Origin of the sequence: Provencibacterium massiliense (assembly GCF_900169495.1) — a bacterium.
Classification (GTDB): domain Bacteria; phylum Bacillota; class Clostridia; order Oscillospirales; family Ruminococcaceae; genus Harryflintia; species Harryflintia acetispora.
Genome location: NZ_FWCH01000007.1, coordinates 56520 through 107815 on the forward strand (window position 1 = coordinate 56520; position 51296 = coordinate 107815).

The 51296-nt window shown below is 61.6% G+C and carries 42 protein-coding genes and 1 tRNA gene (1 of these 43 only partly in view); 22 read left to right on the top strand and 21 right to left on the bottom strand.

The window, feature by feature from the left end; translation table 11 throughout:
- Both B5477_RS00605 and B5477_RS00610 read left to right on the top strand, forming a co-directional pair.
- Window positions 1-330: the 3' end of a Gfo/Idh/MocA family protein gene (locus B5477_RS00605; RefSeq protein WP_079697909.1), read on the top strand. Its footprint begins 690 nt before the window's first position; 330 of the gene's 1020 nt are visible here — the last part of the coding sequence; its start codon lies beyond the left edge, outside the window; it ends in the stop codon at window positions 328-330.
- A gap of 5 nt (window positions 331-335) precedes the next feature.
- The gene (locus B5477_RS00610; RefSeq protein WP_079697910.1) at window positions 336-1832 is read left to right on the top strand and encodes a xylulokinase; all 1497 of its coding nucleotides are present in this window, start codon (window positions 336-338) and stop codon (window positions 1830-1832) included.
- Window positions 1833-1874: 42 nt separating this feature from the next.
- Here the strand turns inward: B5477_RS00610 and B5477_RS00615 are convergent, their stop codons facing one another.
- The 5 genes from B5477_RS00615 to B5477_RS00635 all read right to left on the bottom strand — a co-directional run bounded on the left by B5477_RS00615 (window position 1875) and on the right by B5477_RS00635 (window position 11018).
- Window positions 1875-4271, bottom strand: a complete 2397-nt coding sequence (locus B5477_RS00615; RefSeq protein WP_079697911.1) for an Ig-like domain-containing protein — start codon at window positions 4269-4271, stop codon at window positions 1875-1877.
- Window positions 4268-4570 carry a hypothetical protein gene (locus tag B5477_RS00620; protein WP_079697912.1) on the bottom strand — a complete coding sequence of 101 codons (303 nt, stop codon included), beginning with the start codon at window positions 4568-4570 and terminating at the stop codon, window positions 4268-4270. The genes B5477_RS00615 and B5477_RS00620 overlap by 4 nt, the downstream gene beginning before the upstream one ends.
- Before the next feature lie 276 nt (window positions 4571-4846).
- Window positions 4847-6028 carry an enoyl-ACP reductase FabV gene (gene fabV / locus B5477_RS00625; protein ID WP_079697913.1) on the bottom strand — a complete coding sequence of 394 codons (1182 nt, stop codon included), beginning with the start codon at window positions 6026-6028 and terminating at the stop codon, window positions 4847-4849.
- A gap of 32 nt (window positions 6029-6060) precedes the next feature.
- A complete protein-coding gene (locus B5477_RS00630; protein ID WP_079697914.1) occupies window positions 6061-10032 on the bottom strand; it encodes an AlwI family type II restriction endonuclease in 3972 nt (1323 codons plus the stop codon).
- A gap of 251 nt (window positions 10033-10283) precedes the next feature.
- Entirely contained in the window at window positions 10284-11018 is a 735-nt protein-coding gene (locus B5477_RS00635) for a hypothetical protein (protein WP_079697915.1), read from the bottom strand.
- A 225-nt stretch (window positions 11019-11243) separates the two neighbouring features.
- On the opposite strand from B5477_RS00635, the gene B5477_RS00640 reads away from it, so the two are divergent.
- Window positions 11244-12356, top strand: coding sequence for a GGDEF domain-containing protein (locus B5477_RS00640; RefSeq protein ID WP_079697916.1), 1113 nt, complete (start codon window positions 11244-11246; stop codon window positions 12354-12356).
- Between the two features lie 16 nt (window positions 12357-12372).
- The gene (locus B5477_RS00645) at window positions 12373-13470 is read left to right on the top strand and encodes a hypothetical protein (RefSeq protein WP_079697917.1); all 1098 of its coding nucleotides are present in this window, start codon (window positions 12373-12375) and stop codon (window positions 13468-13470) included.
- Window positions 13471-13514: 44 nt separating this feature from the next.
- Here the strand turns inward: B5477_RS00645 and ybaK are convergent, their stop codons facing one another.
- Together ybaK and B5477_RS00655 are read right to left on the bottom strand one after the other, a co-directional pair.
- Window positions 13515-14003 (bottom strand): Cys-tRNA(Pro) deacylase, encoded by a 489-nt coding sequence (ybaK, locus tag B5477_RS00650; RefSeq protein ID WP_079697918.1) that lies wholly within the window; start codon window positions 14001-14003, stop codon window positions 13515-13517.
- 398 nt (window positions 14004-14401) lie between these two features.
- Complete coding sequence (locus tag B5477_RS00655) at window positions 14402-16060, bottom strand: M23 family metallopeptidase (protein ID WP_143533517.1); 1659 nt, start codon at window positions 16058-16060, stop codon at window positions 14402-14404.
- Window positions 16061-16231: 171 nt separating this feature from the next.
- On the opposite strand from B5477_RS00655, the gene B5477_RS00660 reads away from it, so the two are divergent.
- Window positions 16232-16322 (top strand) — tRNA-Ser (locus B5477_RS00660).
- Between the two features lie 293 nt (window positions 16323-16615).
- Complete coding sequence (locus B5477_RS00665; protein ID WP_159448880.1) at window positions 16616-17374, top strand: tyrosine-protein phosphatase; 759 nt, start codon at window positions 16616-16618, stop codon at window positions 17372-17374.
- 60 nt (window positions 17375-17434) lie between these two features.
- Here the strand turns inward: B5477_RS00665 and B5477_RS00670 are convergent, their stop codons facing one another.
- From B5477_RS00670 to B5477_RS00690, 5 genes are all read right to left on the bottom strand, one after another.
- On the bottom strand, window positions 17435-19966 hold the full coding sequence (locus B5477_RS00670; protein ID WP_079697921.1) for an ABC transporter permease: 2532 nt from the start codon (window positions 19964-19966) through the stop codon (window positions 17435-17437).
- Window positions 19963-20652, bottom strand: coding sequence for an ABC transporter ATP-binding protein (locus B5477_RS00675; RefSeq protein WP_079697922.1), 690 nt, complete (start codon window positions 20650-20652; stop codon window positions 19963-19965). The genes B5477_RS00670 and B5477_RS00675 overlap by 4 nt, the downstream gene beginning before the upstream one ends.
- Before the next feature lie 81 nt (window positions 20653-20733).
- Window positions 20734-21723 (bottom strand): sensor histidine kinase, encoded by a 990-nt coding sequence (locus tag B5477_RS00680; RefSeq protein WP_079697923.1) that lies wholly within the window; start codon window positions 21721-21723, stop codon window positions 20734-20736.
- Window positions 21710-22399: a response regulator transcription factor gene (locus tag B5477_RS00685; RefSeq protein ID WP_079697924.1), complete on the bottom strand. Its 690-nt coding sequence runs from the start codon at window positions 22397-22399 to the stop codon at window positions 21710-21712. Before B5477_RS00685 ends, B5477_RS00680 begins: the two co-directional genes overlap by 14 nt.
- Before the next feature lie 145 nt (window positions 22400-22544).
- The gene (locus tag B5477_RS00690; protein WP_079697925.1) at window positions 22545-23843 is read right to left on the bottom strand and encodes an MFS transporter; all 1299 of its coding nucleotides are present in this window, start codon (window positions 23841-23843) and stop codon (window positions 22545-22547) included.
- Between the two features lie 354 nt (window positions 23844-24197).
- Here B5477_RS00690 and B5477_RS00695 point away from each other — a divergent pair, with 354 nt between their 5' ends.
- Window positions 24198-25679 carry a DUF4417 domain-containing protein gene (locus B5477_RS00695; protein ID WP_159448881.1) on the top strand — a complete coding sequence of 494 codons (1482 nt, stop codon included), beginning with the start codon at window positions 24198-24200 and terminating at the stop codon, window positions 25677-25679.
- Window positions 25680-25734: 55 nt separating this feature from the next.
- Here B5477_RS00695 and uvrA read toward each other — a convergent pair whose 3' ends face one another.
- The gene (uvrA, locus tag B5477_RS00700) at window positions 25735-28554 is read right to left on the bottom strand and encodes an excinuclease ABC subunit UvrA (RefSeq protein ID WP_079697927.1); all 2820 of its coding nucleotides are present in this window, start codon (window positions 28552-28554) and stop codon (window positions 25735-25737) included.
- A 233-nt stretch (window positions 28555-28787) separates the two neighbouring features.
- Here uvrA and B5477_RS00705 point away from each other — a divergent pair, with 233 nt between their 5' ends.
- The 8 genes from B5477_RS00705 to B5477_RS00740 all read left to right on the top strand — a co-directional run bounded on the left by B5477_RS00705 (window position 28788) and on the right by B5477_RS00740 (window position 37531).
- Window positions 28788-29495 (top strand): 5'-methylthioadenosine/adenosylhomocysteine nucleosidase, encoded by a 708-nt coding sequence (locus B5477_RS00705; protein ID WP_079697928.1) that lies wholly within the window; start codon window positions 28788-28790, stop codon window positions 29493-29495.
- Entirely contained in the window at window positions 29495-30913 is a 1419-nt protein-coding gene (locus tag B5477_RS00710; RefSeq protein WP_079697929.1) for a glycoside hydrolase family 18 protein, read from the top strand. The genes B5477_RS00705 and B5477_RS00710 overlap by 1 nt, the downstream gene beginning before the upstream one ends.
- A gap of 16 nt (window positions 30914-30929) precedes the next feature.
- On the top strand, window positions 30930-32021 hold the full coding sequence (mutY, locus tag B5477_RS00715; RefSeq protein ID WP_079697930.1) for an A/G-specific adenine glycosylase: 1092 nt from the start codon (window positions 30930-30932) through the stop codon (window positions 32019-32021).
- Window positions 32022-32683: 662 nt separating this feature from the next.
- The gene (locus B5477_RS00720; RefSeq protein ID WP_079697931.1) at window positions 32684-33442 is read left to right on the top strand and encodes a ParA family protein; all 759 of its coding nucleotides are present in this window, start codon (window positions 32684-32686) and stop codon (window positions 33440-33442) included.
- The gene (locus B5477_RS00725) at window positions 33432-33926 is read left to right on the top strand and encodes a hypothetical protein (RefSeq protein ID WP_079697932.1); all 495 of its coding nucleotides are present in this window, start codon (window positions 33432-33434) and stop codon (window positions 33924-33926) included. The genes B5477_RS00720 and B5477_RS00725 overlap by 11 nt, the downstream gene beginning before the upstream one ends.
- A 980-nt stretch (window positions 33927-34906) precedes the next feature.
- The gene (locus tag B5477_RS00730; protein ID WP_159448882.1) at window positions 34907-36130 is read left to right on the top strand and encodes an EpsG family protein; all 1224 of its coding nucleotides are present in this window, start codon (window positions 34907-34909) and stop codon (window positions 36128-36130) included.
- A gap of 222 nt (window positions 36131-36352) precedes the next feature.
- Window positions 36353-36580, top strand: coding sequence for a helix-turn-helix domain-containing protein (locus tag B5477_RS00735; RefSeq protein ID WP_079697934.1), 228 nt, complete (start codon window positions 36353-36355; stop codon window positions 36578-36580).
- 120 nt (window positions 36581-36700) lie between these two features.
- Complete coding sequence (locus B5477_RS00740; protein WP_159448883.1) at window positions 36701-37531, top strand: replication initiation protein; 831 nt, start codon at window positions 36701-36703, stop codon at window positions 37529-37531.
- Between the two features lie 137 nt (window positions 37532-37668).
- On the opposite strand, the gene B5477_RS00745 is transcribed toward B5477_RS00740, so the two are convergent.
- The 3 genes from B5477_RS00745 to B5477_RS00755 are packed head-to-tail and all read right to left on the bottom strand — an operon-like array spanning window position 37669 to window position 39276.
- Window positions 37669-38274: an HAD family hydrolase gene (locus B5477_RS00745; protein WP_079697936.1), complete on the bottom strand. Its 606-nt coding sequence runs from the start codon at window positions 38272-38274 to the stop codon at window positions 37669-37671.
- Between the two features lie 15 nt (window positions 38275-38289).
- Complete coding sequence (locus tag B5477_RS00750; RefSeq protein WP_079697937.1) at window positions 38290-39006, bottom strand: DUF554 domain-containing protein; 717 nt, start codon at window positions 39004-39006, stop codon at window positions 38290-38292.
- A 39-nt stretch (window positions 39007-39045) separates the two neighbouring features.
- Window positions 39046-39276, bottom strand: coding sequence for a helix-turn-helix domain-containing protein (locus B5477_RS00755; RefSeq protein WP_079697938.1), 231 nt, complete (start codon window positions 39274-39276; stop codon window positions 39046-39048).
- A 111-nt stretch (window positions 39277-39387) separates the two neighbouring features.
- On the opposite strand from B5477_RS00755, the gene B5477_RS00760 reads away from it, so the two are divergent.
- Complete coding sequence (locus B5477_RS00760; protein ID WP_079697939.1) at window positions 39388-39774, top strand: hypothetical protein; 387 nt, start codon at window positions 39388-39390, stop codon at window positions 39772-39774.
- Between the two features lie 23 nt (window positions 39775-39797).
- Here B5477_RS00760 and uvrB read toward each other — a convergent pair whose 3' ends face one another.
- On the bottom strand, window positions 39798-41798 hold the full coding sequence (gene uvrB, locus B5477_RS00765; RefSeq protein ID WP_079697940.1) for an excinuclease ABC subunit UvrB: 2001 nt from the start codon (window positions 41796-41798) through the stop codon (window positions 39798-39800).
- A gap of 152 nt (window positions 41799-41950) precedes the next feature.
- On the opposite strand from uvrB, the gene B5477_RS00770 reads away from it, so the two are divergent.
- The 3 genes from B5477_RS00770 to B5477_RS00780 all read left to right on the top strand — a co-directional run bounded on the left by B5477_RS00770 (window position 41951) and on the right by B5477_RS00780 (window position 45323).
- A complete protein-coding gene (locus B5477_RS00770) occupies window positions 41951-42415 on the top strand; it encodes a GNAT family N-acetyltransferase (RefSeq protein WP_079697941.1) in 465 nt (154 codons plus the stop codon).
- Between the two features lie 251 nt (window positions 42416-42666).
- Complete coding sequence (locus tag B5477_RS00775) at window positions 42667-42978, top strand: hypothetical protein (RefSeq protein WP_079697942.1); 312 nt, start codon at window positions 42667-42669, stop codon at window positions 42976-42978.
- Window positions 42975-45323 carry an Ig-like domain-containing protein gene (locus tag B5477_RS00780; protein ID WP_079697943.1) on the top strand — a complete coding sequence of 783 codons (2349 nt, stop codon included), beginning with the start codon at window positions 42975-42977 and terminating at the stop codon, window positions 45321-45323. The genes B5477_RS00775 and B5477_RS00780 overlap by 4 nt, the downstream gene beginning before the upstream one ends.
- Window positions 45324-45399: 76 nt before the next feature.
- Here the strand turns inward: B5477_RS00780 and B5477_RS00785 are convergent, their stop codons facing one another.
- Genes B5477_RS00785 through B5477_RS00795 form a run of 3 tightly spaced genes read right to left on the bottom strand, consistent with a single transcriptional unit; the run spans window position 45400 to window position 48799 of the window.
- Complete coding sequence (locus B5477_RS00785; protein ID WP_079697944.1) at window positions 45400-46122, bottom strand: polysaccharide deacetylase family protein; 723 nt, start codon at window positions 46120-46122, stop codon at window positions 45400-45402.
- Between the two features lie 24 nt (window positions 46123-46146).
- Window positions 46147-47493: an MATE family efflux transporter gene (locus B5477_RS00790; protein ID WP_079697945.1), complete on the bottom strand. Its 1347-nt coding sequence runs from the start codon at window positions 47491-47493 to the stop codon at window positions 46147-46149.
- Complete coding sequence (locus B5477_RS00795; protein WP_079697946.1) at window positions 47486-48799, bottom strand: class II D-tagatose-bisphosphate aldolase, non-catalytic subunit; 1314 nt, start codon at window positions 48797-48799, stop codon at window positions 47486-47488. The genes B5477_RS00790 and B5477_RS00795 overlap by 8 nt, the downstream gene beginning before the upstream one ends.
- A 168-nt stretch (window positions 48800-48967) precedes the next feature.
- Between B5477_RS00795 and B5477_RS00800 the strand changes: the two genes are divergently transcribed.
- The 3 genes from B5477_RS00800 to B5477_RS15400 are packed head-to-tail and all read left to right on the top strand — an operon-like array spanning window position 48968 to window position 50935.
- Window positions 48968-49732, top strand: coding sequence for a helix-turn-helix transcriptional regulator (locus B5477_RS00800; RefSeq protein ID WP_079697947.1), 765 nt, complete (start codon window positions 48968-48970; stop codon window positions 49730-49732).
- Window positions 49733-49790: 58 nt separating this feature from the next.
- A complete protein-coding gene (locus B5477_RS00805) occupies window positions 49791-50759 on the top strand; it encodes an N-acetylglucosamine kinase (protein WP_079697948.1) in 969 nt (322 codons plus the stop codon).
- Between the two features lie 50 nt (window positions 50760-50809).
- Window positions 50810-50935 (top strand): hypothetical protein, encoded by a 126-nt coding sequence (locus B5477_RS15400; RefSeq protein ID WP_278335615.1) that lies wholly within the window; start codon window positions 50810-50812, stop codon window positions 50933-50935.
- Between the two features lie 73 nt (window positions 50936-51008).
- Here B5477_RS15400 and B5477_RS14985 read toward each other — a convergent pair.
- The coding region (locus B5477_RS14985) for a hypothetical protein (RefSeq protein ID WP_159448884.1) at window positions 51009-51296 on the bottom strand (288 nt) is incomplete at its 5' end.

Consider the following 51296-nt stretch of genomic DNA (forward strand, 5'->3'; position numbering starts at 1 on the left):
GCGCTGCCGGACAAATATCCCAGCTATATCGACGCGTCGATGCAGATCGTGGGCACCAGGAGCGCCATTACCATGGACTTCGGGGACCAGGGGTACCGGGTCTGCTCCAACGAGGGGTGCGAATATCAGGACGTAAGCTACTGGACCGAATCCTTCGGGGTGCGCAAGGGCGATTTGAGGCTGGAGCTTGTGCATTTCCTCGACTGCGTGCGGTACGACCGCACGCCCCGCTGCTCGGTGCGCGACGGGTACGAGGTGGCCTACGCCGCCATCAAGGTGCTCGAAAGCGCCGAGCGCGGCGAGGTGGTGCCGGTCCGGGGCGAGGGGTGAGCGGGATGGAAACCCTGCTCTCCCTCGACTTCGGAACAGGCGGGGTCAAGGCGCTGCTCTCTTCCCCCGGCGGGCGGCAGCTGGCGCTGCGCCAGGAGGGCTACCCCTTTTCCCGCAACCAGGGCGGCCATATGGAACAGGACCCCCAGGACTGGTGGCGCGCGGCCGTTGCCGCCTGCGCCGCGCTGCGGCAGGAATTCCCCGGGGAGTACGCCGGGGTCTGCGCAATCGGCCTTTGCGCCCAGATGCACGGGCCGGTGCTGCTGGATGGGCACGGCGAGCCGGTGGGGGGATGCATCACCTGGTGCGACACCCGCTGCGCCAAGGAGGCGGCAGGGCTCCAAAAGCTGCTGGGCGAGGCGCTCTTTGAGCGGCTGCAAAACCCGGCCTCCTGCGCCTACACCGCGCCAAAGCTCCTCTGGCTGCTGCGCCATGAGCCCGAGCGGATGGAGCGGGCCGCCACGGTGCTCTTCTGCAAGGACTACATCCGCTACCGGCTGACCGGGGAGCTGGCGAGCGACCACACCGACGCCTCGGGCAGCCTGCTCTACGACTTTGAGACGAACGCCTGGAGCGATGAGGCCATCCGCGCGCTGGGGCTGCGCCCCACCCTCTTCCCCGGGCTGCTGCCCTCCTTCGCCGCGGGCGGCTCCCTTTGCCGGGAGAGCGCCGCCGCCCTCGCGCTGCCGCAGGGGATCCCGGTGGCGGTGGGCGCGGGGGACCTCGCGTGCAGCGTGCTCGGCAGCGGGCTGACACAGGCGGGCGAAGCGCTCTTAAACCTCGGCACCGCCGGACAGGTGCTCTCCCTCGGCGCGCCGGGCGCCGGCTGTGCGAAGGGGAGCTATCTCTTCTCCTTCCTCTCCCCCGGCAGCCGGTTTTCGCTGTGCGCCCTGCCGAGCGCCGCCTACTGCCTGCGCTGGTTTTTGGAGCAGGTGGGGGAGCTGCCCGCCCGCAGCGGGGAGGAAGCCGCCCTCTCCCCCTTCGCGCGGCTGGACCGATACGCCGCCGAAAGCGAGGCGGGCGCGCGCGGCGTCCTCTTCGCGCCATATCTAAATGGCACCGGCAGCCCCTACTTCGACGAGGGAACCCGGGGGGCCTTCCTAGGGCTCGGCAGCGGGCACACCCGGCAGGACCTCTGCCGCGCGCTCCTCGAAGGGGTGGGCTACGGCGTGCGCGACTGCTTCGAGGCGCTGGGGGGCGCCGGACGGATCCGCACCCTCTGCCTCTCGGGCGGCGGGGCAAGGAGCGGCCTCTGGCGGCAGATCCTGGCGGACATTCTGGGGCACGACCTGCTGCTCCCCGCCGGGGAGCAGGCCACGGCGGCGGGCGCCTGCCGGCTCGCCTACCTGGCCGCCTGCGGCCAAGCGCCGGCCCCGTCCGGGGACGGCATGGGCGGGGAGCGGGTGGCCTTTAGCCCCTCGCAGCACGCGCGCTACGAGCGGGAATACCGGCGTTACCGCAGGGCCTATCCCCTCCTGCGGCAGCTGCGGGAGGAGTCATAAAAAAGGGCCCGGGAAAGGCGAAAACCTTTCCCGGACTTTTTGTCAGGGGTTGAGGATGAGGCAGTAGCGTATGGGGCGGCTGATAGTTGTGACCCCACGACCTAGACTACCGCTTGCATTTACCATGGCATAGTAGCCCCTTCCAGCATCATTGCGCAGCAGGGAATCCCCGCCATATACCTCTCTAACCAGGCTACAATTATTGACTGTTACCCCGTTCTTCGCAAAATAGCTGAACTGCGTGAGGGTGGGGAGTTCCTTCTCGTCTACAGCGTAGTCGCCGTTGCTCCCGTAGACTTCTTTTGCGCTCGGCGCCCACGCCATACCATAACCGGTTCCTACCGTCTTGTGCGGTGATATCTTCGCTTTTTGCTCGGCAGTAAGAGGAAGAGAATCGTAAAAGCTTCTGGCACCGTTATACCAACCGGTCACAGCTGCTCCACTAAAATTCGCCAGCAGCACGACCGAGCCGGTGTTGCCTCCGAAGTCCTCGCCGTGGTCGTGGATTACCCACCAGCTCTTACCTCCCCAGGTGATTGTCTTGCCCTCCTCCATGGAATTGCCGCTGTCGTCCACCGGGGCGTTCGACTGGACCTTTACCGGAATGGTCTTGGAGAGTCCGGCGTTCCCGGCGGCGGTCGCCGTGATGGTGGCCGTCCCCGCCGCCACGCCGGTGATGGTGACGGCCGCCCCGCTGCCGCTGCTGCCGGGGCTCACCGTGGCTACCGCCGGATTGCTGCTCGTCCAGTTGATTGTCCGGTTGTCGGCGTTCGCGGGCTGTATGCCGGCGCTCACCGTGGTCGTTTCCCCGGCCTTGACGGTTGCCGTGGCGGCGCTGACCGTGATCCCCGTCACCGCCTGCCCGACGCTGATGTTCGCCGTCGCGCTCTGCCCGCCCCCGCTGGCCGTGACGGTGGCCGTCCCCTTACCTTGCGCCGCCGCAGTGGTGGAACCCCCCGCCGCGGGCGAGAGGGAGAGTACCCCGTTGTTGCTCGACTGCCAGCTCGTCAGCGGCCGCGCGCCGCTGGGCAGGCCGGAATAGACGGCGCTGAGCGCCGCGCTCGCCGGACTGCCGTCGTGAACGAGGTTCTTCGCCCCGGTAATACTCAGACTGCCGTTTGCGATGGTGTAGACCGTCACCGGGATGCTCCCCGTCTTCCCCGCCAGCGTGGCGGTGACGGTCGTTTCCCCCGCCGCCACCGCCCTGACGTTCCCATTTTGGTCCACCGCCGCAACGCCCGGATTCCCGCTTGCCCAGGCGGGCTGCGGGGGACTGGGCGGCGACGGGGTGACCGATATGCTCCCGCTCAGGTTGGCGCTATTCGGCGTGCCATTGGTATAGAGCACCAGCCTGCCGTTCACCACGTACTGGTAGCTCCCGTCGGCGGGGTTGTCCGGGGGCTTCACCGTGATGTCCTCCCCGCTCCCGCTGCCGTCCCCGATCTGGTAGACGGTAACAACGCAGCTGTCCGAGAGCAAGCCCCCCGCCGTGGCGGCGGTGATGGTCGCCCTGCCGGGGGCCTTGGCCACCACCCGTTTCTGATTCGGCTGGCCGGGGACCTCCTGCAATTCCACGATCCCGGTTTTATCCGTGCTCCAGCTCACCGGGGTGGCCTCGTCCCCGGGCGAGAAGAGGGCCGCCACGGTGAAGGCGGTCTCGTCCGCCGTCCCGGAGGTGAAGAGGGTGTAGCTCTCAGGGGTGACCCAGAAGGCCGACCCCTCGCTCCCCCCGCCCCCAGCGGGCACCACCGTCACGCTCATCGAGCCGGTGACCGTGTCGGCGCCCTCGTAAATGCTGGCGGTGACGGTCGCCGTCCCGCCCTTGAGGGCGCTGACGGTAACGCTGCGGTCATTCGCCCCGGGGGTGATGGACAATACCGCCTCGTTGCTGCTTGCCCAGCGCACCGGGGAAACATAGTCCTGGTGGGGAGAGAGCGCCGCGCCCACCGTGGCGCTCTCTCCCGCCCGCAGGGCCGCGGGGCCCGAGAGGGTGATCGACTTCACCGCCGGGTAGGTGTGGCGCACCGTTTTCGTCGCCGGGGCCCGCAGGCCGGGCTGGTCGGAAACCGAGGTCACGGTGATCTCGTAGTCGGTATCTCTCTGCGGCGGCGGAACGAGCGGGATTTCGGCCCGGCCCTTCGCGGGGTCGTAGCTGCCGGCGATGGGCGGCTCATCCCCGGTTTTGGCGGTCACCAGAAAACTTGCGATCTGCGAATCACCTGAAGAGAGCGGGATGAAGATCTTCTCCGGCCCGGCCGAGGCGGCCGCGCCGCGCGCAAGCGCGAGGGCCGCCGCCGGGGTGTTGCGCGGCGCGGCGCCCTGGGGCACCCGCTCCCCGCCGCTCTCGCCGAGGGTAGCTCCGGCGGGCAGGCAGAGCCCGAGGGTCAAAGACAGGGCCAGCGAGAGGCAAACCGCCCTGCGGGAAAACAGCTCCTTCACGGTACCACCACCCCGGTGCTGACCTCCCCGATCGAGAAGTCATCCAAAGGAATTTTTTCTTCGTCCGGAATGATCCAGTCCCATTTTTCAGCGAGGGCGTATTCCTCCTCGCTGAGCTCCCCGCGCTCAAACATCGCGGTGTAGATTCTCCCCAGGGCCTCGCGGTCCCCGGCGGCGATCAGGCCCGGAACATCCGGTTTCGGATGTTCCGGGCTGCCGCCGTTTCCCCCCGACGAAAATCCGCCCAGGACGCACAGCGTCAGCGCGGACAGGATGATGGCAAACAGTTTCGTTTTCATGAAAATCCCCCTTTTAAGAAAGACCGTTAGCAAGGCCTTCTTGGGGTCGTTTTCTTCGCGGGAACCCGCCGAAAACCGCCAAATTCCCTTGCATTTTTCGCCAGAACAGGATATACTTAGAAAGAACTGGAAGGGTCTGGGGGTTTTCCTCCGCCTTTATATGAGTTTACATCATAATATGACCGCAAGCAGGCCTTGCTTGCGGTCTTTTTCATGTCCTGGCATAAAAGGGCCCGGGAAAGGTTTTCGCCTTTCCCGGGCCCTTCTTATATTTTATCATTGTGCCAGGCTTTCGATCTCCACCGCCGGGTCGCAATCGGCGGTATAGTCCACCCCCGGGATCGCGAAGCCGAACATCCGGTAGAAGTCCTCCCAGTACCCGTCGATGTCGGCCAGCTGCTCGACGCCCCGTTCATCCAGCGTCCCCCACATCCGCTCGATCTCCTGCTGCACCTCGGGGAGCATCTCGAGGTCGTCCAGCCGCAGCTGGCCGTCCGGATCCAGCACCGGGGACGCCGAATAGAGCTTGTCGTGCAGCAGCCGCCACATCTGCTCAATGCACCCCTCATGCAGGCCCTTTTGCTTCATTACCTTGTAAAGCAGCGAGATGTACAGCGGCACGATCGGGATCGCCGCGCTCGACTGGGTGACCAGCGCCTTGTTGACCGAGATGTAGCCGCGCACCCCCGGCAGCCCGGCGGTGATCCTCTTCGCCGTCTCGTACAGGTCCCGCTTGGCCTGCCCGATCGACCCGTCGAGGTACATCGGGTGGGTCAGCACCGGGCCGATATAGGAATAGGCCACCGTCACCGCCTGCGGGGCCAGGACCCCCTCGCGGTGCAGCAGGGTCATCCAGTCCAGCCAGTCCCCGCCGCCCATCACCTTGATGGTGTCCTCGATCTCCTCCCCGCTTGCCGGCTCAATGGTGATCTCGGAGAGCTGGCGGCTTCGCAGGTCGATGGTCTTGTTGGAGTAGGGCTCCCCCACCGTTTTGAGCACCGAGGAGACCACCGTACCGTTTGGCATGGTGCGCCGGGGAGCCGCCAGGGAATAAACCACCAGGTCCACCTGCCCGAGGTCCTGTTTAATCAGCTCCACCGTCTGCGCCTTCATCTCGGCCGAGAACGCGTCGCCGTTTAAGGTTTTGGCGTAGAGCCCGTCGCGGTGGGCGAACTGCTCGAAGGCTGCGGTGTTGTACCATCCGGCCGACGCGGTGCGCGAGCCGCTGGCGGGCTTGTCGAAGATGATCCCGATGGTGGCGGCATCGCTGGAATAGGCCGCGGCGATCCGTGAGGCGAGGCCGTAGCCGGTCGAGGCGCCGATGACGAGCACCCTTTTGGGCCCCTCGGTTTTGGGGCGCGCCTTCACATAGTCGATCTGGCGGCGCACGTTCTGGCGGCACCCCTCGGGATGGGCGGTGGTGCAGATAAACCCTCTGACTTTCGGTTCAATAATCATATGTGTATCTCCTTTGATGATCGGTATCCTGTTTAAGCGCCCAGCGCCCGCTGCGCCGGGGGGAAGGTCTCATTCAGCACCCGCTGGATGTGCGCGGGCCACTGGTCGGAGGAGATTCCCTCGACGGGCAGCGCCCGCTCATAGAAGTCGCGCAGCTCGCCTCTGCCGAAGTCGCCGCCCGCTTCACGCAGCGCCCGGATCCCCTCGAGCAGCTGGCGCAGCTGGGCTATACTCAGCGGGACGATCTTCTGCGGCCGGCCCTCGAACTCGTAGCGCGCCGCCATGAAGAAGGTGTTGCAGGTGTCCCGGTGCAGCCGCGGCGAGACGAAGAGGCAGTAGTTGTCCTGGTAGCCGCTGCGCGCCTCATAGTCGCGCAGGTGCCGCTGGACCGGCTGGCCCTCGTTGTACCACTGGTCGCGGGAGGTGAGCATGGTCACCTCGCAGATCCCGCCATAGTCGCCGTAGTCGGTCTCGATGTCCGCCTTGTCCCCCGGGGCGGTGAAGGTGGGCTCGTTGTCATCGCCCATCGGGCAGTTGGGGATGATCGCCTTGGCGTCCCCGATGGCCTGGAGCGCCAGGCGCGCCCACTTTTCCAGCGCCACGCTCGGGCGCTCGGGCTGGTGGGTGATATTCCCAAGCGCATCGATGACGCGCGCGAACTCCTCGCCCTGCCGCAGCCGCCGCGAGAGCGAAAGGTTTTGCAGCCGCAGGCGCTCGGCGCGCAGGAAGCGGATCCCCTCTTTGAGCGCCGCCACGTCCTCCCCGAGCGGGTACGCGCTCTCCGGCAGCCCGAGCTCCCGGCAGAGCGCGCCCAGCTCCTCGGCAATCCCCAGGGCGATTCTGCGCAGCTGCCGCGCGCTCTCCCAGGGCAGCGGATAGCTCTCGTAATCCGAGAGGTAGCGCACGTACTCCTCCTTGTCCGCGAAGGACCGCGCGGCGCCGCAGTCGGCGCGCAGCAGCTCATGAAGCTCCCGCTGGCGGCGTGGCTCCAGGTCCACGTAGTATCCCCCGCCCCGGATATAGATATACTTGGTCAGGCGGAAGTAGCGGATCGCGTTGTCGGCGTAGTCCCTGATGTTCTGCTCATTGGCGTTTTGATAGTCCCGCAGCCAGGTGGCGATGGTCTGCAGGTAAAATTCATGCTGGGCGTTCCGGTCATGCGCGAGCTCCTCGTAGCGCGCGCGGAAATCGAGCAGGGCGCTGGCCGCCCGCTCGACGTCCCGCCAGCTGCAAAGCGACAGGGCGAAGATCCCAAACTCGGTGCGGGAGATCCCCTTTTGCTTCTGGCCCCGCTCCGCGCACAGCCCGTTGACCCGGCTAATGAGCTGCAGCGTCGCCACGAAGGGCTTCACATCGTACCCCGCACTGGCGGTGAACTGGTTGGAGAGGGGGTTCGGGTACTGCCACTTTAAGAGGCTGCGAAAACAGACGTCGTCCACCTCTTCCTCGCCCAGCAGCAGGCGGTGCCCCACCTGGGAGATGGCGATCCTGCCGTCCAGGATGAAGGCCAGCCCCCATTTTTCTAAAGGTTTAAACGAGGTGCGCCCACGCATCGGCGGGTCCTGGTAATTCTTCTGCCTGAAGATTTCACTCGCCTCGTCGTAGGTCATCTCATAGAACGGGTCGCCGAGCATTTCCCGCTGCCGTTCGCTCAGCCCCCCGTCCCCCGGCCGGTAGAGCCGGTTTTGGATCAGCAGGGTCTGGAAGCGCACCTGGGTCTCGTTGTTCCACTCCCTGCCCTCGAGCTGCTGGAGCGTCGCCAAGAAGTCGCGGATGCGGTAGGGGTTTCGCACGGTGGTGGACATGCTCCAAAGGCGCTTGAGCCCCGGCTTGCCTTCGCCCGGTTCCTCCACCAGCGCGCCCGAGGCGTCGAGGGAGTAGTTGGTCACCAGCACCTCCAGCGCGCCCGAGGTGCGGTCTTTGGTCTGATAGCTCGCGTTGGAATAGCTGTATTTGAGATCGGCCACCTTATAGCGTCCCCCTTTCGATTTGAGCCAGGAAAGCAGCAGGTCGTTCTGGCGTCCCTTGCTTCGCAGCACGTTGGAGAGCGCGAAGGGAACCCCCCTTTTATCCAGCTCGTCGAGGAAATCGAAGAGGGCCCGCTCCTCCCGCTCGCCCCAGCCACCCTGCTCGTTGTAGGTCGCGCAGGCGATCAGATAGGGCGGGTCGGCATAGACGAAATCCCCCTTATGGAACATCGACGGGTCGAGCCGCCTAAAGTCGCTGCACAGGAACTCATAGTCCCCGCTCTGCAGCCGGTCGATGAAGGAAGAGAGCTTTTGGGCCATCTTATTATTGAAATCCCGCTTGCCGGGCGGAAGGTTAAACTCCCCGCGCTTGTTGAAGCGGATCTGGTTGTTGAAGGAAAAAACGATCAGCACGTAGAGCATGATATAGTAGCGCGCATCCCTGAGCGGGTAACGGTTGAAGTCCTCCCGCAGGCGCAGGTACCCCTCCCGGTTATATTCGGCCAAACCGTTGGCGCCGTCGCAGCCGTAGTGCCCGTAGCCGTGCTCGCTCACCCGCGAAAGGCCGTAACGGTCGATCAGCTCCCCGACCAGGCGGAAGGTTTCCTCCTTCGGCAGGGTGCGCAGGGTCTCGTAAAGGGCGAGCAGCGGCGCGTTGTCGTCCGAAAAAAGCACCTTCGAGCAGCCGCAGGAGAGCCCGACGTTGCATCCCCCGCAGAACAGGTCGACAAAGCGCTCCACCCCCTTCGGGAAGTGGGGCAGCAGCTGGGGAAGGAGCTTATATTTGCCCCCGGTGTAGTTGAGCGGCGAGGCCATCTGCTGCCGTTCGGGGCGGCAGATGCACAGGAAGAGCCGCTCGGCGTTCTCGCTGATCTGGCTCTTGCCCGCCGAGAAGGCCCGGTAGCCGGTCGAAAAGACCTTGACCTCCCCCTTGCGGCGCAGGATACGCAGGATGTCCTCGTCCGAAATCTTGGCGTTCGAGCGCTCGTCCCCCTTGCGCCCCATATTATTATAGGAAAGCAGGATGTAGCGGGCGTTGATGTGCCCGACCAGGTCCGCGAAGGCGGCGGCCGCCTCGCGGGTGCAGTAATCGCTCTTGAGCGCGGCGCGGTCCATCTTGCGCGCCACCCCGTGCACCGGCGGGCATTCCCAGCGCGCCACGTTTTCCAGCAGGTGGTAAGCGTCGCAGTACTGCCGCGAGTTATACGGCGGGTCGATGTAGACAAGGTCGGCCTCGATGTGGCGCACCAGCTCGTTTGCGTCCTCGCAAAATACCCGGCTGCGGGGGTTCTCCCGCTCGGGGGGCTCGGGCAGGCAGAGCTCGAACGGGCGGGATAAATCCCCCCCCTTGCGGTAGGCGTCGTAGTGCCCGCAGGTGTTGGCAATCTTGTCCATCGCGTACAGCAGGCTGGTGATCAGCAGGGCGCGTTCGCGCACGCCGAGCTCCCCCGCGCGGTAGCGCCGCTCGATGTCCTCCCGGATGTAGCCGATCTTGCGGCAGACCGCGCGGCTGTAGTAGGTGTCCCCGAAGTTGCGGGACATGTAGTTCTCCTCGACCACCTCGGCGGCGTTATAATGGCAGATCAGCCGGATCAGCTTGTCCCTGTCGTACGCCTCGCCCGAAAACCAGGCGGTGGCGCAGATGCAGTTGTGGGCCATGTTGTCGTTGAGGGTGACCATCTGCCGCGGAAAGGCCGAGGCGACCACCCCGGTCCCCGCGAAGATGTCGGCCACGGTGTGCACCCCCTCGCACTCCTGGCGCACCACCCTTTTAATGAAGGGCAGCAGCTTATACTTGCTGCCCAGATACCGCCGGTTTTGGATCTGCACCGTCTTGCAGGGCAGGGGCTCGGGGGGGCGCTCCTTCCTTCTTTGCGCGAGCGCAGCGCGCAGCGCGCCGAGGTGCTCCTCGTCCCAGAGCCGGCGCCCTCCCCGCTTCTGCGGCAGGGGCACCGCTCCGCTGCGTTGCAGGTAGTAGAGCGTCGAACGCGGGATCCCCAGCTCCCGGCATACCTCGACGGTGGTGAGCAGCCCCATTTCCCGCGCCCCCTTTCTGCAACGTTTTTTAACCCTTTTTGCACATTGTACCATACATTTTGGGGGAAAACAACCGGTTTTCCCCCAAAAACAGGGCAAAAACCGGATGCAAAGGGCGCGTCTTCTCTCTGCGGGCCGGCGATTGATTCTGCACCCTTTTGAGCGCCTACCGAAAGGGGCGGCAGATTCTATCTGCCGCCCCTTCCTTTCTGATGTCTGCTCCCGGGATACGCCTTCTATCCCCGAAAGCCCTATTCCCAGGCGCTCAGCGTGCTGACGAGCGAGCCGCAAAGCTCCCCATCCGGCCCGTAGAAATCAGCCTTTACCGCGGCATTTTCCGGGTCGAGTACCGTGGCGCTCACCCGGCCGGACTCGGTCAGCTCGGCCGTCTCGAGCGAGATCCCCCGCGCGTCCACCGCGCTGACCACCGCGCGCACCGCATGGTTGCAGAGCGTAACGTCAAAGGCGGCCTCCTCGCCTGCCCGCCAGACTTTATTGATGTCGTGCCCGGCGATCGAGAGGCCGTACAGGTCCACGGTGAAATGCCAGGCCTCGGGGTTATCAATCGCTCTTGACACGGCCCCGTTGCCCGAGGAGGTAAAGCAGCCCGCCTCCACCCTGACCCGGTAGCCGTGCCCCGCCTTGGGGTCCTTCGGCAGCACGATCATGAAGACGGTACCCTTGTCCTCCTTTGTGGTGATATTCTGCACCAGCAGGTCGTTTTGCACATCCACCTTGCAGAGAACCGAGCTGGTGCCGTCGTCGGTCACGGTGATATTCCCCTTGCCCACCGACACGTCGTCCCGCACGAAGCTCATCATCAGGGTGTTGACCCCCACCGGGACCATGGTATATTCGTCCCCCTCATAGGTGTGGGGCTGGAGCATGACGTTGCCCACCCGCGGCTCCTGCGCGGCGAAGGCGCCAGAGCACATTCCGCAGCAGAGCGCGGCGGCCGCCAGCAGGGAGAACAGTTTCTTTTTCAACTTCCGATCATCCTTTCCCGGCCGCGGGGCGGCCTTTTTCTACATTTTACCATTTCCTTCGGCAAATTTCCATACCCCGGTCAAATTTCGGCACCGGCGCTGCGGCAGCCGCTTGCCCTTTCAAATATTTTCACCCTGCCGCTGTCCAACCACATGGAAATTGTGCTATAATAGCCGCATACGGCTCTTATTTTTTGGATCATTACATCTCTTTCGGAGGTTCCCATGCAGCTTGCCGTTTATCTCGCCGTCGTCTTTGAAATCATCTTTGTCAACCTGCTGACCGCAGACAGCTGCTCCAAGCGCCGGTATTCCGGCGCTATCACCGCGCTGTCCCTGGCCGGCTTTTCCATTGTGCTGGTCGCCGCAGCCATGCTGCTGCTCGGCCTGCTCCCCTTCTTCGGCAACGGCAACGGGCTGTTCGTTTTTTTGGGCTTTCTCTACCTGCTGCCGCTGTATAAACTCTATGAAGGGCCCTTGCGCCGTTGCATCATCGTCATGTGCTGCGCCTGGATCTATACCCTGTCGGCCTTTGCCGTCTCGGTGCATCTCTCCAGGGCGCTGCACCCCGGCGAAGGCTTTGAAAATGTCGCGCTGCTCGTGCAGAGCGTCATCTTTCTGCTGCTGACCCCGCGTTTTCTGCGTTTCGTGCGCCGGCGCTTCCTGCCGGTGCTGGAGGGGATGGAACAGAGCACCAGCTTAAACCTGCTGAAAACCAGCATCTGTTGGTTCGTCACCATCTTTTGTATACACTTCGCCTTCGTCTTTCCGCGGTACATGGTGCTGCGCCTGCTGGCCCTTGTGGTGACCGCCTACAACGCGTTGCTGTGCTACCGCCTGCTGGACACTACGGTCAGCGGCGCGCAGCGTATCCGTTCCTTGCAGCGCACCGTCTATTCCGACAGCCTGACCGGACTGCGCAACCGGCTTTGCCTCTACCGCGACGCCGAGGCGCTGCTGCGCGACAAGCGGCCGTTTTGCTTCCTCTATCTCGACCTGGACCGCTTCAAGACGGTCAACGACCAGTACGGCCACCTCGTGGGGGACGAATACCTCATTGCCTTTTCCAAGGCCGCGCAGACTGCGCTCGGGGAGGACGGCACTTTGTACCGGATCGCCGGGGATGAATTTTCCGCGCTTTGCCCGTTTGGGGAACCCGAGGCCCTGGCGCGGCGGCTGGCCCAGGTCTCGCCCAGCCTCGGGCGCAAGCCCTTTCTGGGGGTCAGTGTGGGCTGCGCGCGCTATCCCGAGGACTCCGGCAGCCTCGACGCGCTCATCGGCCAGGCCGACAGCGACATGTACCGCCGCAAGCGCCTCAAGTACCCCGAAGAAAAATAACCGGAGATGATCCTTCATGCAATATAAAATTGGCGCGGCCTTGCTGGCCGCGCTGGGCGCCCTCTTCGCTGTGACCGGCTGCGTCTCCCGCGAAGGGACGCCTCCCCCGCAAGGTGGGACCTCCCTTTCGATGGAGTCCCCTTCCGAATCCTCGAAGGAGGAGAGCGCCTCCCAGCCGCCCGAGACCGAGCCGGTGGGGGTGTTCGATTACGAATCCATGACCCATCTCCCCGAATTCATGCAGGCGCTCGAGCGCGGGGAAAACCTGACCGGCTTCTGCCTGCGCCGCGCGGTGATCGACCCGCAGCAGGTAAACGCGTTGCTCGCCGCCTGGAAGGACGGGGGCGACGCCGAGCTCGCTGTCACCGACTTCTCGGCCTACGACTACACCCGCCACCGCCTGCAGGTCAAGGGCGGCATCCTTTCCGTCTCATCCGTCACCTACCCCTACGGCAGCGGCCAGGAGAGCGGACGTTTTGAAAACCCCGACGTGCCGTTTATGGAGCTGCTCTCCAACGCGGTGCTCTACCTGCGCGACGGACGGGAGGGCGGGGACCTCGCGCTCGACTTTCGCGGCGAGGACTTCGGGGACGAGCGGCTGGCGGCCTATGACCGTTACCTGCGCGATCTCGAATTCAACCTCCTGGGCCAGACCTGGGAGGCCGGGCTGCCGCAGACCTATGCGGGGCAGATGGCCTATTACTTCGAGCTGAGCTACGGGATGGACCGGCTCTGGCAGGACTACCCGCAGGGGGACTTCCCGCCCGAGGTGTTCGAGGGCGTGATCCAGGAGCACTTTCCCATCTCGTCCGCACAGCTGCGCGCCGGTACGGGGATCTGGCGGGAGGAGAGCGGGACCTATCACTACGAGGGGGGCCTCGGCGGCGCGTATACGGTGACCACCCGCGTCTTCGAGATAAAAGAGGAGGCGGACCGGCTGCTGGTCGTCTACGGCTTCGACGACTTCGACCTCGACGCCGGCTATACCTACCTGGCCGGGGACGAGGGCCGCCCCGCGATCCAGTCGCGGCCGGAGCGCTACGTCCTTTCGGTGCGGCCCAAGGAGGACGGCGGCTTCGAGTACCTCGCGAACCAGGAGATCGCCCAAAACTAAAAAACGCCGTGGCAAGCAGGATTACTTGCCACGGCGTCTTCTGTTTATCCCGACAGGGTCAGAGGCGCCAGGGAAGCGCCGCACACCCGCATAAGGTCGGCGGGTGAGAGCTCGACCTGGTGGCCGATCTTCCCGGCGCTGACAATGATGGTCCCCTGCCCCTCGCAGGAGCTGTCGAGCACGGTGCAGTAGGGCTTTTTCATCCCCACCGGGGAGCACCCGCCCCGGACATAGCCGGTCACCGCGTTGATGTCCTTGACCGGGATCATGGAAACCGACTTCTCCCCCACCGCGCGGGCGGCGGCCTTCAGGTCGAGCTCGCGCGCCACCGGGATCACAAAGACGAAGTAACCGCCCGAGGCGCCCTTGGTCACCAGGGTTTTAAAGACCTGGTCCGGGTTTTGCCCGAGCTTGTGGGCGACCGACACGCCGTCGATCGCGCCGTCGCCGGTCTCGTATTCATAGGTGCGGTAGGGCACCTTTTCCCGCTCGAGGATGCGCATGGCATTGGTTTTGAGGTTTTTCTGCGGCATGGCGGGGCCACCTTTCCTGCTCGATGAGAATATTATAGCATAACATGCTGTCGTTGGCTATCGCCGCAGGGGAGGACTCCCGGGCGGCCGGGGGCCGGAGCTGTTCACCGGCCGCAGACCGGTGGTGAGATTGCGGGGGCGAAACCCCGCAACGGCATTGCCGCCCGCTGCAAAAGAAAAAGACGGAGCACTTCGCTCCGCGAAAGAATGGCGGCCTTGCCGCCATGGGGAAACCCCTTGATAGGGTTTCCCCACGTGCCAACGTTCCACTGGAACGTCGGCACTCCCCTTCCCGATCTCTGGAGGGTTATTATAACCGCGGGCGTCAACACCCCGGAAAGGACCGCGGGCGCCGCCCGCACCCGCTCAAGGGTCTTGGACCCTTAAGAATCCCGATCCTACTCGATCACCCGGAACTGCGCCGCCGGCGGATCGATCAGCTTCTTCTGGAACGCCGTTTGGGGGTTGATGTAAACGTCGTCCACGCTCACCGAGAAGCAGAGCCGCGGACTGCTGGCGAACCCCGTCTGCCCCGACGTGCCCAGCTGCTGCCCCGCCTCTGCCTCGTCCCCCGCCTGCACTGACAGGGTGTCCAGATGGTAGTACCAGCTCTTGATCCCGAAGCCGTGCTCGATGATCACCGTATTCCCGGTCATGGTCAGGTTCTCGGCCAGCAGCACCTTCCCCCGCTGCGCGGCCGAAACCGGCGTGCCCACCGCCGCCTTGATGTCAATCCCGGTCTTGGCCGAGCCGGTGGTGCTTTGGTTGATATAGCGCACCGCCCCGAACGGGGTGATGATCTCCCCCTCCAGCGGGCGCTGGAAGGGCCCGTCGGGCAGGTACTCCTCCCCGCGCTGGGACAGCAGCGGGGCGATCCGTTCGGAAAACTGCTGCTGCGCCTGGCGGTTGTAGTCCGCATTGGTCACATAGCTGGCATTGTCGGTGATGTGCATGACCTCGAAATCCTTGGCCTTCAAGTCCAGCTTGACCGTGCCGCGCCCCTGTTCGCCGTAGCGCACCTCCACCGGCTGCATCACCGACTGCGCGCTCAGCGGAACCGGCAGCAGCGCCACCCGGTAGTCCTGGTACTGAAAGACCCCGGCCTCCCCGAAGGCCCAGGAGGCCGCAAAGTCCTCCTCCTGCCCGCCCGCCATATAGAGGGTGACCAGCTCGCCGGGATAGCTCCAGCTGCCGCTGACCCCCAGGTGGCGGGGCACCGCGCAGTGGACATCCACCTCGTAGGTGCAGCTCCCCCGGAAGTCCGCCCCCTCCTGCTCGAAGACGGCGGTGAAGCGGTAGGTGTAAAGCCCGTCGCGGTCGGGCGCGAAGGAACCGATCTCCTCCTTGCTCCCGCTAAAAACTGTCTGCCCGTCGCGCAGCACCTCAATCATGGTGCTCACCGGCGCGACGGAAAACTTATAGCTGCATCGGAAGGCCCCCTGGCTCTCGAAGAGCGGGGCATCCCCGGGCGCGGGCGGGGCAACCGTGTGGAACTGCCCGTCGAGCATGCGCACCTCCCACTGCGCGGTGGCAGGGGTGAGCGTCTCGGTGCGCTTGTCGCTGCTCAGTGAAAGGGTGGGCGGCACGGCGTAGGTGTAAAGCCCCTCGAGCGCCGGGGCAGTCACGACCGCGTCCACGGAGGCACGGGGCAGGCGCACATAGTACCCCTCGCGCCGGCAGATGTAGCTGTCGGCATGCTGCGGATCCTCGTAGAACATCCGCTTGACGCTTCTGCCGTCCGCCTGCTTAAAATCTATGCTGAACAGGAATGTGAGGTCCCGCTTGTCCACGCTCGCGCGCTTGGCCTCGGCGATCAGGGCGCCGAGCTGGTCCATCAGCACGCCCCCCTCGACGTAGGTGCCCGACCGGGTGATCAGCGACGGGGCGGAGAGCGAGATCTCCCCCGTCAGCATGGCGCTCAGCCTTTTGTTATGCGCCGTGCTGCCCACCAGAAAGCAGATGAGCAGGATCAGCAGAAAAGCAACCGGCAGAATCACCTTGGCGAGCGCACGCAGCCGCTCGCCGAACCGGTCCATTTGTTCGTCGAAAAAATCCACCGCCGATCGTCCCCCTCTCACAGCGCTGGTATCAGATAACATTATTCTAGCATACCGGCCCCCTCCTGACAACCAAATTTTAGCAGTTAAGCCGCCAGAAAAATAAATTATCTCTTGCATATTTTGATACAGTTTGATATAATAATTGAGCGTTCATCAAGGACGATATATGGAGCGGTATCGAAGTGGTCATAACGGGACTGACTCGAAATCAGTTGGGCCCTTGCGGGTCCCGTGGGTTCGAATCCCACCCGCTCCGCCAAAAAAGAAGGAATTTTGTCATATGACAAAATTCCTTCTTTTTTGGGTTCCGCGCCGCGCTGCGGCGTTCCGTCCGATTTGATCTCATTCGCGGACGGCGCAATAAATTTGTAAATTCAAAGCTGCCTGCGGCAGGTTCCTCAGCCCGCGCGCAGGCCCCCGCCGTCCCCCACGAAATTTATTTTGCAATCGCCCCCGCACTGTCCTATAATGAAAACAGTGGCCGGGAGAAAAATCCAACCTGCCCGGCCCGCTTTACCGTCTGGCGCCGCATTTCAAAAGGAGGTCTGTCCTTTGCCCAATCTCAAACGAATCCCGCTGCAGGGCGCCCATAACTTCCGGGACCTGGGCGGCTATCCCACCGCCGACGGCCGCTGCACCAGGTGGGGGTTGCTATACCGCAGCGACGCGCTCTGCGCCCTCAGCCGGGCGGACTGGGCGCTGCTGCTTCACCGAGGGCTCAAAACGGTGATCGACCTGCGCAGCCTGCCGGAAACACAGTCCGCCCCCCTCTCCCCGCCCGAAGGGGTCCTGGCCCTCCACTTCCCGCTCATGCGAGAGCTGGACGGCGTCCTTCCCGGCCCCGGCACGGGTGAAAAAAGGGTGCTGGACAGCATGCTGCTCGACTACGGGAAGATGCTGTTCGACTCCCTGCCCTGCTGCGCTGAAGTCCTTCGCGCCATCGCCGGACGGCTGGACGCGGGGAGCGTCGCCTTCATGTGCTCGGCCGGCAAGGACCGCACCGGCATAATCGCCGCGGTGCTGCTCTACCTGTGCGGCGTCCCGCGCGAGGACATCGTCGCAGACTATATGGTCAGCAGCACCTACAACGCCAACGGCTTCAACCAGAAGCTCTCCTCCATCCCGCAGTCCATCCGCGCGCTGATCCCCGACCCCGCCATACTTCAAAGCTGCCTTGCATCGCAGCCCGAAACCATCTTAAAGCTGCTCGGCGAACTGGACCAGCGGGACTTTCGCACCCTCCTGGAGGGAGCGGGCTTTTCTTTGGAGCAGCAAGGGCTGCTCAAAACGGCGTTGACCGAGCCCATCTAAACGGAAGGGGCCTGCTGTACGGATCGTACAGCAGGCCCCTTTGCATTGCCGGCATCCCGGTCAGGTCATGTCGTCCCGCAGCGCGTCGATGATATTTTCCTTTTTGATCTTGCTTGTGGCGTACAGCATGGTGATGAAAACGATACAGAACACGCCCAGCACGCTGGCCGCCAGGCTGCCCCACGGGAACACGAAGGCGAGGTCCTCCAGCCTTTCCCCGAGCGCCATCGCTTTGTAAATCAGCCATGCGAGGAGCCCGGCCAGGGGCACTCCGAACAGCAGCGTGCGCATGCCGTAGAAGGCGCACTCAAAATTCATCATCTTATTGAAGCCGCGCTCGGACATCCCCACCGAGCGGAGCATGGCGAGCTCGCGCCGGCGCAGCCTGATGTTGGTGGAGATCGTGTTGAACACGTTGGCAACCGCGATCAGCGAGATCATGACGACAAAAACACGGGTGAACACATCGACCACAAAGGTGGCGCTGCGGAACAAATCGACGGTCGTGGACAGGTTGAGCAGGGTATAATCGGCCGCGACGCCCGCTTCCCCGATCATCGCCTGCATCTGTGCCATCGACCGGGCGGGATTATCCGACCAGAAGGTCAGGCCAAACGTCGCGCGGCCTCCCAGCGCGTCGAACCGCGGCTTTTGCTGCCATGGGGCGACCGCCATAAAAAGGTAATCGGGCATGGAATCTTTCGGCAGGGTATCCAGCGGATAGCGATCCACAAAGGTGCCGCTCACCGTCAGCGCCCCTTCCCCGCCGGCGGAGCAAAACGTAAAATCCATCGTGCTGCCGGTGAAATACGTCCTGTGCTCGGCGGTATTCATCCCAATCATCAAAATTTTTGCGTTGGGCCCGGTATATTCCGCCTTGGGTAGACCGAGGCCCTCGATGAAATCATAGTAGATGCCATCCTCGATAAACTGCACGTCGATCGGCAGCTCCAGCGTTTCTCCCGTGCTTTCATCCGACACCGCTTCCCGGTAGGCGCCCAAAAAATCTGCCGGAAGGCCGCCCGTCCTGCCGGGATAGGTCAGGTCCGCCTGGTAGGTGCTGCCATAAACGCCGTCGGCGGTTTTCAGCTCTTGATACAGCGTGAGCAGCTCGTTTTCCTCCATCTCCTGGGTGTAGAAGCTGACGTCGCCGTCCATCTCCACGGTGTATTCCTTGGCGAGCTGTTTGAGCGTGGCACCAAACGCGCTCCCCGCCACGGACAGCACCACGCTCAGCGTCAGGGAGAGCACGACGCTGCGGTAGCGTTTTTTGTTGCGCTTAAAATTTTTGAGCGCGAGCGTCCCCTCCAGGCCGTACAGGCGCTGCGCGAGCTTTGAGGGCTTCACCGCCTTCATCCCGGTCTTGATCTCGCCCGTCTGGAGGATGCACGCCATCACCGGCGTGCCGGCGGCTTTCCGGGCCGGGATGTAGGCCGAAATCAGAATGGTAACCAGGCTGATTGCCGCCGCCGCGGCAAGCGCCGGGACGGACACCGCCAGGGTCAGGGGCACGCTGCTGCTGGTGATGGTGCCAAAATTCCTTGCGACGACGGGCAGCAGAAGCGCGGTGCCGGCAATTCCCGCAAGCACGCCGAGCGGGATTCCGGCGGCCCCTATGCAGGCCCCCTCGAAGAGCACCGAACTGAGCAGCTGCTTTTTGGTAGCGCCCACCGACATGAGCAGACCGAACTGGTGGGTGCGCTCGTTGAGCGAGATGTTGAAGGAATTGTAAATCAGGAAAACCGAGCCGATCATAATGATCGCGACCAGGACCCCGCCGACCGAATACAGCAGGGTGTTGAACAGCCTGTCGTCCGAAGCGCCCAGGAAGCGCAGCACGTCCTCGTTGAGCACATAATCGCCCGCGCCCGCCGTCCGGTCCGCGTAGTCCCGGGCGGCGCGCGGGTTTTTGAGCGTTGCAAACAGGCTGTAGCTGTCCGCACCTCCCGGGTCCGCCTTCGTTATCGCGGTGTAGCCCGGGGCCGTATGCTCCTCATAGCCCGGCCTTTCATAGGTGCCCACCACCGTATAGGTTCTCTCCCGCCCGGGCGCCAGCGTTTCCCCGCCGGGGCGGTAGGGGTCGTGCTGGTTCATCGTCTCGTCCCCGGCCCGGCGGGTCCCGGGCGCGAGGGTGAGCGTATCGCCTGCCTTCAGGCGCACGCCGCCCTTCACCGAGACATGGGAGGGGATGATGATTTCCCCGCTGGTTTCCGGCAGCCTGCCGGAAATCAGGGTGACGGGCAGGGCGTCGAAGGCCTGCCCGCCGAACCCGGCGATAAAAAGATAGGGCTTTTCGGGGCTTTTCAGGCCATCGAGCGCGGCATAGCCGATATTTTGGAACGCCGCGGCGGACAGGACCTCCCTCTCGCGGATCCGCTCCTGCACGAAGGAGGCGCCCACATCCGGAAATTCGACGTGCCAGCCGCCGCATTTTGCAATCGAGCCGTTGACCATAAAATTTAGCAGCGATGTGCCGAAGGCCGCCACCGCCGTGATCAAGGCGGCGGACAGCGCCACGCCGGCAACCGTCACCAGCGTGCGCGCGCGGTTCTTTTTGAGCCCCTGCAGGGCCACTTTATGAAAGATGTTCATCCCCGCGCCGCCTGCCTTTCATCCCGCACCACTTTCCCGTCCGCGATGGTGATGATCCGCCCCGCCTGCAGCGCGATGTTCTCGTCGTGGGTGACGATGATCAGCGTCTGGCGGTATTTGAGGTGGCTCTCCTTGAGCAGGCGGATGATCTCCTGGCCGTTGCGGCTGTCCAGGCTGCCGGTGGGCTCGTCGGCCAGGCAGACCGCCGGCGCGTTCATCAGCGCGCGCCCGATGGCGACGCGCTGCTGCTGGCCGCCCGAAAGCTGGTTGGGCAGGTGGTTCCTGCGCTCCTGGAGCCCGAGCAGCTCCAGCAGCTCTTCCAGCCGCTCCCTGTTGACCTTTCGCTTGTCCATCAGGACCGGCAGGGTGATGTTTTCCACCACATCCAGGGTGGGGATCAGGTTGTGGAACTGGTAGATCAGCCCGACCTGGCGCCTGCGGAAGATGGCGAGGCTTTCGCTGCTCCCCGCATAAACGTCCTGCCCATCCAGGTAAACCTTGCCGCTCGTCGGCACGTCCACCCCCGCCATCGCGTGCAGCAGGGTGGATTTGCCCGAGCCGGAGGAGCCGGTGATCGCGACGAACTCCCCCTTCCCGATGGAGAGGGAAACATGGTCCAGCGCGGCCACCCGGCTGTCCCCCCTGCCATAGACCTTGCACAGGTCCTCAACTTTTAAAAACTCCATGATATGCGCCTCCCTCCGGTGGTTTACCTCTATGATAGGACTTCCTCCTTACAGCCCGGTGACTTCCCGGTGAGAGATTTGTCACTTTGGAAAGCGGATGGTGAACACCGCGCCGCCCTGCGGATGGTTTTTCGCGGTGATGGTCCCGCCCTGCCGGGTGATGATCGTTTTGCAGAGCGCCAGCCCAATGCCGTACCCTGCGGCGCCCGAATCCTTCCCCCGGTAAAATCGCTCGAACAGCCGGGGCAGGTCCTCCTTTTCAAACCCCGGGCCGCTGTCGCGGATGGCGAGCTCGGTATACAGCGGGGTATCCGCGCCGGATATTTCGATCCTCCCGCCGTCGCCCGCGCCTTCCATGCAGTTTTTCAGGATGTTCTGGACGGCCTGCGAAAGCCAGTCCCCATCTCCCATCATCTCCATCCCCCGCGGCAGGTCGGTCGTTACCTGGACCCCGTGCAGCTCCATCGGGATGAGGAACGGGCGCAGCGCGGCGCTCATCAGGGCGTTTACGTCTATTCGCCCGCTCTGGAACTCCACGATTCCCGCATCCAGCCGGGACAGCTTTAAGAGCGAATCAATCAGCCACTCCATCCTCAAAAACAGCTCCTCCGTCTCCCGCAGCAGGGCCTTTCGCTCTTTTTCCCCGGGGCTGTTTTTCAGCAGGGACAGGATCAGGTTCGCGCTGGTGAGCGGGGTGCGCAGCTGATGGGCGATGTCGGCGAGGGATTCGGCCAGCCGCCCCTTCTCCCTTTTGAGCGCCTCGTTCTGCTCCCGGATGCGCAGCGTCATTTTCGTGATCTCGCTTTGCAGGATGGCGAGCTCCCCCTCGTCCGACTCGCTGATATACAGGCGCTCGGCGTTGTGGAGCACCAGGTCGATCTGCTCCGAAAGCCGCGCGATGCTCCGGTACCGGGCCTTGGTGAACGCAAAAAACGCCGTCCCAAGGGCGGCGGCCAGGGCGAGGGCCAGAGCCCCCGCCGCCGGACGGATGGCGAAGCCCGCCGCCGCGGCCGCGACGGTGATGACGAGAAACAAAACGGCAAAACGCCGGACCTCCCTACCTCGAAACATAGCCACCTCCCAGCCGGTACCCGGTTCCGCGCACGGTCAGGATGATCTTCGGATCGGCCGGGTCGTCCTCGATCTTTTCGCGCAGCCGTTTGATGTAGACGGTCAGGGTATTGTTGTTGACAAATTCACCCGCCGCGTCCCAAAGCTCATCCAACAGCCGCTCCCGCGTGAGAATGCTTTTGGGGTTGCAAAGGAAGATGAGCAGTAGTCGGTATTCCAGCGCGGAGAGGAAGACCTCTGCCCCGCCCTTTTTCACGGTCCCGCTGGCCGTGTCGACCGAGAGCCCGCCGATTTCAAACGCCGTCGGCGTGCGCCCGGCCTTGCGCAGGGCGCTCCCGATCCGCGCGACCAGCTCGCGCGGACGGAACGGCTTGGTGATATAGTCGTCCGCCCCCATGTTGAGCCCCGTGACGACGCTCGCCTCATCGCCGAAGGCCGTCAGGAAGATCACGGGGATGTCCTGCGCCTGTTTGATCTGCGTACAGACCGCGAAGCCGTTCCCGTCCGGCAGGGAGACGTCGACCAGCGCCAGGTCAAACCTGCCGCCCCCGGCGAGCAGGTCGCCGGCTTCCCGCTGCGTGGAGGCATGGGTGACGGCGAAGCCCTCCGCGCAGAGCAGCCTCGAGAGGTTCTTCGCAATTTCCCTGTCATCCTCAACCAAAAATATCCGTTTCATTTCGGTTCACCAATCTTTTTAGGTTTATAACCGGCGCCCAAAGGCAGCGTCCGGTACCTCAATTATATTTTGAAAAGGCAAATAGTACAAGCAAAAGAAACGGCGCAGCCGCAGCCGCGCCGTTTCTTTGGTAAGTATTTTTGTCCTACTCTTCCTCCAGCCGCCGGATATGCCGGTCCGCCCGGAAAGGCAGGCAGGAAAGCGAGCCGAACAATCCGATAACTAGAAAAAGCATTGCGGCCCCCGAGCCCTTCCCCCCGCCGAAGAGCAGCACCCAAAGGCTCCGGGGCCCTTGTGCTGCCATGAAGGGCTCGAATACCCGGTCGGTCAAGAGCCCGCCCAGCAGGTAGCCCAAGGGGATGGTGAAAAATTGCAGCGTGTTGCGGGCCGAATAGACCCTCCCCTGCATCTCCAACGGGATTTTGGTGCGCAGCAGCACATCCATGTTGGCGTTCATCACCGGGATGAAGAGCCAGCCCAGCACCGCCGCCAGGCACCAGACCGGTGTGCTGCGCCCGAAGGCGAGCAGGAAGTTCTCGGTGCTCATCGAGAAGAGCAGGCTGTTGAGGATCGCTTTCACCCGGCTCCTGGGCGCGGGCAGCAGCGACACCAGCACACTGCCCGCCAGCGAGGCCATGCCAGTCACGGTGTTCACCAGCGCAAGCGCCCGCTCCCCGCCGCCCGGGCGGGAGAGCAGCATGGCGGGCAGGGCGGCGTTAAAGATTGAAGCGGTCAGGTTGATGATGGATAAAAACAGAATCAGGTCGAGAATGCCCCGGTTGCGGCGCAGATACCGCAGCCCGGCCGCCGCCGACTGGAGCACCGACTCCTGCCTCTCCCCGTCCCGCGGCGGCTGAGGGATCCGGATCAGGCACAGCAGCGCCAGGAAGGCCAGCGCGAACGAGCCGAGGTCCACCCAGATGACCGCCCGTAGTCCCAAAAAGCCGTAGAGCGCGGCGGCGAAGACCGGGGTGAGGATGGTCACCAGCGAATTGGAAAGCGAGCGCAGGCCGCCGACGCGCTGGTACTGCGCTTTCGGCGCCAGCAGGCTGACCGCCACGTCCGAGGCGGGCTGCTGCACCGTGTTCATCAGGCCGTTTAGGGCGTTGAGCAAGTAGAGATGCCAGACCTCGAGCCGGCCCAATGTGAGCAGGATCAGCACCGTCAGGGTGCACAGCGCGGCGACGCTGTCGCAGACCAGCATGGTGCGCCGCTTGTCCCACCGGTCGCTCAGGGCCCCGGCGAAGATGCTCAGCAGCACATAGGGCGCATAGGAGGCGACCGCCAGCAGGGAGGTCACCAGCGCCGAGCCGCTGCGCTGATAGGCCCAGAGCACCAGTGCGAAATTGGTCATGGCGCTGCCCAGCCCGGAAAGGGCCTGGGTGCTCCAAAGGATCAGGAAAGCACGCAGCTCCCCAAAGGATGTACGAAAATTTTTAAACATGACTTTGCCCCTCGTTTCAAAAAATCATCCTGAAACGTGCAAAGCCCAGCGGACGAATAAAAGTGATCCGCTCCGTGTAGTCTCGTCCGGTCTCAGACCTTGCACGGAGGGGCGACAATACAGAGTCTCATCCCGCTGCTCCTTTCTCTTGCGGCCGGTTGAAGCGGATTCTGGCACGTGGCCCAGAACAGGCCGCCAAACCATCATAGCATAATTTTTGCCGCTTGCCTATAGGGACGCTCGACCGGCAGGGCGGTTGTGTGATAGAATATAAAAAACTGTGTAAAAAAGTGCATGGCGGTGTTTCATTGTTTCATCACTTTCTCCCACATATGGCAGGACATTGTCTCGGACTTGCGTCCGAGCCATTCCAAGAATGCTTTGCATTCTTTAAATTATTGCATGGGAGAATCACTTATGACACAGGAAAACTACAATTACCGTACCAGCCCTCTCTTGCTGCGCAATCAGTTTGATGGGGCCGATATTTGGAAAATCCCCCTCATCCCCAAGGCAGAATTTTCCGAGGCGGACTTTGAAAACCTGCGGCTGATTGGCTTTGACCGTACAAAGCTGGAGAACAATAATCTTTTGGAACGGATGGTGCACTTTTTCCTCTACGACTACAAATTTGAGCGGGTTTGGAAGAGCCCGGACAGCGACATTGAAAAGCTGCGGCGCTATCGCGCCGTGCTCTCGCCGGACTTTAGCATCTACACGGAAATGACTCCGGTGCTCCAGCTCTACAACGTCTTCCGCAACCGCTGGTGCGGCGCATATTTTGCCAGCAAAGGCATGCGGGTGGTCCCGACCGTGAGCTGGGGGGAAGAAAACACCTTTGATTTTTGTTTTATGGGGATCCCCAAAGGCAGCACGGTGGCGGTTTCCACCTATATGGTGAGTGCGCACGGCAACCACGCGGATCAAAAGGAATTTTTTCTCAAAGGCTATCGGGAGATGATGAGGCGGCTGGAGCCTCAGCGGATCATCTGCTACAATGAGCCGTTCCCCGAGATGGAGGGGAACATCATCTTTGTCGATTATGAGCTCTCCTCCTGGAAATATCAAAACGACGATTATGTCCCATCCAAATATCTTCCCTATATCCTCGGGGAGAAGCCGCTGCCAAAGGACAGCGGTATCGTGATTAAGTCGGGATACATTCCGTCCAACCCGTCCGCCCATAAGGGGATGGGCAGCGCCCACGGCGGCAGGTGGACGCCTGCGAAACCGGATGACGAACGTTTTGTGGGTAAACCGGGTGAGATAAAACAATCTCAGACAGGCGGAAGAGGAGGAGGCTATCACAGAGAAACCAAAATAGGAGAAGGCGGCAAGGCGATTATAGAAAGACATCATTCGGTTCACGGTAATCCAGCAAAACATACTGATCCCCACGACCACATCATAGATTGGTCTAAGGGCTTTCCAGACCTAGAGCCGCCGATTAATTATCCGGACGGCGCTCCGGTATTTAAAAAATATGGAGGGTTAAAGACTATGGACGATATGATCACATTCGTGCCGGACAACCGATCCGAGGAACAGCGTTTGGAGGACAACCGCTTTAAAACCATCAGCGAGTTTAAATGGAGCGTACAATGTGGGGCAGAAATCGAATTTGTTTGGAAGGACAAGACCTTTGGCATCTTTTCAAAGCTCCAAAAAACGCCGGACTCCCCCATTCAAATTTTAATCACCCAAGTCCTGATCGACAATCCCGAGGCGACCGAGGGGTGGTACGACACCCCGGACGAAGCGCTCGAATACGTCGTCGACGGTGAGCGGCTGCGCGACATCATCACAAGGGTGGAGGTCACCGACCGCACCATCTGATCCCGGCAGCATGCCAGCGCCCCGCGGCTTATAAAGCTGCGGGGCGCTTTTTGGATTACAGCATTTTTTTGAGGTACTGCCCGGTATAGGAGCGCTTGCAGGCCGCCACCTTTTCGGGGGTGCCGGTGGCCACCACCCTACCGCCCTCGTCTCCCCCCTCGGGCCCGAGGTCGATCACATGGTCGGCGGTTTTAATGACATCCAGATTGTGCTCGATCACCACCACCGTGTTCCCGGCGTCCACCAGCGACTGGAGCACCCCGATGAGCTTGTGCACGTCGTAGGTATGCAGCCCGGTGGTCGGCTCGTCCAGCACATAGATGGTCCTCCCGGTGGAAACCTTGGCCAGCTCGGTGGCCAGCTTCACCCGCTGCGCCTCGCCGCCCGACAGGGTGGTCGCCGGCTGGCCGAGCTTGACGTATCCGAGCCCCACGTCCACGATGGTTTGCAGCTTGCGCCGGATCTTGGGCAGCGGGCCGAAGAACTCGAGCGCCTCCTCCACCGTCATCTCCAGCACGTCGTAGATGTTCTTCCCCTTGTATTTGATCTCGAGCGTCTCCCGGTTGTAGCGGCTGCCGCCGCACACCTCGCAGGGGACGAAGATGTCGGGCAGGAAGTGCATCTCGATCTTGATGATCCCGTCGCCCTCGCAGGCCTCGCACCGCCCGCCCTTGGTGTTGAAGGAAAAGCGGGAGGCCGTGTAGCCCCGGGCCTTGGCGTCGGCGGTTTGGGCGAACAGCTCGCGGATGTCGTTAAAGACCCCGGTATAGGTCGCGGGGTTGGAGCGCGGGGTGCGCCCGATAGGCGACTGGTCGATGTCGATGATCTTGTCCAGGTGCTCAAGCCCCTTGATTTCACGGAACTTCCCGGCCTTGCCCTTGGCGCCGTTCAAATACTTCGCTAAGTGTTTGTATAAGATTTCGTTGACCAGGGTGCTCTTGCCCGAGCCGGAAACGCCGGTCACCGCCGTGAAGGTGCCGAGCGGGATCTTCACATTGATCTTTTGCAGATTGTTCTGCTCGGCCCCCAGGATTTCCAGGGTGTTGCCGCTGCCTGTGCGGCGGGTGGCCGGCACCTCGACCTTGCGCGCGCCCGAGAGGTACTGGCCGGTCAGCGACTCCTTGCAGGCCATGATGTCCTCCACCGTCCCTTGGGCGACCACCTCTCCCCCATGTACCCCGGCGCCTGGGCCGATGTCCAAAATCCAGTCCGCCTGGCGCATGGTGTCCTCGTCGTGCTCCACCACGATCAGGGTGTTGCCGATGTCCCGCAGCCGTTTCAGGGTGGCGATCAGCTTGTCGTTGTCCCGCTGGTGCAGCCCGATCGAGGGCTCGTCCAGGATATAGAGCACCCCCACCAGGGAAGAACCGATCTGGGTTGCCAGGCGGATACGCTGGCTCTCGCCGCCCGAGAGGGTCGCGCTCGAGCGCGAGAGGGTGAGGTACCCAAGCCCGACGCTGCGCAGGAAGCCCAGCCGCTCACGGATCTCCTTTAAAATCTGGTCGGCAATGCGCATCTCATGCTCGGTAAAATGTTGGTGCTCAAAGAAGTCGAGGATCCCCACCACCGACAAATCGCACAGCTCGGTGATGTTACGCTCCCCGATCAGCACCGAGAGCGACTCCTTTTTGAGCCGCCGCCCGCCGCATTCGGGGCAGGGCACCGCGGTCATCACCGAGGTGATCTCCTCGCGCATCCAGTTGCTGTTGGTCTCGCGAAAACGCCTCTCCAGGTTGTTGACGATCCCCTCGAAGTCGGTCATATATTCCCCGGTCATCGCCCCGCTGCCGCGTACCACCTTGAATTTCTTTCCGCCTGTGCCGTAGAGCAGCACGTCCAGCGCTTTCTTCGGCAGCTCGCGCACCGGCACGTCCAGCGAAAAGCCGTACGCCTCGGCCAGGCCCTCGTAGTACATCGCGCTCATCGAGTCGGGTGCGTAGTACCAGCCGCTGGCCTTGATCGCGCCCTCGCGGATCGAAAGCTCCTTTTTGGGGATAATGAGATCGGGGTCCACCTGCATGAAGGTGCCCAGCCCCGTGCACTTGGGGCAGGCGCCGAAGGGGTTGTTAAAGGAAAACATGCGGGGGTTTAGTTCCTCGATGCTGATTCCGTGCTCGGGGCAGGCAAAGGACTGGGAGAAGAGCATCTCCTCCCCATCCTGCACATCCACCAGCACCAGCGAGCCGGTCAGCGAAAGGCAGGTCTCGATCGAATCGGCCAGCCGGGTGCGGATCGTCTCCTTGACCACCAGCCGGTCCACCACGATGTCGATGTTGTGCTTGAAATTCTTTTGCAGCTTGATCTCTTCGCTTAATTCGTACATGTTCCCGTCGATCCGCGCGCGCACATAGCCGCCGCGCCTGGCGCGGTCGAGCTCCTTGGTGTGCTCGCCCTTCTTACCCCTCACCACCGGGGCCATCACCTGGATCTTGGTCCCCCCGGGCAGCGAAAGCACCTGGTCCACCATCTGGTCCACCGTCTGCTGCTTGATCTGGCGCCCGCAGACCGGGCAGTGCGGCACGCCCACCCGCGCATAGAGCAGCCGCAGATAGTCGTAAATCTCGGTAACCGTGCCCACGGTGGAGCGCGGGTTTTTCGAGGTGGTCTTCTGGTCGATCGAAATGGCGGGCGACAGCCCCTCGATCTGGTCCACGTCGGGCTTGTCCATCTGCCCGAGGAACATCCGGGCGTAGGAGGAGAGGCTTTCGACATACCGGCGCTGCCCGTCGGCATAGATGGTGTCGAACGCCAGCGAGGATTTGCCCGACCCCGACAGCCCGGTGAAAACGATCAGCTTATCGCGCGGGATGGTCACGTCGATATTTTTCAGATTGTGTACCCGCGCGCCCTTTATTACAATTTTATCAGTCGCCAAAAAAATGCCTCCCAACAGCGAACATACTTTCGTTTCTGATTATAGCATAATCTTTTTAGAAGTCAATTGTCTTGAGCGTTCGCTCAAGACAATTTAAGAACGCCTTGCGTTCTTTGAACACTTCGAGTTCTTTTAGAAGGTTTTCCTGCCTTTTTTGGGTAAGGGCAAAGTTTGTAAAAAGCGGGCAAACATGCTATAATCCTTCTAAATTCGATAAAAAAGGAGCTATCCTGATGATTTACGGCATCATCGCGGCCCTCGACGAGGAGCTGCTGCCCCTGCTCGAGCGCACCGAGGTCCATGAAAGCAAGGCCTGCTGCGGCACCACCATCTACCGCGGCGAGCTCGGGGGACGGCAGGCCGTGCTCTGCAAATGCTCGATCGGGACCCTCAACGCCGCCATCTGCACGAATATCGTGATCCGCGAGTTCGGCGCCACGGCGGTGATCAACACCGGGATTGCCGGGGCCCTGGGCGAGGGAGTACAGGTGCTAGACCTGGTAATCTCAAAGGACGTCACCCGCTACGACATCGACGCCCCGATCTATCATAAGTATTACCCCTTCACCACCGTCTATGAGGCGAACGCCATTTTGGCCGGGCGCGCCATCAAAGCCGCCGAAGTGCTCCAGAAGCCGGACGGCGCCCCCGTGCTGGTGCACCATGGGCGGGTGCTCACCGGGGACCACTTTGTGGAGAGCTCGCAGATGAAGCGGGAGCTAATCGCAAAGTATCGGCCTCTCTGCTGCGAGATGGAGGGCGCCGCCGTCGCCCATGCGGCGCTGGTGAACGACTGCCCCTTCCTCGTGATCCGGGCCATGTCCGACTGCGCGGACGAAAACGCCAACGAGAGCTATGACAATCTGATCAGCCACGCCGGCTTGCTCTCAGCCCGGACGGTGCTCGGCATCCTCGCGCGGGACGACGGGAGCGCGCTCTGATGTACCGCGCGTACCGTGTATCCCGTGTGCTCGCGGCGTTCCTTTCGGCCGCGCTGCTGCTGAGCGGCTGCGGAAAGGGAGAGGAGTCCCCTCCCCCGCCCGCCGCGTCCTCCCCTGCCGCTTCTTCCGAAGCGGATATACAGGAACCCGCGCAGGCTTTGCAATCTTCGCGCCCGCAGGGGCCCTACCCCGCCCCGCTCTCTGTTCTGGGACCGCAGAGGGTGGACCTCGAGCCTCTATTTGACAGCTACTACGGCACCTTCCTGCAAATCCCGCAGGAGAGCACCTTCAGCTTCACCTTCGCGCCGGGGACGGCGCTCAATTTCCTGCGCGTCTCCCCGATCGGGCGCTGCCAAATCAAGGTGGAGGCCGGGGGCCAGGTGCTCTACGACGCGAATACGGAATCTTCCTCCCCCCTGCCCAAAGAGGGCCTGACCGGCGGGATCATCTGCCGTTTTGACGACACTGAGGCGGACAGGTTTACCCTCACCGTCACCCCGCTCGAGGAGGGGGTATGTCTCGATGAAACCGCCTTCGGGCTGCTGGAACAGGGCCTGCCCGCCTCGGCCTATCTGCCCGCCTCCACTAAGCCACAGGCCCTCGGAGAATACCGGGAGAGCCTGGCGCTGCTGCGGCAGGTGACGCTCATCACCGGCACCTGCTGGGACGCACAGGGCGAGGTGCAGGTGATTGATCAAAACTACCCCGCCCTGCTCGCCGCCCTGAAGGAGTATGCCGGGGAGGACGGACCCAAGATTTTAAGCACCTTCTATCCCGCAAGAGAGCTGGTGCGCGCCGGGAGCGCCGGGGAGAGCGTCGCGACCCCCGAGCGCCGCAGCGCGCTGATCCGCTCGCTGATCGCCCACTGTGAGGAGTACGGCCTTGACGGGATCGACTTCGACTGGGAGACCCCGAAGGATGAGTCGGAGTGGGCCTTCTACAGCGCGCTGATCACCGAGGCGGCAAAGGCCCTGGAGGAGCGCGGGCTTCTGCTCAGCGCCGCCCTCTATCCCGGGGACTGCCAATATCTCAGCTCCGAGGCGGTGGCGGCGCTGCCGACGCTCAATTTGATGGCCTACGACCAGTTCGACGACGGCGGGCGGCATTCCACCTATCTGGCGGCCTACGAAGCGGCCGCCAAGGCGCGCGGGGCGGGCTTCGCCCCTGCACAGCTCTGTCTTGGCATCCCGACCTACGGCCGGCCGCTGGATGGAAGCGCCAGCTGGCCGCTCTACCGGGACGCGGCCCTCAGCTATGCCCAAAATGAAGCGGACGGGGCCTATTATAATTCCCCGGCCCTCGCGCGGGACAAGGCCGCCTTCGCGGCGCTCGAGGGCTTCGGCGGGGTGTTTTTATACCACCTTGGCGGGGACCTGCCGGCGCCCGACCGTCTCTCGCTGCTGCAAAGTCTTCGCTAGAATGGAGGGATGCCGGATGGAACAAAACGCGCTAAACGCGCAAAGCTCCCGTGAGGAATGGCTCTCGCGCTTCTGCCTGCCGCTGCTGCGTTGGTACGAGCGCAGCGCACGGGTCCTCCCCTGGCGGGAGGAGCCCACCCCCTACCGGGTCTGGGTGAGTGAAATCATGCTCCAGCAAACACGGGTCTCGGCGGTGCTGCCTTACTTTGAACGCTTTTTGGCGGCGCTGCCCGATGTCGCCTCCCTGGCCGGGGCAGACCCCGAGGCGCTCAGCAAGCTCTGGGAGGGTCTCGGGTACTACAGCCGGGTACGCAACCTGCAGCGCGCCGCGCAGATGATTATGGAGCAGTACGGCGGGGAATTCCCGCGCCGGTATGGGCAGCTGCGCGCCCTGCCCGGGATCGGCGACTATACCGCCGGGGCGGTCCTCTCGATCGCCTTTAACCTGCCCTTTCCCGCCGTGGACGGCAACGTGCTGCGCGTCCTCTCGAGAGTTTGTGCCGATAAGCGGGATGTCACCGCCCCCGCCCTCAAGCGGGAATGGGCAGGGCTGCTCAAGACCATTTACCCCGAGGGCCGGGCGCGGGACTTCACCCAGGCGCTGATGGAGCTGGGGGCGATGGTCTGCCTGCCGAACGGCGAGCCGCAGTGCCTTTGCTGTCCGGTGCGGGAGAGCTGCGAGGGCTTCCGTCTCGGGCTCTGGAGCGAGCTCCCCTATAAGCCCCCAAAGGCTCCACGCAAAATCGAGGCGCGCACCGTGTTGCTCTTGTGCCATGAAGGAAGGGTGCTGCTCCACCGCCGCGCTCCCGGCGGGCTGCTGGGCGGGCTTTGGGAACTGCCGAATTTTGAAGGGGCGCCCACCCTCTCCCAACTTCAGGCGTCGCTGGAGGAATACGAGCTCTCTGGCTGCGCGCTTTCCCCCCTGGGCGAGGCAAAGCATATCTTTACCCATCTCGAGTGGCGGATGACCGGGTATCTTGTCACCCTCCCTTCCCCCATCCTGCTGCCGCAGGATTATGTCTGGGCCAGCTTACAGGAGGTTGAGGAGGTCTATGCCCTGCCTGGAGCCTTTAAAATGTATCGCTCGGTGCTACCAAAATTGCTGTAATATCTGTAACACCTCATGCAACACTTTGTGTTGCATGAGGTGTTTTTTATTCTTATTATTCTAAACAACTAATATAACACATTATTTGTTTTAATTTTTAGAACAATTTTTGTTACAGTATCAACAATAAATTTTGATAATTTATTGTTACAAATTATGTGTCTTTTTATTTGATTCATTTTTTGTAACATTTCATATTATTTTTTTGTTTCAAATTATGTTTCTGATTTATGATAATTATCTGTTTCTATTTTTGTTTCCCGGTTCGTTTCCTGTTCTTTTTCTTTTCTTCGCATGGCTTTTGCTTCTTTTGTCAACCTCTTCGCTCGCATTTCTACAGCTTTTGGCCTTCTTATGCGTTATAATGGATACTGGACAGGCTCACCCCCAGCACAAGTATTGAAACTTAATCTGTAACAAATTATATATTTATTTTGTATCAATTTAGATACATATTTTGATTCTATTTTTTGATCTAATTTTATATCATAATTATAATCAAAAACTATTGCAAATTCTGTGTGAATTATGATACAATAATATATAATAAATCACACACAATTTATGTTTCAAATTAGAATGTAACATATTATGTTTCGCTTTCTGTTAATTATATTGCCTCAAAACTTGTGCTCCAATTTCAGAAGGGAAGGGTCCTCATTATGGGTAAGGTTATTTCCATTGTAAACAACAAGGGAGGTGTGGCCAAGACCACCACCGCCTTCAATCTCTCCTGCGCGCTCTCACGGCTGGGAAAGCGGGTGCTGATGATTGATCTCGACCCGCAGAGCTCGCTGACCATCTATTGCGGGCTCGAGCCGCTGGAGCTCAAAAAATCGATCTACGATGTGCTCACCAACCATTGCGAGGCCAAGGATGCGCTGATGAATTCGCCCATCGAAGGGATCGACATCATTCCCGCTTCAATCGACCTGTCCGCCGCCGAGGTCGAAATCGTGGGCAAGATCGGCCGGGAATTCATCCTCTCGGACAAGCTGGCCCCCGTTGTGGAGGGCTATGACTACATCGTCATCGACAACTCCCCCTCGCTCGGGGTGCTCACCGTCAACAGCCTGATCGCCTCGGACTACGTCATCTCGCCCAGCGAGCCGACCTATCTGGCGCTGCGCGGGCTGGAGATCCTCACCTCGACCATCAACCAGGTGGTCTCCTTCAACGGCAAGCTCAAATTCATGGGGGTGCTGATCACCATGTATGACCCGCGCACCAGCCACCACGCCGAGGTGATCGAGGAGCTCAAGAAGAGCTATCCCACCTTTAAGACGATGGTCAAGCGCTCGATCCGCTTCTCGGACAGCTGTTTAAGCAGCCAGTCCATCTTCGACTATGCCGGGGACTCCTTCGCCGGCGCGCAGGCCTATCTCGACTTTGCAAAGGAGGTAATCGACTATGCCGGCTAAACGCACGTCCCTGCAGGACCGGGTCCAAAAGGACCGGATGAGCCGGGCGATCTCCGCCTTCGTTTCCACCCCGGTGGCAGGGGAGGAACCCGAATACCCGTCTGATGAAACCGCCGCTGTGGCGGAAACTGCCGGTCCGGTCGGCGCCACTGGTGCGACCGGGCCCACTGAGCCTGCCGGAGCAGCCGCCCCCGTTGGGGCGATCGGCCCTACCAGGCCGGTGGAAACCGCCAGCCGCCCCAAGCAGCGGCTGGTCTCGACCGAGCGCAATATCATCATCGGAGGGCGCAAGTACTCGACTATCTACTATGACACCGACATCGTCAAACGGCAGGCCTATCACCTGCGGGAATCGACCATTGAGAAGATTGCACTGGTAACCAAGATGTCAGGGATGAAGAAAGCGGAATTTGTGGATTTTCTGCTCAGCTGTGCGTTGGATGAGATTCTGGAGGGAGAGCAAAACCTTTCCACCGATTTATAAAAGGGCGGAAGAAAGATACCTCTTTCTTTTCTATCTCTTTTTAATTATTTTATTATTTAAGGGCTCGAGATCGGCTTTTACAAGCCGTTCCCGGGCCCTTTTGCGGACTTTTCTGGTGCTGTCGCGGACTTTTTTGGTGTTAGCTAGGCGGTTTCTGTTGTTGAATTGGGACAAGCATGGTGTTGAAAACTTTTTTGGGGGATAACCGGGTAAACGGAATGGGACTTTTCTGGTGGGAAAGGGCGGGAGTTTTATTGGGACTTCTCTGGTGCCGCGAGGGATAAGGAAGAATCCATATTGGGACGGATATGGTGTAAACGGCCTGGAAAGCCGTTTTTTATTGGGACCTTTTTGGTGTCCTGATAAAAAAGCATTGGGACTTTTCTGGTGTTGTAAGAAATAGCCGGCAGCCCAGCGGAAGGGGAGGGGAGAGCAGACTTTATTGAGACTTCCTTGGTGTCGTTTACAGCAAACCACGATGGACAAGCCGTTTGCGGAGGGCGATCCTATTGGGACTTTTTTGGTGGCGCTGTTTTTAGGCGGCTTTCAGGCCAAAGGGAGCGGTTTTGGCTCTGGGATGGAGTAGACACGGGCCAAAATCAGAAAACCAGGAGAAAATGGAGTTGTAGAAAAAAGGGGGAAGAGGTTCTATTGGGACGGGATTGTTGTACGCGCAAGGTTTATTTTTCACACAAAATAAAAAAAACACTCGGATTTTAGCGAATCTGCCGTAAAATCCAAAGTGGTATTTGTGCAGAGAGACGGTGAAATCTGGTGGAAAACATACTGTAAAGAGGAGAGGCATCACAGCAGGAGGCTTTGACCGGCCAACTGTGTGGAAGGGCGGAGCCTTTACAAAGGTGGGGAATGGTTGGGGGTAAAATTTGCCGTGGCGGCTTGCCAGTAAAAGGGGAAGGGGTGTATAATAAACAGGAGTGCTTCGCGCCCTGTGGGAAGAAAGATAGACTGGAGGAACCATCTTGCTCATTTACATCCTCAATCTTGTGTTGATCCTTGCATTGGCCTGGCCGCTGTGCATACATAAGCCGACGCCTAAAAAGAAACTTTGCTATCTTGCCGTCACCTTCGGGGCCCTCTTCCTGCTGGCGGCCCTGCGGCAGGGGATCGGCAACGACTACGATACATACATCGAAATCTATCAGCGGATCGGGGCGACTCCCGTATCGCAGCTCTGGGCCATGCCCGAGGAAAAGGGTTATGTGCTACTGTGCAAGCTGCTCTCCTTGATCAGCATGGATACCGTCTTTCTCTATGCTGTGATGGCGCTGCTTTGCCTAGTGCCGGTCGCCTGGTTCATTTACCGTTACAGCCCGAACGTGTGGTTGTCCACCTGGCTGTATGTCACGTTGACCTTCTTCTATGGCACCATGAACTTTGTGCGCCAGAATCTGGCGGTGGCCATCCTGCTGCTTGGCTTCCCGCTGCTGCGCAGGCGCAAGATTCCGGCCGCGCTGTGCTATGCCGGAGTGATCCTGCTGGCCTGCACCTTCCACAAGAGTGCCATTATCATGCTGCCCATCCTGCTGGTCTGCTATATCCCGCTCAAAAAATGGGTGCTGGGCACCTACGCGGGGCTGGCGCTGGCGCTCTACGTCACCAGCGGTTATATCATCGACTTTATCACCGATTATATCTATACCCAGTACAAAGGGAAAATATACCTCGAGCTGGGGTTCGGGTTCCATTTTCTGATCGTCCCGGCGCTGATCCTGCTGCTGGCGCTGTGCACCCAGAAAAAGGTTACCGAACGGTACCCCGACGGCGGACTGATGGTCAATATGATGCTCTACAGCTTCTTGATCTGGTTGTTTATCACCAAGCATTTTGTGCTGGAGCGCTTCTCGCTATATGTCTATATCTTCGTGCTGCTGGCGGTGCCGATGGCCTGCGAGACCTTCGCGCCGGACAATGCGATGATGGAGAAATATCAAAGCCTTCGGGAGGAGCTGCGCCAGGCGCGCTCGCTCGGCGGCAAGAGCCCAAAGCTCAAAAGCCTTTCGCGGCAGTTCGGCGCCATGAAGGAGACGGTCGCCCTGCAGCAGGTCTATTACTGGTGCGTGGTCGGCGCAGTACTGGTGGCGACCTTCTGTTACCAGGTGTTCGGGATGTACGACGGGACCAACGGCTTCCACGGGGTTTTTCCGTACCATTCGTTTGTCGGATTTTTGGAGCGGCTGCCTTAACAGAAAGAAAAGCCCCCACCAAACACGGTGGGGGCTTTTTAAATGCCATTGTTTTGTGGCGAAGTCCTGGTTTGGGCTTCTGGTGTGGTATCATTGTGGAAAAGAGGATAAATAGTTTGATTAGGATAAAATTTTTCTAGTACTTAAAAGTACTTACAGAAACACCTGCAGACCCAGATATGCCATACTAATAACAGAAAACGAGACATTGGAGTGACTGTAATGACGGCATTATATTTCAGTCGTGACGAGGACTACGGGCAGGTCGAAATCAGGATCGAGGAGGTGCTGCGCCGGGCCGGGATCAGCAAAAACCGGCTTGCGCACCTTGCGCTTATGCAGCGCAGCCAGCTCAACGTATACTGTAAAGGGGAGGTCCAGTGGGTCGATCTGGCCATCCTGGCGAGGCTGTGTTGTGCGCTCGGCTGCACCGCCGGGGAGCTGCTTTGATACCGGGAACCGCAAGGGGAGGGAGACCGGGAAAAATAATTGGGACACACCCTTGACAAAAGTCCCAATGTCGGATATACTTAAAATGAGAACATATATTCGCGCATTGGGGTGGGGGTTTTGGTAAAAGAGGAACAGCGGCGTCCGGTGACCAGCGACCCGCGGGTGAAACGGGAGCTGCTCGAGGCCTGGGGCCAGGAGGGCGGCTATCTGGACCGGCGGGCGCTGGACATCGAGGAGAGCCGCAATTACAAGGTCACCAAGGCGAATGTGCTGATCCAGAAGACGCGCTATTCGCTGACGCTGCAGGAGCAGAAGGTGATCTTATACCTGATCTCCAAGATCGGGATCGACGACCGGGAATTTCAGACCTACGAATTTTCGATCAAGGAGTTCTGCGACATCTGCGACATCACGCCGGACAGCAGCTACAGCTACCTCAAGGAGGTCACCAAGAAGCTGCGCGATAAGAGCTTCTTTGTGCGGATCAACGACCATGAGGAGATCCTGCTTTCCTGGCTGTCCACCTGCCGCTACAACCGCAAGCAGGGGACCATTACCCTGCGCATCTGCGAGGACATGCGGCCGTTTTTGCTGGAGCTCAAGAAGCAGTTCACCTCCTATCACCTGATCAATGTGCTCTCCTTCAAGTCGAAGTACAGCATCCGCCTTTACGAGCTGATGAAGAGTTATTCGTACCTGGGGAAGATGTCGGTCGGGGTGGACGAGCTCAAGGAGCGGCTGGACGCGCAGAACTACATAAACTTCAAGGATTTCCGGGTCAAGGTGCTGGAGATGGCGGTGGGGGAGATCAACAAGTACAGCGACATCTATGTGACTTATGAGACGGTGGCGCGGGGACGCAAGATCGTGGAGCTGAAGTTCACCATTGAGCCGAACGACTCGCTGGGGGTGCTCGCCCACCGGATCGACACGCTGTATAAGCACTGAACGTGCAGACACTGAGCATGCAGACATTGAAACAAAATTGTAACAGGGTATGTATCAATGATTGATACATACCCTGTTTTGCTTTGCTTCGGGACTTTAAAGGGATTCTAAAGGGTCCAAGGCGCCGATGGTGCCTGCTAAAGTACAACCCCCGCCTGGCGCAGGGCCTCTTTCAGCGCCGCCACATCGCCCGTAAAGACGAACCCATCCATTCCGCAGGCCCTGGCCGCATCGATGTTCTCCTCCCGGTCGTCGATGAAGAAGCACTCCCCGGGATCCAGTGAAAAACGCTCAAACAGCCGCTGATAGATCGCCGGGTCGGGCTTTATCAGCCGCTCGTCGGCTGAGACGAGATAGCCGTCGAGCGGGGGAATCTGCTCCTTGATCGCCCAGAAACGGTGGGACACGTTGGAGAGCAGGTACCGCCGGTAGCCCGCCTCGCCGAGGCTTTGGGCCAGCGCTTGCATTTCCCCGATCGGAAGCAGGCAATTGATCCATCCGCGCAGCAGCGCGGCGATCCCGTTATGTAAGCGCTCGGGGAGCCGCCGGCAGAACACCGGGATCAGCTCCTCCTCGCTCGCTTCGCCGCTGTCCAGTTTAATCCATTCGGGATCGCGCACCACCCGCTCCACCAGGAGGCGCACATCCTCCTCGGGGAGATCGGGCGCGCAGCGGCGCACGATATATTCGGGCGAAAAGGTAACCAGCACCTGGCCCAGGTCAAATACAATGTTACGGATCAAATCGGTTGCTCCTTTCTATAATGGGAGGATTCCCCGGATGACATGCCACAGCGGCGGTACCAGAAGGGCCGGCAGCATGTTGGCCACCCGGATTTTGGCGTCGGCCGCGTAGTTGAGGCCGATACAGATGATCAGTGCGAAGCCGGTCACGCTGATGTCCCGCAACAGCTCCCCCACCAACACGCTGCGCAGCTGGCCCGCCAGCAGGCAGATGGCCCCCTGGTAGAGGAAGACCGGCACCGCCGAGGCGAGCACCCCGCTGCCCAGGCTCCCGGCGAGTACCACCGAAAAGGCCATGTCCATCAGGGACTTGGTCACCAAAATCGAGATATCTCCGGTCAGCCCGGCACTTAACGAGCCGACCACCCCCATCGCCCCCACGCAGAAGAGGGTGGAGGCGCTGACGAACCCGGCGGTGAAGCCGCTCATGCGAAAGCGCCCTTCGATCCTGCGGCTGAAGGCGGTGATCCTCTCCTCCAGCCGCAGCGCCTCGCCCGCGAGAGTGCCGATGGCGAGAGAGCAGACGAGCAGCAGCTCGCCCGCGCTTTGCGGCTTGCCGCCCTCGACGGTAAACATGTTGCTGATGACGCCGTTTAGCCCCACCACCAGCACCGAGAGGCCCAGGGCCTTCGAGAGCCCCGTCTGCACCCCTTCGTTCATTTTTCTGCCCACCAGCAGCCCGATGGCGCCGCCGAGCAGGATTCCCAGCGCGTTGATCACTTCACCCAGCATGTGCGCGCTTCCCTTCGTTTGATTTTTACTGATTGCGATTCAATCTTTGAAGAATTCTGAATAGTCCACCGCAAAAAGTATTTTTAAGGCTTTTAGATCGCTTGCTTTGATGTTCCGACGGCCGCTTTCGATATTGGCCAGGGTGGTACGGGAGATCAGGCTTCCCATGAGCTGCAGCTTCTCGGCAACTTCCTTTTGAGTCATTTCTTTTGAAAGCCGGATTGTCCGGATATTCCGGCCCAATGGCAGGTCCTGCAGAATCATTTGCATGGAAACTCCTCCAGTTTTGTGACTTAATAGAAACTTTTATATTGAGTATAATGAAAAAAAGTGCTGTTATTGTCACTAGATAGTCACAAAACTGAAGAAAGGAAAAATTATATGAAAGAGAGCTTAAAAAAACAATGGAACATGGAATTAGGACGCCAACTGGAGATGTTTCTTGAGTGGTGCGGGGAGGACGAGCTGGCAGCGATGATGCTAAAAAATGTCGAAGGGCTTATTCGCCTGTGTTTTCTGGCAATAGCGACCGGGAACCGTATTTTGAGTATTTACTTTTTAAACCTGGCAAAGGGGGAAGATATCGATGCATTTATATCTCAAAAAGAGAAAAGTACGACTGCAGAAGAAACCCTTGTCCAGCAAAAAGAATGGCTGTCCGAATTTGTAGACAGCCAGCGTAGCGAGGAAAAACGCAAAGCCTTGCTTGCCGCAATTCGCAAAGCCAATTTTCGTGGATTGGGGAGGGGAGACCTTCCCGTTTCATAAACCGCAATCCCTGCCGCAGCAGGCTACTGCTTCTTGCCGCGGGGGAGCTTTGGCGCCCGGTCCTCCAGCGACTGGCGCAGCTTTTCGATCTTGTCGCGCAGGAAGGCCGCCTGCTCGAATTCCAGCAGCTGCGCGGCCTGGCGCATCTGCGAAGTCAGCTTGCGGATGGTATCCTCACGCTCGGCGCGGGACATCTTCTTGATGGACTTCTGGTCGGTGTCCTCCTTCTTGCTGATCTCCAGGATCTCGCGCACGTCCTTGATGATGGTCTTGGGCACGATCCCGTGCTCCTCGTTGTAGCGCTGCTGGAGCTCGCGGCGCTTCTGCGTCTCGGTGATGGCCGCCTCCATCGAGCGGGTGACCTCGTCGGCATACATGATGACCTTGCCGCCGGCGTTTCTGGCCGCGCGCCCGATGGTCTGCACCAGGGAGGTCTCCGAGCGCAGGAATCCTTCCTTGTCCGCGTCGAGGATGGCGACGAGGGATACCTCGGGGATGTCGAGCCCCTCGCGCAGGAGGTTGATTCCCACCAGCGCGTCGAACTCGCCCAGTCTCAAATCGCGGATGATCTCCATGCGTTCGATGGTGTCCACGTCGTGGTGCATGTAGCGCACCTTGACGCCCATGTTGTGCAGATAGTCGGTCAGGTTCTCGGCCATCTTCTTGGTGAGGGTGGTGATGAGCACCCGCTCCTTTTTCTCCACGCGCAGGTTGATTTCGGAAAGCAGGTCGTCGATCTGCCCCTCGATGGGGCGCACCTCCACCTCGGGGTCCAGAAGCCCGGTCGGGCGGATGACCTGGCGCACCAGCTGGGTCGAGCGGCTGCGCTCGTACTCGGCCGGGGTGGCCGAAACATAGACGATTTGATTTAGCTTCCCGCAGAATTCATCGAAATTTAAGGGCCGGTTGTCGAACGCCGAGGGGAGCCGAAAACCGAAGTCCACCAGGTTCTTTTTTCTCGCATAGTCCCCGCCGAACATGCCGCGCACCTGCGGCAGGGTGACGTGGCTCTCGTCCACGAAGAGCACAAAATCGCGGGGGAAGTAGTCGAGCAGGGTGTAGGGCATGCTGCCCGGCTCGCGGCGGGAAAGGACCCGCGAATAGTTCTCAATCCCCTTGCAGAAGCCGATTTCCTGGAGCATTTCCAGATCATAGTTGGTCCGCTCGGCGATCCGCTGCGCTTCGATCAGCTTGCCGTTTTGCTGGAAGAAACGGACCCGCTCATCGCACTCTTGGCGGATCTCGGCGATGGCGTCCGTCATCTTATCGCGCGACACGATGTAGTGGGAGGCGGGATAGACGGCCGCGTGGGTCACCACGTTTTTGACCTCGCCGGTCAGGGGGTTGATCTCGCTAATCTTTTCGACCTCGTCGCCGAAGAACTCGACGCGGATCGCCGTGTCCTCGTAGTAGGCGGGGAAGACCTCGACCACATCGCCGCGCACCCGGAATTTGTTGCGGATGAAGTTGATGTCGTTGCGCTCGTACTGGATTTCCACCAGCTTCTGCAGCAGCTTGTCCCGGTCGTAGCTGTGGCCGGTGCGCAGCGAGATGATCATGTTTTTGTAGTCGATCGGCGCGCCGAGGGAGTAGATGCAGCTCACGCTCGCCACGATGATCACATCCCGCCGCTCGCACAGCGCGCAGGTGGCCGAGTGGCGCAGCCGCTCGATCTCGTCGTTGATGGCCGAATCCTTCTCGATATAGGTGTCGCTCGAGGCGATGTACGCCTCGGGCTGGTAGTAGTCGTAGTAGCTGACGAAATACTCCACCGCGTTCTCGGGGAAAAACTCCCGGAATTCCGAGCAGAGCTGCGCGGCGAGGGTCTTGTTGTGGGCGAGCACCAGGGTGGGGCGGTTCACCTTCTGGATGATGTTCGCCATGGTGAAGGTCTTGCCCGAGCCGGTGACCCCCAGCAGGGACTGCTCCTTATCGCCGCGCTCGATCCCGGCGGCAAGCGCCTCGATCGCTTCGGGCTGATCGCCGGTGGGGGAGTAGGGGGCATGCAGCTTAAACTGGTCCATAAAGTTACCTCGTGTTGGACAGTGGATGGTTGTTTGAAAATAGACGTTTTATATCTATTATACATCATCCGCCGCCGTGCATAAACCCCCGCTTGGGAGTTTTCCGTAAAAATGGTATACTATTTCTAAAATGAAATCAGGAGGGGAACGGCATGGAACTACGGATGGCGACATCGGCGGATGCCGGGGAGCTTTGCGCGCTGCGCATGGACTATCTCGAGGAGCTGCACGGGCCGCTGCGGCCCCAGGACTCGGCGGCGCTGCGGCAGAGCCTGCCGGACTATTTTGAGAGGCATTTGGGGGAGGACCTTTGCGCCTGTTTGTGCGAATGCGAGGGGCGCGCCGCCGCGATGGCCCTGCTGCAAACCCAGGAGCGCCCGCCCAACCTGCATGCGCCCAGCGGGCGGTGCGGACGGATCATCAGCGTCTATACCGTGCCGCGTTTCCGGCGCATGGGGCTGGCGGGACGGGTGGTAGGCCGTTTGGTGGACCATGCGCGGAAAATGGAGCTGCACTATCTCGAGCTGGAGGCCACCGCGGCGGGGCGGGCGGTCTACGAGCGCCTGGGCTTTCGCGCCGTAGAGCCGGACGACACCCCGATGGAGCTGGAGCTTTAGGCCCTGTCAGAAAAAATATGAAACCGTCAAGCAACAAGAAAGACCGTTAGTATAGGCTACTAACGGTCGTCTTTTTGTTGTTTTTAGAAGGAGCGGCGAATCTTCCGCCCGTTCCTTCCCGAATTATCCTAATTATATCCTGTTCTGGAACGGATTTCAAGTCAAAACCGCATTTTTTGCCGAAGCCTCCAAAATGGATGACCGCAAGCAGCCTATGCTAGAGGTCAATTTATTTTTCAGGAGGACAGGTCATGAAAAGGGGAATGGTCATTATGGGGGCGGCGCTGGCGCTCTGCACGCTCGCCGGTTTCACGGTGGGCGGCAGCGGCCGCCGTGAATATTACGCGGGACTGCTCGGGGAGGGGATCGAGGTGGGCGGCATTTCTGCGGAAATGCAATTGCCGGCTGATGCCGGCGGCCCACCTCACGGGGGGAATCATCCCCCCGTGGGCCCCCTAACTCTCCGAGGGGGAGCAACCGTGGGTGAGAGCGAGAAAATACCGCTCGACGATTTCACGATCGGTGAAATCCGCGCCGCTTCCGGGGATGTGGTGGCGCAATGAGGCGGCTTCCCGCTTGGCTGCTGGCGGTTTCCCTGGCGGCCGGGATCATCCCGGTCGCCGGGGCGGCGGCAGCGTCTGCTGATCCGGGCGCGACCCTCGGGGGGAGCACCCCGCCCGGAATCGCGGAGATCGACCCGGAGATACCCACCCCGGAGATTTCCCTCTTCCGCGCCCGGGCCGCTGCGGGCCCCGAGTTCATCCGGGTGCCGGTGAAAAACGGCGACCCGGCCCGGATCGAAGGCTTCGCCGTCACCGCCCTGCCCGAGGGCGGCGGGGAGGCGGACATGCTGTCCGCCTCGGGAGAGCCCGAGGTGTCGGGGGAGGACTACAGCTACAAGCTGTATTTCAGCGACCCGCCGCAGCGGGACACCGGCTTCACCATCTCGGTCACGCCTGTCGCGAAGGCGGGCCGGGCCGGCTTCGACCTGCCCAAAACGAAGACCTCATCCTACACCTACCAGGCCATCCAGAGCCTGACCATCAAGGCCGGGGGCGAGGCGGTGGGGGATAAGACGGTCTACCTGCAAACCGGTGGGGAGCGCCAGACGGTACAGCTGGCCGCCGACAAGAACCCCACCTCCCAGAGCTATGCCGCGGAGGTACTCTGGTCGAGCAGCGACCCAGCCATCGCTTCGGTAGACCCGGTGACGGGGATGGTCACGGGAAACACGGGGGGAACCGTGACCATCACCGCCGCCGTCTACGATAATCCCAACACCGTCACAGCCAGCTGTGCGGTGACGGTGGTCCCGATCAGCGGGATCGGCCTCAACCCCAGCAGCAAGACCCTTTTCACCGGGGGCACAGCGGCCGAGACCGACTTTGAGCTGGCCGCGACCCTCAGTGGGGACAACGGCGGCACCGAGCTGGTCTGGGAGAACAGCAGCCCGGACCAGGTCAATATGACAAAAGTAAGCAACAACGTCTACCACCTCTCGGCCAACGGCAAGCAGCCGGGGAGCGCGACCATCACGGTGACGGACAAGGGCGGGTTCTATAAGGCCACCTGCACCGTGACGGTGGTGCAGGTGACCGGGCTGGCGGTGAGCCCGGGGAGCTTCACGATTTACACCCAAGGCGCGCCGCAGACGGTGCAGCTGGCCGCGACGGTGACGGTCAGCGCGGGCGCGGCCCCGGCGGCGGCCTGGACGAGCAACAATCCCGGGATCGCGAGCGTCAACGCCGCGGGGCTGGTGAGCGCCGTCGCGCCGGGGAATGCCACCATCACCGCGTCCGTCGGCGGCAAGAGCGGGAGCAGCACCATCACGGTCAAGGACAAGATCCCCGTGACCTCGGTGACCGTCTCGGGTACCAACAGCCTTACGCGCACCGGCGACAACCTCAATCCCACCACCCAGCTTGCGGCGACGGTCAAGCCGGACAATGCGCACTTCAAAGCGGTGAGCTGGGCGAAAACGGGTGGCCCGGAAGGGATCACCATCGACGCCTCTGGCCTGGTGACGGCGACGACGGCTGGCGCCGCCACCTTCACCGCCACGGCGGACGGGGTGACCAGCGTGCCCTATACCGTCACCGTCACCGACCAGGGACCGACGGGAATCACGATTTCCGTTTCCCAGATGAATCTGGCCTTCGGCGGGACAGGCTCAGTTTCGGCCACGGTGAGTCCGGCGACGGCGCTCAACCGAAACGTCACCTGGTTGAGCAGCGATACCTCGATCGCTACGGTGGGCAGCGCTTCCACTGCCAGCGGCGCTTCGGTCACCATCACGGCCGGCGGTAAGCAGGGCACGGCGACCATCTACGCCAAGGCCGCCGGGAACACCGGCTATAGTCAGGCGCTGACGGTCAACGTCTGTAAGCTGGGCACCACCGTCGACTGGGCAGGACGCAATTGGTGGGTGATCGACAGCAATGGCAACAGCTATGGAGGAAACAGCGGCTCGGTTGTACTGCTGGCCAATTTCAATTATTCGACCGGTATATTCGGTGGCAACAATACTTACAGCAGCAGTACGGTACGATCGCAGTGCAATAGTTTTTATAATAGTTTGAATGCGACACAAAGGGGAAAGCTTTCCAAACATAAGTATGTGGGGGATTATGCCTGGCTGCCCAGCGCTTATGAGATTTACGGAAACAGTCTGCCCAGCTGGGTGGCAGACGGTTATACCAACACGAAACAATTCAGCTATCTGACCGGGGTGACAACAAGCAACTATGGATCAGTAAAAATTGTGTACGGCGGCCTAAATGCGTGGCTGCGTTCCCGGCACTCGGGAGGTTCGGTACCCGCATGCGCAGTTGAAATAAATGGTGGGCTTGTCAATTATGATGCCTCTCTCTCCTGCTCAGTCCGCCCCGCAATCATCCTCAACCCCTAGTGGACACGAAGGGGCCCCAAAGCGTCACCAGCGCTTTGGGGCCCCTTCGCAAATGAGTTCTATATCCATAAAAGGATTAGCGGATTTTTTCCATCTTCAGGTTGCTCAGCACGTAACGGTAGCCGGCCTCCTCAAGATATTTGTGCGCGCGGGTGTTGTAGCCGTACTCCTCGCCGTAGAGCCAGCAGAAGACGTCCACGGTTTTGTCCAGCTGCTCCTGGAGCCGCCGCTTCGCGAGCACGATCTCCCGGTGCATGTCCTCGTCCGGCGTGTCCCGGAAAATCTGGAAGTGGGTCCCGCTGTGGCAGCAGACCTCGTGACTGTGGGAGATTTCGCGCAGCTCGTCCCAGTTCATGGCAAAGCGCCCGTCCGGGTAGGCGCTCTCGTCGATCACGTCCAGCTCGTGCGCCTTGGAAAACTCCAGCTGTTCGGGCACCGGCACGTCCAAAAAGAAGCTGGGGATGTAAAACCACCCGGTGAAATGATACTTCTCCAGGATGGGGAAGACGACGTCGTAGTGGTTGCGGAAGCCCTCGAAGAAGGCGGGGATCAGCCCCGGGCGCTCATACGGCCAGCGGCCGGTGGCGAAGAATTCGTCGAGGTCGCGCACCGTCACCGGCTGGAAGTGCTCGGCATAGTAGGCGATCTCCCGCTCAAAGCGGGGGATATCCCGCGGCTCGGTGTTGTGGTAGTTGATGACCCGGATCGAGGCGCCCTGGCTGAGATAACGGAACATCTCCAGCGCGCGCGGGTCCTTTTGCAGCGTGCCCAAAAGATCGGCGGTGGATAGGCTGGACATTTATAATCCCTTCCTTTCAAAGGCTTATTCTACGGGTTGATAAGCGGCAAGCTTTTGCCTGGCGCCGCGGCAGAGCAGCAGCGCACACAGCAGGATGGCCCCTTCGCTGAGGATGGTGGAAACCCATACCCCGGTCAGGCCGAACAGGAACCCGCACAGCATGACCATCACGCTGGGCAGGACCACCCCCTTGAGCAGCGAGAGGGTAATGGCCTCCTTCGCCGCCTGGATGGACTGGAGATAGACGGTGAGCACGATGTTGACCCCGGCGGGCAGGTAGGAGAGGAAAATGATCCGCACCGCCCGGGCGCTCATCGCGAGGAACCCGCCCTCGGCGCTTACGAAGGTGCGCACCAGCGGGACGCTGAACACCTCCCCGGCCAGCGCGAAGAGCAGCCCGAAGCCGAGCGCGCAGAAAATTGCCAGGCGCACGGTGCGCATCACCCGCCCGCCGAGGCCGGCACCCGCGTTGGCGCTGACGATCGGCTGCATGGCGTTCGAGACGCCGTTTAAAGTGGCGGTCACCACGATGGTCAGGTTGGCTACGATCCCATAGGCGGCGACCCCGTTTTCCCCGGCCAGGCGCAGCAGCACCATGTTGAAGACGAAGGTGACCACCCCGGTGGTGATCTCCAACAGGAAATTGGAGAAGCCCACGCGCAGAATCTGACAGATTTCGGACAGCCGCAGCGAAATTTTCTGAAGGCGAAGCAGGCATTCACTTCGCCGGGTATAGCAGAGCAGCAGCCCGAGGCTGATACAGATGGACAGCGAGGTCGCGAGCGACGCGCCCGCCATCCCCCAGTCGAAGACGAAGATAAAGAGCACATCCAGCAGGATGTTTGTCGAGCTGCCGCACAGGGTGCAAAACATCGCGTAGCGCGGGGAGCGGTCGTTGCGCACGAAGATGTTGTAAAACATCTCCCCGGTGAAGACCGGTATGAACCAGACGACATAGCGCAGGTAGTCGGTCACCCCCTGCCGGCTCCCGCCCGTCCCGCCCATGAAGGTGACGAGCTGGGGGAGGAAAAGCACCCCCAGCGCCATCAGCAGCAGCGAGACGGCGAGGCAGAGCAGCGTCGACAGGGTGTAGATCTTCTGCGCCTCGTCGATCTCGCCGCGGCCCATCGCCGCCGAATAGCGCGTCGAGCCGCCGACCCCCAGCAGGGACCCCACCGCGTAGAGCAGGCTGGTCACCGGCAGCGAGAGGTTGAGCGCGGCCAAGCCCCCTTCGCCCATGGCCCGGCCGATACAAAGCGTATCGACGAAGAAGTTGATCGAGATCATGATGGTGGCGCAGATGCTCGGGAAGAGATAGCGCGAAAAGAGCTTTCCGACGCTTTCCTGGATCAGGTCGGCGGGATCATACATAGGGACACCGCGGCCAGGTCCCGCAAGCGCCGTAGTATTCGTCCAGCACCCGGCCGACCGCGTCAATCAGCAGGGCGCGCGGCTCGTTTGGCAGGGTCCCCGCGCGCACCGCCGCATACTGGCGGGGGAGGTACTGGCTGAGCAGGGGAAGGGGGATCTCCCGCTCCCGCAGGTTTTGGAGCAGCTTCCCGGTGGCGGCGGCGACCTTCTCTTCACCCAGATAGTAGCGGCAGCGGTCCGAGAGGCTGTATTTACGCAGGAACGCCTGCTCGCTTGGCGTGCCGCCGTAATAGCCCTGCCAGTTTTTCGGGCACTCGAGCATGGCCTGCTCGAGCGCCGCGGGGAAGTCGGCGCGCCCGGTATCCATCAGCTCCCGCTCGATCTGGGAGAGGGCGAAGAGCCCCTCGCGCAGGGCGAAGGTGAGCGCAGGGCCCACCTTTAAGATGGCGATCCCGTCGCGTACCATCTCCTGCAGGCTCTCCGGGGTCTGGTAGTCGGTCGAGTGCCCCTCGAAGACCACGCCCGGGTGCGCCGCGAGGCGCGCGCAAAGCTCTCTGGCTTCGGCGGGCCGGTAGGCGTGGATGTCCTGGGAGCCGAACTCCACCCCCGGCTGGACCACCACGGCGATGATCTGCTTTGCCGCGCGGGCGGCGCCCGCCTTCCCGAATTCTTCGCAAAAGAGGCGCAAGGTGCGCTCGAACGCCTCGGGGGAGGTGACGCGCAGCCCCTCGTCCTCGCCCTTCACCCCGCCGGGGACCGGGACCTCGCTGCCGATGACGTAGACCGGGCAGGGGGCGTTCTTGTCGCGCTGCAGCAGCTCGTCATAGGCCCTCTCGCAGGCGGCGGCGAGGGCGGCCCCCCGCTCGGCACAGAGCGTTTCGCAAAGCGGCGCGTCAGGGTCGTCGTCCCCCAGGCGCATGCTGGTGTCGAGGTGGATCTTCTGATAGCCCGCCAGGACATATTGGCGCACGAGCTCCCGCGCCTTTTCCATGGCGCTTTCGGCGGGTTCGTCCTTCCAGGTCAGCGGCCCGAGGTGGTCCCCGCCCAGGATCAGCCGCTCCTGTGGGAAGCCCTCCTTTTCGGCGAGCGCGCGGACAAACCGCACGAAGTCCTCCGGGTGCATCCCGGTGTAGCCCCCGAACTGGTTGACCTGGTTGGCGGTCGCTTCGACCAATAGGGGAACCCCCCACTTTTTGGCGCGGTCCATCCCGGCGGCGAGTACGAATTCATTGGCGCTGCACACCGAACAGATCCCGAGCGGGCTGCCGTTTTCGCGCGCCGCGATCATCTGCTGCAGAGGATGCATCCCCTCAACCCCTTTTCTTATGTAATCTTATTAAGGTCATTATATAATAACATCATAAACAATTATTAAGAATATATGATTATAAATCAATTATATATCCCTTTTTCGCTTGAAACGCTCCCAATATTCTGTTAAACTGAACCCATTGAGACGGGAGGAGGCGAAGGGATGGAAGAGAAGGCGAAGGATTTCGAGCTGCTGCTCCCCGCCAGCGGCGGATGGTTCCAGTCCGGGGCGGGATGGGTCTCCTTCGAGCCGGGCAGCGCGCTGCTGCTCGCACCGGACACGCCGCGGCGGCTCCCGCTCGGCGCGGCGCAGGCGCCGATCCCGGCCGCGCGGCTGCCGGAAAACTTCGAGCCGCCCGACCCGGCGGGGGAGCCGCTGCGCGCCGCCAGGGAAAGCGGATGGCTCTGCCTGCGCCCCGGGGAGGGGGAGCGGGAGAGCCTTTGCGGCTGCCTTCGGGCGCTGCAGACGCTCGGGGAAGGGGAATACGCCGGGCAGGCGCGCGAGCACCTGGCATTGGCGGCTCTGCTGTTGCTGGAACGCTGCCGCCGCCGCACGCTGCCTGTCCCACCCGGGCGGCGGCGCACCGGCGAGACGCTCGCGGCGGCGGCGCTGCGCCTCATCGGCGAGGGTTACGCCGAGGAGCTGACGCTGCAGGGCCTGGCAAAAAAGCTCTACGTCAGCCCCTCCCACCTGAGCCGGGTGCTGCGCCGCCAGACGGGGCGCACCTTCGGGCAGGTGCTGCTGCTCACCCGGCTGCGGCAGGCGAAAGGCCTGCTGCGGGATACCGGGGATCTGGCGATCGACATCGCGGTGGCCTGCGGCTTTTCCAGCGCGCAGCATTTCTGCGCCGCCTTCAAGCGGGAGAGCGGGATGACCCCGCTGCAATACCGCCGCGCCTGCCGCGGCAAAATGGCCGCAGACGGTTGACACCCCGGGAAGGTGTATGTTATGTTAATTATAATGTTATAACAAAGGGGCGGGAAAGATGGAATATTTTATCGGCGTGGACGGCGGCGGCACCAAGACGGCCTATCTGCTCTGCGACGAGGAGGGGCGGGTGCGGGCGCAGCGCAGCGCCATCGGCAGCTCCTACCGGCAGCATGGGTTCGAGACGGTGTTTCATAACCTTGGCGAGAATGTGAAGGCCCTTTTCGCCGAGGCCGGGGCGGATGAGCGCGCGCTTTGCGGGATCGCGCTGGGGCTCCCGCTTTACGGCGAGCAGGCCGAGAGTGACAGGCGGCTGCGCGAGGGGGTGGCTTCCCTCTTCGCCGGGGCCGGGACGCTGGTGGTCAACGACGTGGACGTGGGCTATATGGGGTCGCTGGCGGGCAAGCCGGGGATCAATATCGTGGCCGGGACCGGGTCGATCGCCTTCGGGCGGGATGAAGGGCACAACACCGCGCGCAGCGGCGGCTGGTGGGAGTTTTTCGGGGACGAGGGCTCCTGCTACTGGCTGGGCAGGATGACCATGGGCCTTTTCGCCAAGGAGGCGGACGGCCGCGCGCCCAGAGCGGCGCTCTACCGGCTGGTGCGCGAGGAGTTCGGCCTCGGCAGCGACTTCGAGTTCGTGGATATCATCGAGCGGGACTACGCGCCCTACCGGGAGAAGGTGGCCTCGCTGCAGGTGATATTGGAGAAAGCGGCCCGGGAGGGGGACCCGGGGGCGGTCGCGCTCTACCGCGAAGCGGCGCACGAGCTGGCGCTGGCGGTGCGCGGCGTGCGGGACCAGTTCTGCTTCGGGAATGAATTCGCCGTCTCCTATTCGGGCGGGCTCTTTAAGGCCGGCGAGCTGGTGCTCGCGCCCTTTCGGCAGGAGGTCGGGGAGATGGGCGGCAGGCTATGTACCCCGCTGCTTTCGCCCGTTATGGGCGCCGCGCTCCTGGCCTTTGAGCAGTTTGCGCCGGAGCGCTTCGACGCGGCTGTCCGGGCGCTGCTGGAGCAGGAAGGGAAATAACCGTGGAGGGATTTGCCGGCGCGAAAAGAAGACCGGCAAGCGCCGCTCCAATGATTACGACTGTTATTCCGACAGGCCTGCCGAGCCGCCGCCTCTGCCTGGATACCGGCATGCTGCCGCCCGCGCGGTGCGTCGAGCTGCTCCGGGAGTACGCCGGTCTCATCGAAGAATCTTAAAGCAGGACAAAACGGGAGGGGGAGGCCGCCACGGCCTCCCCCTCCCCTGCGTTTCCCCGCATTGGCGCACGGGTTATCTTCGGCACCCGCCGGTGCCGGGGTTTTGCTTCTCCTTGCCGCCGTCCCCGGCGGCTTCCCCGGCTTCATCGCCGTACCGCTCCTGCAGGCCGGACAGCAGGTAGAACACCTTGCCGCTTGGCAGCCCGTCCCCGGGCGTGATCAGGAATTCGCCCCCGTCCCACTCCACCGCGAGGCTCGCGCCCCCGTTTTCCCGCAGCGCGCGCAGCACGAAGTCGGGCAGCCGGGTGTAGCCCCCGGCCCTGGCCGTGACGGTTTCGCCGTCGCCGGCCTCCCCGATCCT

Bases quoted from the DNA above. Each gene is read 5' to 3' on its own strand.
- B5477_RS00610 (WP_079697910.1), top strand. From the start codon at position 336: ATGGAAACCCTGCTCTCCCTCGACTTCGGAACAGGCGGGGTCAAGGCG.
- B5477_RS00620 (WP_079697912.1), bottom strand. From the start codon at position 4,570: ATGAAAACGAAACTGTTTGCCATCATCCTGTCCGCGCTGACGCTGTGC.
- fabV (WP_079697913.1), bottom strand. From the start codon at position 6,028: ATGATTATTGAACCGAAAGTCAGAGGGTTTATCTGCACCACCGCCCAT.
- B5477_RS00630 (WP_079697914.1), bottom strand. From the start codon at position 10,032: ATGGGGCTGCTCACCACCGTCGAGGTATGCCGGGAGCTGGGGATCCCG.
- B5477_RS00640 (WP_079697916.1), top strand. From the start codon at position 11,244: ATGCAGCTTGCCGTTTATCTCGCCGTCGTCTTTGAAATCATCTTTGTC.
- B5477_RS00645 (WP_079697917.1), top strand. From the start codon at position 12,373: ATGCAATATAAAATTGGCGCGGCCTTGCTGGCCGCGCTGGGCGCCCTC.
- ybaK (WP_079697918.1), bottom strand. From the start codon at position 14,003: ATGCCGCAGAAAAACCTCAAAACCAATGCCATGCGCATCCTCGAGCGG.
- B5477_RS00670 (WP_079697921.1), bottom strand. From the start codon at position 19,966: ATGAACATCTTTCATAAAGTGGCCCTGCAGGGGCTCAAAAAGAACCGC.
- B5477_RS00675 (WP_079697922.1), bottom strand. From the start codon at position 20,652: ATGGAGTTTTTAAAAGTTGAGGACCTGTGCAAGGTCTATGGCAGGGGG.
- B5477_RS00680 (WP_079697923.1), bottom strand. From the start codon at position 21,723: ATGTTTCGAGGTAGGGAGGTCCGGCGTTTTGCCGTTTTGTTTCTCGTC.
- B5477_RS00685 (WP_079697924.1), bottom strand. From the start codon at position 22,399: ATGAAACGGATATTTTTGGTTGAGGATGACAGGGAAATTGCGAAGAAC.
- B5477_RS00690 (WP_079697925.1), bottom strand. From the start codon at position 23,843: ATGTTTAAAAATTTTCGTACATCCTTTGGGGAGCTGCGTGCTTTCCTG.
- B5477_RS00705 (WP_079697928.1), top strand. From the start codon at position 28,788: ATGATTTACGGCATCATCGCGGCCCTCGACGAGGAGCTGCTGCCCCTG.
- B5477_RS00710 (WP_079697929.1), top strand. From the start codon at position 29,495: ATGTACCGCGCGTACCGTGTATCCCGTGTGCTCGCGGCGTTCCTTTCG.
- mutY (WP_079697930.1), top strand. From the start codon at position 30,930: ATGGAACAAAACGCGCTAAACGCGCAAAGCTCCCGTGAGGAATGGCTC.
- B5477_RS00720 (WP_079697931.1), top strand. From the start codon at position 32,684: ATGGGTAAGGTTATTTCCATTGTAAACAACAAGGGAGGTGTGGCCAAG.
- B5477_RS00725 (WP_079697932.1), top strand. From the start codon at position 33,432: ATGCCGGCTAAACGCACGTCCCTGCAGGACCGGGTCCAAAAGGACCGG.
- B5477_RS00735 (WP_079697934.1), top strand. From the start codon at position 36,353: ATGACGGCATTATATTTCAGTCGTGACGAGGACTACGGGCAGGTCGAA.
- B5477_RS00750 (WP_079697937.1), bottom strand. From the start codon at position 39,006: ATGCTGGGTGAAGTGATCAACGCGCTGGGAATCCTGCTCGGCGGCGCC.
- B5477_RS00755 (WP_079697938.1), bottom strand. From the start codon at position 39,276: ATGCAAATGATTCTGCAGGACCTGCCATTGGGCCGGAATATCCGGACA.
- B5477_RS00760 (WP_079697939.1), top strand. From the start codon at position 39,388: ATGAAAGAGAGCTTAAAAAAACAATGGAACATGGAATTAGGACGCCAA.
- uvrB (WP_079697940.1), bottom strand. From the start codon at position 41,798: ATGGACCAGTTTAAGCTGCATGCCCCCTACTCCCCCACCGGCGATCAG.
- B5477_RS00770 (WP_079697941.1), top strand. From the start codon at position 41,951: ATGGAACTACGGATGGCGACATCGGCGGATGCCGGGGAGCTTTGCGCG.
- B5477_RS00775 (WP_079697942.1), top strand. From the start codon at position 42,667: ATGAAAAGGGGAATGGTCATTATGGGGGCGGCGCTGGCGCTCTGCACG.
- B5477_RS00780 (WP_079697943.1), top strand. From the start codon at position 42,975: ATGAGGCGGCTTCCCGCTTGGCTGCTGGCGGTTTCCCTGGCGGCCGGG.
- B5477_RS00785 (WP_079697944.1), bottom strand. From the start codon at position 46,122: ATGTCCAGCCTATCCACCGCCGATCTTTTGGGCACGCTGCAAAAGGAC.
- B5477_RS00790 (WP_079697945.1), bottom strand. From the start codon at position 47,493: ATGTATGATCCCGCCGACCTGATCCAGGAAAGCGTCGGAAAGCTCTTT.
- B5477_RS00795 (WP_079697946.1), bottom strand. From the start codon at position 48,799: ATGCATCCTCTGCAGCAGATGATCGCGGCGCGCGAAAACGGCAGCCCG.
- B5477_RS00800 (WP_079697947.1), top strand. From the start codon at position 48,968: ATGGAAGAGAAGGCGAAGGATTTCGAGCTGCTGCTCCCCGCCAGCGGC.
- B5477_RS00805 (WP_079697948.1), top strand. From the start codon at position 49,791: ATGGAATATTTTATCGGCGTGGACGGCGGCGGCACCAAGACGGCCTAT.
- B5477_RS15400 (WP_278335615.1), top strand. From the start codon at position 50,810: ATGATTACGACTGTTATTCCGACAGGCCTGCCGAGCCGCCGCCTCTGC.